Source organism: Hyphomonas sp. CY54-11-8, from assembly GCF_000682735.1.
Taxonomy (GTDB): Bacteria; Pseudomonadota; Alphaproteobacteria; order Caulobacterales; family Hyphomonadaceae; genus Hyphomonas.
On the sequence record NZ_AWFD01000001.1, the window covers coordinates 438,071 to 494,904 of the forward strand.

Here is a 56,834-nt window from a genome sequence, read left to right on the forward strand (position 1 = left end):
AGTTCCTGCCGTACGGCCTCTAAGCCGCCGTCGCTGACTTAATACTGATCTTGATAGAAGGAGGCTCAGATGCCCCGCTCCCGCGCTAAAGTTCCTGCCCACGCCCGCCACAAGAAAATCCTGAAGCAGGCAAAGGGTTTCCGTAACCGCCGCAAGAATACGTTCCGCATCGCGCACCAGTCCGTCTGGGAAGCCGGCCAGTACGCCTATGTCGGCCGCAAAGTTAAGAAGCGGAAGTTCCGCTCGCTCTGGATCCAGCGCATCAACGCCGCTGTCCGCATCCACGACGAGGACATGAACTACTCGCAGTTCATCAACGGCCTGACCAAAGCCGGCATCGAAGTCGACCGCAAAGTCATGTCGGACATCGCCATCAAGGACCCGGACGCTTTCGGCGCCCTGGTTGCCCAGGCCAAAGCGGCTCTCGCCTAAGCTCTTTACAGACTGAAGCTACAGGAACGACCCCATGTCGAAGTCCCCGAACTCCGTGCTGCACCCGTCGAAGAAGCCGCGCGTCAAGCGCCGCAACGCGACCTGGAAGGCCAATCTCGGCAAGCGCGCGAAAGTCCGCGTGTTTGGCAACACCAAGCGCGCACGGATCGCCCGCAAGAAAGCTGCCGGCAAGTAAGCTTTCTGACAGGCCCCGCGCCGCCGGTGACCGCCCGGAAGGGCAGGCACCGAACCGAATGAGAGAAAGCCCGGCCATCGTGCCGGGCTTTTCCGTTTCTTCCAGATTTGCATCCCCCCGCGAAGCGCCTACAAAGCCCGCGGAACCAAATGAGGGGCAAGACCTTGTCCGATATTACGACCATCGAAAACGAAGCGCTGGCGGCGGTGGCTGCTGCGGGTGACCTGGAAACGCTGGACGCGGTGCGCGTGGCGGAGCTCGGCAAGAAGGGCAGGGTCTCCGGCCTGATGGGCTCGCTTGGCAAGATGAGCCCGGAAGAGCGCAAGGAAAACGGCCCGAAGCTCAATGCGCTGAAAAACCGGGTGAATGATGCGATCACCGCCCGCAAGGCCGAACTGGAAGCCGAGGCGCTGGAAAAGCAGCTGGCCAGCGAAAAGCTGGACCTGACCCTGCCGCCGGCCCCCGGCCCAAATGCCGGCGCACTGCACCCGGTGATGCAGGTGTTCGAGGAAGTCGCCGCCATCTTCGGTGATATGGGCTTCACCGTGGCCGAAGGCCCGGACGTGGAAGACGACTGGCACAATTTCACAGCGCTGAACTTCCCGGAAGGCCACCCGGCGCGTGAGACCCACGACACCTTCTTCATGAAGGCACAGGAAGGCGACACGCCGAAAGTGCTGCGCACGCACACCTCGCCTGTGCAGATCCGTACCATGATGGAGCAGAAGCCGCCGATCCGCATCCTCGTGCCGGGCCGGGTCTACCGGAACGACTGGGATGCAACGCATACGCCGATGTTCCACCAGGTCGAAGGTCTCGTGATCGAGAAGGGCACCCATATGGGGCACCTGAAAGGCTGCCTCATCGACTTCGTGAAAGCCTTCTTCGAAGTCGACAATGTGGAAGCGCGCTTCCGCCCGCACTTCTTTCCGTTCACGGAGCCGTCGGCCGAGATGGACGTGAAATATACCCGCAAGGGCGAGACAATCGAGATCGGCGCCGGCGACAGCTGGATGGAGATCCTCGGCTCCGGCATGGTGCACCCGAACGTGCTGCGCAATTGCGGCATCGACCCGAACGAATATCAGGGCTTCGCCTTCGGTATGGGGATCGACCGCCTGGCGATGTTGAAATACGGCATGCCGGACCTGCGCCCGTATTTCGAGGCTGATCCGCAATGGACCCGCCATTATGGCTTCGCGCCGTGGAGCACGCCATCCGTCAGTGGCGGCCTGAGCTAAGGACGCGGCCATGGGCAACGGCAACAAGGCTGAAATGCTGATTGCGATCTGCGCGGTGATCACCAGCGCGATAGCAGTCTTCATTGCCTGGGATCAGGGCCGCGTGATGCGGGCGCAGCAGCACGGCTCTGTTTATCCGGTGCTGCAAGCAGACGGTTATGTCTCGGCAGACCTGCATGTGCGTGAGATCGGTGTCAGGTTCCGCAACAGCGGTGTCGGCCCGGCGCTGATCGAGTCGGTGGACATGCTGAAAGATGGCGAGCGCCTGGAGAATCTCAAAGCCTATCGTGACGAGCTGCCGGACGGCTATGACCTGTCATGGACAAGCATGGTGGGCCGCGCCGTGGCGCCGGGGGAAACGATCAACGCCTTGCGTATTTCCTGGCCGGCCGAGTCAATAAGCGCGGTCGTGCAAGCGGAAACAGCGGCAAAATGGGGCGAGCTGACGATGAACGTCTGCTATTGCTCCGTGTTCCAGCGCTGCTGGGAAGTCGAGGGCCTCGCCCTGAATTCCCCCGCCCGGCGGGTAAAGGCCTGCACGCGCAGTGAAGAAGATGTTTTTGAGAACCTGTCCCCGGTCAATCAGGTTCAAGACGAATTAAATCCCGAACTGGAATAGACGATGAAATTCACCCTTTCCTGGCTGAGCGACCATATCGCCTCCAAGGCGACGCTGGAGGATATTCTTGCGTGCATGCAAAAGGCCGGCCTTGAGGTCGAGGATGTGCACGATCCTCGCGAGAAACTGAAAGACTTCACCGTCTGCAAGGTGATCGAAGCCGAGCCTCATCCGGATGCGGACAAGCTGCGCGTGTGCAAGGTGGAAACCGTGGACGGCATGAAGCAAATCGTCTGCGGTGCGCCTAACGCCCGCGCCGGCATGACCGCGATCTATGCGCCGCTCGGCACGTATATTCCGGGGCTCGACTTCGCGCTCGACAAGAAGCCGCGCGCGATCCGGGGCGTCGAAAGCCATGGGATGATGTGCTCCACCAAGGAGATAGAGGCAGGCGAAGACCATGACGGAATCGCCGACCTGGACGATTCCATTCCGCTCGGCACGCCGGCGGCAGAGGCGCTGGGTCTCGCCGATCCGGTGATCGATTTCGAAGTTACGCCGAACCGGCCGGACTGGCTGGGCGTGCAGGGCATTGCGCGGGACCTCGCTGCAGCCGGGGCAGGGCGGTTCATCCCGAATGACGTGAAGAAAGTCTCTGGCAGCTTCGACTGTCCGATCGAGATCAGGCTGGAAGCGCCGGAAGCCTGCCCGATGTTCGCGGGCGCGCTGGTCAAAGGTGTGAAAAACGGTCCATCGCCGGACTGGATGCAGCAGCGGTTGAAAGCTGTCGGCATCCAGCCACGCTCCTTGCTTGTGGATGTCACGAACTTCATCTCGCTGGACCGGGCCCGTCCGTTGCACGCCTATGATGCGGCGAAGCTGCAGGGCGCTGTCACGGCGCGCCTCGGCAAGAAAGGCGAGAAGCTCGTCGCGATCGACGGCAAGACCTATGAAATCGGTGAAGAGATGTGCGTAATCGCTGACGACAGCGGGGCCATCGGTCTTGGCGGCGTGATGGGCGGCGAGTCCACGGCTGTTTCGGCCGAGACCACCGACGTCTTCATCGAAAGCGCCTGGTTCGATCTGCTGCGCACCGCCCGAACGGGCCGCGCAACCGGCATTCACTCCGATGCGCGCTATCGGTTCGAGCGCGGCGTCGATCCGCAGTCCTGTGTCGATGGCCTGAACCTCGCGCTGGCGCTGATCACCGAGTTCGGCGGCGGCACGGTCTCGAAGGCGAATGTCGCCGGCATGATCCCGGCGCGGGCGGACAAGGTGACTTTCTATCCGGCAGACGTGGAACGCCTGACCGGCCTCAAGGTGAAGAGTGCCGACATGCGCCGTATCCTGAAGGATCTGGAGTTCGCCATCGAGGATGCGGGGGAAGCCTGGTACCTGATGCCGCCGAGCTTTCGGTTCGACATGGAGCAGTCCGCCGACATCGTGGAAGAGATTGCCCGCATGGTCGGCTATGACCAGCTGCCGACGACATCGCTGCCAGCGCCGGAAGGCGGCGTCCGCGCGATCACGACGCCAATGCAGCAGCGCGTACGCACGGCGCGGCGCGTGCTGGCAGCGCGCGGCTTTCTCGAGGCTGTGACCTGGAGCTTCATGTCGAAGGCAAATGCGGCCCTGTTCGGGAAAACGCCGGAGAGCCTCACCGTTGCCAATCCGGTCGCAAGTGACCTCAATCAGATGCGCCCGTCCATCCTGGCAAACCTTGCGAGCGCGGCGCAGCGGGCGGCGAACCGCGGCGAGTCTGGCGCGCGCTTTTTCGAGGCGGGCCCGATCTATCTGGGCGACGGTCCGGACGATCAGCGCACGGTTGTTGCGGCGCTTGTGCGTCCGCTCAGCGAGCGTCACTGGCAGGGCGCGCCGAAGCCTTACGATTCCTACGCTGCCAAGGCGGACCTCTTCGCCGTGCTCGAAGCGCTCGGCCAGCCAGGAGACCGGTTCCAGGTTTCCCCGCCATCCCAGCCGCACTGGCATCCGGGGCAGGCGGCTGCGCTGAAACTCGGCCCGAAGGTGACGGTGGCGCATTTCGGTGCGCTGCACCCTGGCGTGCTGAAGCAGCTGGACGTCGAAGGCCCGGCCTTCGGCTTCGAGTTGAACCTCAACGCGCTGCCGGTGATGAAGGCAAAGGCGACAAAGACGAAATCCGTGCTCGAACGGTCGGACCTGACACCGATCCGCCGGGACCTGGCCTTCCTCGTGAATGAGACCGTGCCGGCGGCGGACATTGTCCGTTTCGCCAAGGGCGCCGACAAGCAGCTGATCGACCAGGTGGAAGTCTTCGACGTCTATCAGGGCAAAGGCGTGCCGGAAGACAAGAAGTCCGTCGCCTTCGAGCTCACGATCCAGCCGAAGGAAAAGCTGAAGGATGAAGACATCCAGGCCCTGATGGACAAGGTCGTGGCGGCCGTCGCCAAAGGCTGCGGCGGTGTGCTAAGAGGATAAGCCAAGGGGAACGCAGCGAGGCCGGACATGGTGGTGCAGCAGCTGATGGTGCAGAACGGTCTGCGCTACAAGCTCTACGCAGAGCTGGTGCCGGAAGCGCGCCTGCGGGGCATCTCGGTCACCAATATCTTCATCGTTGCGCTGGTCCTGGCGAGTTTCCTGTTCCTGGCCCTTGAGACCGAACCGGCCCTGAATTCCCAGCCCGGTTGGAAGACGGTTTTCAGCATATTCAACGTCTTCGTCGTCGCCGCCTTTGCGGTGGAGTATTTGCTGCGCGTCTTCGTGGCGGGGCTGGACCCGAAATATGCGGGCCTCGGCGGACGCCTGAAATACATGACGCGGTTCTATTCCATCGCGGACCTGCTGGCTTTCCTGCCGGAACTGATCGTGATGCTGGCCGGGTTCGGCATTCCGCTGATTGCCCTGCGCGTGCTGCGGCTGTTCCGGTTGATCAAGATTGCGCGCTTCGTGCCGGCATTCGACATTTTCGGCGCCGCGGTGAAGCGCGCGGGGACGCAGCTCCTGACCGCACTCGCGATGGCGCTGGTGCTCGTCTATGTGTCGGCTGTGGCGCTCTACTTCATCGAAGGGGTTGGCGGGGAGAAGCAGGAAAGCTTTGCCTCAATCCCGCGGGCGATCTGGTGGGCCATCGCGACGCTGACCACGGTCGGCTATGGCGATGTCTATCCGGTCACGCCGCTGGGGCGGATGTTTGCCTCCGTGATTGCAATTGCGGGGATCGGTGTCGTGGCCCTGCCGGCCGGTGTGTTCGCCAGCGCCTTTTCGGACGAGCTTCGCGAGCGGCAGGAGGCAAAGGCCCAGGCGGCCACCCATGCCTATTCCTCCCAGGCCGAACGCACCCCGGAAGGGAAGGTGCCCCTGCCGGGCACAGATGGCGGGCTGGGTAACTAGGGGATCTGACTAGTCGTCGGCAGGCGCCCGCGGGCGGGTCACCACGAACAGGGCGCCAAGGGCGACAATCGACAGGCCGATGCCCAGTGGCACAGGCCGCTTCCAGAATGCTGCGCCAATCACGGCCGCCGACAGGCCCATGCCGCCGAGCGCTGCCGCCTTGCCGGCCCGATTGAGCGCGCCGGTCTCGACAAAGGTGCGGATCGGCGGGCCGATTTTGGGGCGGTTGTAGATCCATTCAGCCCAGGCCGGGTTTGAGCGGGCGAAGGCGAGCGCGGCGACGATCCAGAACACGGTCGTTGGCCAGATAGGCAGGAACAAGCCGATCGCACCGAACGCGAACGAGATCAATCCAAGGATACGCCAGCTCCACATGGCACGACGATGGCGCGGGGCTTACCGGCTGGCAAGCCGGGTTTAACGGTGCCGCACCGGCGAAAACCCTGAATAATGTCGGAATTGTCCAATTCGCGCCCTGTTCGCGCCCCCGCGAAGATGTGTAAGAGTGTTCATGTACACGTAGGAGAGGGTTCATGACGCACTTCATCCCGGGCCAGGGGGGATACGGTAAGGCAATGCTGATCGCGTTGCTTGTGGGTATTCTCGCGGCATGCGGAGGAGGCGGCAAAACGGACCGCTCCAGATCGGGCGCCGGCGAAGAAGGCACGGTGGTTCAGCTGTCTCCTGCCGACAGCGTTGCGGCTCGCCAGCGCGAAAAGCGGCGCCAGGCAGCGATGGACGCGCGCGAGCAGGATTTCACCTATTTCCGCTACCGGATCGACACCAGCCAGGATGAACCGCTGGCCTGTTTCGTCTTCTCCGCCGCCCTGGATCCGGAAGAGGACTATTCTCCCTATGTCGAATTCCGTCCGGCCTTCAAACCGGCGCTGAGCGTCGAGGGCCGTGAGCTTTGCGTTGGCGGCATGTCTTTCGGGACTGAGCGCACGGCAACATTGCTCTCCGGGCTGCCGGCTGCCGATGGCCGGACCCTGAAAAACCAGGAAGACGTGCCGATCGATTTCGCTGACCGGCCGCCTTATGTTGGCTTCAAGGGCACGGGCGTGATCCTGCCGCGTGAGAATGCCGACGGCCTGCCGATCGAGACGGTGAATGTCGATAAGATCGAAGTGACGGTCTCGCGCATCAACGACCGCGCGCTCGCTTTCAAGCGTATCAGCCAGGGCACCACGACGGCGCAGGGCAGCTACTCCTGGACCTGGGGCGAAGATGATCCGGATGATGTGAAGGAAGAATTGTTCAAGGGCACGGTGGACGTCGCCCGTGAACAGAATGCGCCGGTGATCACCGTCTTCCCGCTGGAAGCCACAATCGGCACACTTGAGCCGGGCGCCTATTTCGTGACCGTGAAGGATGCCGACGACATCGGCGAAGCTGTTGGCCCGCCCGCTTCCACCAGCCGCTGGATCATGCTGACCGACCTTGCCATCACGGCCTATGAGGGCGGCAACGGGATCGACGTGACATTGCGCTCCCTGAGGGATGGCCGTCCGATCTCCGACACGACCGTGCAGCTGATCGCGCGCAACAATGACATCCTGTCCGAAGGCCGCTCCGACCAGCAGGGCCGGGTTGTCTTCCCGGCAGAGCTGACCAATGGCCAGGGCAATCTTGCGCCGAAACTGATCATGGCACTGACCGCCAAGGGGGAGCTGGCCGCGCTGGACCTGACCCGTGCGCCAGTGGACCTGTCAGAAGAAGAAATCGGTGGGCGCCGCATGCCGGGCCTTGTTGATGACTATCTGTATACGGATCGCGGGATCTACCGCCCCGGTGAGACCGTGAAGCTGACCGCCATGCTGCGGGATTCCACGGGGGAGGCCGTGACCGACCGCGCCGGCAGCCTCGTGCTTTACCGCCCGAATGGCCTTCAGTCCGAGAAGATCCGCTTCGAAGGCTCGGAAGCCGCAGCCGTCCTGCATAATTTCGAATTGCCGAAAGGTGCCTCGCGCGGCGAGTGGCGGGTTGAGGTCCAGATGGACGGCCTGTCCGGAACATCGGGTACGGTCCGTTTCTCGGTTGAGGATTTCGTGCCGCAGCGGATCGCGGTGGACCTTTCCGCCGATGACGAGACGCCGGTCAAGCTGGGCGGTACGCGGGATGTCGAGGTGTCTTCGCGCTTCCTCTATGGCGCGCCGGGCGCTGGCCTGACCGTCAAGGCCGAGGCTCGTGTCGAGCGCCAGCCCAATCCGTTCCCGGAGTTTGAAGGCTTCACCTTCGGGCGCCACGATTCCAATTTCCAGGAACGCATTCTCGAATTTGACGATGTTACGACAGACGGTGCAGGCAATGCCCTGATCCGGCTGCAGCCCGGCAATGCAGGCAGCAATGCCGGCATGCCGCTGCGCCTGAACACGGTCGTCTCCGTTCTGGAGCCAGGCGGCCGGGCCGTGTCGGAAAGCGTGCGCGTGCCTTACCGGCCCGAGAACCTCTATCTCGGCCTGAAACCCGGCTTCGACTATTCGGTCGAGCGGGGTGGGGATGCGACCTATCAGGTCGTTGCCATGGATGCCGACGGCAATGCCGTGGCGCGGGGCCTGACATGGAAAGTCCTGGCCATCGACTGGCACTATGACTGGTACAATGACGGCGACCGCTGGCGCTGGCGGCGCTCGCGCACCGTGACCAAGGTCAATGAAGGCGTGCTCACAACGCCGGAAGGCGGTACGGGCGAGATCACGGTCTCCGGTCTCGACTGGGGCAGCCATGAACTGGTGATCGAAGGCACGGATGCAGATGCCAGCACTTCGGCCAGCGACAATTTCTATGTCGGCTGGGGCGGCTATGTCTCTGATGACGGCGTCGAAGCGCCGGACCGCGTGAAGGTTACCGGCCCGGCCCGGGCGCCGGCTTCCGGCCAGACGGCCGAGATCACCATCGTACCGCCCTATGACGGGCAGGCGCAGGTTGTGGTCGCGACCGACAAGGTGCTCTCTGTGCAGAACATCTCCGTCACGGAAGGTGGCACGCAGGTGACCCTGCCTGTGAATGATGAGTGGGGCGACGGTGCCTATGTGATGGTGTCGGTGTTCACCGAACGCGATCCGGTGCTGCAGGCGAAGCCGCGCCGTGCCGTGGGCGTCACCTATGTCCCGCTCAACATGGAAGCCCGCACGTTCGACGTGTCGATCGACGCCCCCAAGACAGCACGCCCACGCGGCGAGCAGGTGGTCGAGGTCAATATCGGCGAAGGCCCGCGCGAGCCGGTCTACCTGACGCTGGCCGCTGTGGATGAGGGCATCCTGCGTCTCACCAAGTTCAAGAGCCCGGACCCTGTGTCGTACTACTATGGCAAGAAGGCGCTCGGCGTGGAACTTTACGATGACTACGGCCGCCTGCTGGATCCGAACATGGGCCTGCCGGCGGAAGTGCGCACAGGCGGTGACCAGCTGGGCGGGGAAGGCCTGTCCGTGGTGCCGGTCAAATCGGTGGCACTGTTCTCTGGCCTCGTTGATGTCGGCCGGTCCGGCAAGGCGAAGGTCCGCTTCGACGTGCCGGAGTTCAATGGCGAGATGCGCCTGATGGCGGTCGCCTGGTCGAAGACCGGGCTCGGTTCCGCCGTCTCCACCATGACGGTGCGCGATGAAGCCCCGGCAGACCTGATCATGCCGCGCTTCCTGGCGCCGGGCGACGAGGCCGTCCTCACTGCCAGCATCGACAATGTGGAACTGGGCGATGGCGAATTCTCTGCCCTCGTCGGTGCCACCAAAGGCGTCTCGATTGCCGACGGCAAGCTGACCCGTGTGCTGAAGACCGGCGAACGGGCTGACCTGCCCGTCCGCGTCGAGGCTGAGGATGAAGGCATTTCCACCGTCCGGCTGGATGTGGAAGGCCCCGACAAATATGCCGTGAACCGGACCTACCAGATCCAGACACGTTCGCCTTACCTGCCGGTGACGCGTGTGTCCTCGAAACTGATGCAGCCGGGCGAAGCCTTCTCGGTCGATCCGAGCCTGCTGTCGGATCTGGTGCAGGGCTCCGGCTTTGTCTCGGTCGGCTTCTCGTCCATCCCGGTCGATGCGGCGACGCTCTATGCTTCGCTGGATCGCTATCCGTATGGCTGCACCGAACAGACGACCAGCCGCGCACTGCCGCTGCTCTATTCGGAACAGCTGGTGGCCATGGGCGCGAAGGATGCGAATGACGATCCGAAGATAAAGGTGCAGGAGGCGGTGAACACACTGCTGAACCGTCAGGGAGCGGACGGCGCGTTCGGCCTCTGGCGCGAAGGCGACGGCTATGCCTCGCCCTGGCTCGGCGCCTATGCGACAGATTTCATCTACCGTGCCAAGGAAGCCGGCTATGCCGTACCGGACGAGGCGATGGACCGGGCCTATGGCGCGCTGCGCCAGATTGCGACGGGCGATGCCTGGCGGGTCTATGGCTACAACACGGACGTCTATGAGAGCCGCTATTCCAACGACACGGTCGACCAGATGATGAAACGGTCCTCGGCCTATGCGCTCTATGTGCTGGCCAAGGCAGGCAAGGCGGACATTTCCCGCCTTCGTTACCTGCATGACCGGGAACTGAAGTCGATCGACAGCCCGCTGGCACGTGCCCATATCGGTGCGGCGCTGGCGCAGCTGGGTGACAAGGCCCGTGCGAACTCGGCCTTCAAGGCGGCGGAAGACGCGCTCGGTTACAACAATACCGGCGACTATTACCAGACGCCATTGCGGGACCTGGCCGGCGTGCTCGCGCTCGCCGCGGAGGCCGGGCAGACCAGCACGCTGGAAAACCTGTCCGAAAAGCTCGGCAATGAATCGCCAGATCCGTCCCGCCTGACCACGCAGGAGAAATCCTTCCTCCTGCAGGCGGTGAACGATCTGGGCGCTGGCGAAGACGGCTTCCGTCTTGAGGTCGAAGGCCTTGGCCGCGGCAACAACAATGACCGCCAATATGCCCTGACCGAAGAGCAGGCTCGCGAAGGCGTGACCTTCACTCTCGGCGGCAAGGCACCGATGTTCCGGACCGTGCTGGTGTCCGGCGCACCGACAAGCGCGCCGCCGGCTGCCGCCTCGAAGATGAAGGTCGACAAGACCTTCTACACGCTGACAGGCGGCCGGGTGGACCTGGCCCGCGTCAATCAGGGTGCCCAGCTGGTCGTGAAGCTGACCGTTTCACCTGAGGAGCGCCGCCTGAACCCGGTGATCGTGGCAGACCTTCTGCCCGCCGGCTTCGAGATCGAGACGGTGCTGCGCCCGGCCGATGGTCGTCAGGAATACGGCCAGTCCGGCGCCTTCGCCTATCTGGGCCAGCTGGCAAACGTCCAGACTGCGCAGGCGCAGGACGACCGCTATGTGGCCGCCGTCGATGTCTACTCGAACTCGGTGACCATGGCTTATGTGGTCCGCGCGGTGACACCGGGTGACTTCGCCATCCCGGGCGTCGTTGCCGAGGACATGTACCGCCCGGCCGTGTTCGCTCGCTCCAAGGCTGGCCGCGTGACCATCGCCCCGGCCCAGAGCGGGGCCGAAGGAGGCAGATAAGGCCATGCTGACAGCGCGCCGGATCTTTGTCGGCGTCTTCGCGCTGTTCCTTGCCGTGGTCATCGCGGACAGGCTGCTGCCTCCGCCACTGGAAAGGGCGGGAGGCCTGTCTGCCCTCGTGACGGACCGGGATGGCAAGCCGCTGCGCGCTTTCGCGACGCCGGATGGCCGCTGGCGGTTCGCCGGAGATCTCGACCGCATCGATCCGGACTTCATCGACGCGCTGATCCGCGTGGAAGACAAGCGCTTCTACCAGCACCGGGGCACTGACTGGATGGGTCTCAGCCGCGCAGCGTTGGACTCGGTGTTTGCTGGCCGCATCGTGTCCGGCGGCTCAACCCTGACCATGCAGACTGCGCGCATGCTGGAACCGCGGGACCGCAACATCGGTTCGAAGCTGATCGAGATCGCCCGGGCCTGGCAGCTGGAGCGACGTCTCACCAAGGACGAGATCCTGTCGCTTTACCTGTCGCTGACGCCCTATGGCGGCAATCTTGAAGGCGTACGCGCGGCGAGCTGGAGCTATTTCGGGCACGAGGCCGACAAGCTCTCGAAGGACGAGATCGCGCTGCTGATCGCCCTGCCGCAATCGCCGGAAGTGCGCCGGCCGGACCGGCACCCAGAGAATGCCGAACGCGCCCGCAACTGGGTGGCGGAAAAGCTCCAGCGCTATGACGTCTTCACTAAAGGCGATGTCGAGGATGTCGCCACGCTCTCCGTGCCCGGACGACGGCGGGATTTCCCGGACCGGGCCTGGCACGGCACGGCCAAGGCGCTGGCGGAAGGCCCGCGCGAAGATGTCCGCTCCACGCTCGATGCCGGCCTGCAGGCGGAAGTCGAACGGATCGCACTGACGCGGGCCGAAGCCGAGGGCGAAGACGTGCAGGTTTCGGTGCTGGTCGTGCACGTGCCGACGCGGGCTGTACGGGCGGTGGCTGGCTCGGCCTCGCGTGACCGGCCGGGTGGTTGGCTGGACCTGACGGCGCAGGCGCGCTCGCCCGGCTCCACTCTGAAACCCTTCATCTACGCCATGGCCTTCGACGATGGCACCGCCGCACCGGACACACGCGTCGCAGACTTGCCGACGCGGTTTGCCTCCTACCAGCCGGAAAACTTCGATCGCATGTTCCGCGGCGATGTCCGCGTATCGGATGCGCTGCAGCACTCTTTGAACATTCCCGCCGTTGCGATGCTGGACCGGGTCGGGCCGGAACGCTTCGCCGCGCAGCTTGCTTCGGCCGGCGCCCGCCCGCGCATCTCCGGCGGGGCGGAACACGAAGCCGGGCTCGCCATTGCGCTGGGCGGGGCAGGGCTGACCGCGCGCGAGCTGGCCGTGCTCTATGCGGCACTCGGTGATGATGGCGTCGCCAAGCCGCTGGTCTGGCGCGCCGACGAGGAAGCGGCAAACTATGAAGCGACCGGCAAGCGTCTCGTCAGCGGGGAAAGCGCCGGGGAAGTGCTCGACATTTTGCGCAAGGCGCCGACACCGGAAGGCCGCATGCCGGGCTCGCTGACGGCGCATGCCCCACAGATCGCGTTCAAGACGGGTACGTCCTATGGCTTCCGGGATGCCTGGGCGGCGGGTGTCTCTGGCCAGCACGCAATCATCGTCTGGGTGGGCCGGGCCGACGGGGCGCCGCGCGCGGGAAAGACCGGGCACGACACGGCGTTGCCGATCCTGTTCGAAGTGGCCGACCGCGTTGCCCAGCACCTGCAGGACGAAGGTGAGGCGACGATGCGGCTGACCAGCCAGAAGCGCCTCTTGAAATCCCATGGCGCGATGAAGTCCCTGGAAGACGCCGGACCGCCGCAGATTCTGTTCCCGCCACAGGCCGCAGAGCTTTGGGCGGGGCCGGTCAACGGGCGCGCCGCGCGCGGCTTTGTTCTGGCCGGGCGGGGCGAAGGCAGGCTCAGCTGGTACATCGATGGCAGGCCGTGCGACACGGATGATGCCGGAGCGCCGGTGTGGAAGCCGGAGCGGCCGGGCTTCTACACGGTGACTGCAGTAGATTCTGCAGGACGCGCCAGCCGCGTCCGTGTGCGCGTGCTGACCGGGCCTGCCTGAAAACACGGCAAAGCCACAAATGTGCCGCTTTCGAACAACACAGGCGCAACACATTCCTGTTAGGACTGTGTTTACAGGGTTACGAACCATCGGTCATTTCCCATATCAGACGGGAAGTAAAATGGTTCCGGCCTGAATGACAGAGTAGAAGTAAGATGCGTACCCGTTCACCCCAGTCTGTTGCCCTTGTTGCAGGCCTTGCCGCGATGGCGCTTGGCTTCTTTTCCAGCGCCGGTGCGCAGGATCAGTTTTCCAGCCCGGACGCGAAACGTCTGTCGACGGCAGTGTTTGCAGGTGGCTGCTTCTGGTGCGTGGAAGCGGACTTCGACAAGGTGGACGGCGTCGTCTCGACCGTGTCCGGCTATACCGGTGGCACGGTGGTGAACCCGACCTACAAGCAGGTCTCGCACGAAAAGACAGGCCATTATGAGGCCGTCAAAGTCACTTATGATCCGGACAAGGTCAGCTATGATGCGCTGGTGGACTACTATTTCCACCACATCGACCCGACCGATGCGACCGGCCAGTTCTGCGACAAGGGTGACAGCTATCGCTCTGCTGTGTTTGTCGCCAATGGTGACCAGCGCGAAGTGGTGGAAGCCGAGATCGACATGATCAACACGTCCGGCGTGCTGGGCACGCCTGTGGTGACGCAGATCCTTGACGCCAGCACTTTCTGGCCGGCCGAGGACTATCACCAGGACTATTACAAGAAGAACCCGCTCAAATACCGCTACTACCGCACAGCCTGCGGACGTGATGCGCGGGTGAAGAATGTCTGGGCAGGCGCCTCATCCGGCCACTGATCTGGCGGTCACGGATCCGGCGATTCCGATTTTGCAGAGCAGGGGGCAGGCGGGAATTCCGTCTGGCCTTTGAACCGGTCTTCCCAGGCCGCGTCATGCACCTGTGGCTCAAATCCTGAAGCGACATAAAGGACGAAGGTGCGCGACAGCGGACAGCCATTGCTGCGCTTGCCGAGCGGCACCGAAATCTCGCCCACCTGTTCGAAGGTCTCGAACTCGCTGCGCAGCATGGGCCGCATACCCGCATGGATCGAGACGACAAGCACGCGCTGGTCCAGCGGGGCGGCGAGCGGCTGGGATTCAGAGAAGCTTTTCGGCACGCCGTAACGCCGCCAGGAGAGCAGCGGCAAGGTCCGGTTGCGGCCATAATAGTCCAGTCCGTGCCAGACTTCGCGCTCGTCCACGAGCACTGCGGTTGCGCCGAGGGATCGGGCAAAACCGAATACGTCCTTTGACGCCTCGTCCCAGCCACGCGTGCGCTTCAGCGCATTGTCGAGACCGAGTGCGGTGGATGTTTGCAGAGGCAGGAGCGAGATCACCGCGAAGCTCAGCGCGAGAACGCCATGCAGGCCGATGCTGAACCAGAGCAGGCCGGACGGCCGGTATTTCATCATGGTCGCGAACAGCAGAAGGCCGCCACTCACCAGAACGCCCAGCCCAAGGCGCACCCAGACGCTGAGGTCCGGCACGAACTGAAGCGCCACAAAGGTGAGCCCCGCCACGATGAACCAGAGGTTCCGGTTGGGGCGAGCGCGCACCAGCCAGGCTGCAACCAGCACGCTGGCGGCGGGGTAGGCTGTTGCCGCCCAGTTCGCATTCGCGCGGGAGAGGACGGCCTGGCCGAGAATGATGATCAGGACCGGCAGGATGAAGCACAAGAGCCAACGGTCCCGCCCCATCATGCCTTCATCCTGGGACCGGATAACAAACAGGCCGGAGACGAGCGCCAGGAAACTGATCGGCCCGAACACGCCCAACTGGTCGACCAGGAAAGTCAGCGCGTTTTCGGGATTGATCAGGTCTCCGCCGAGATTGGCATTGTCGACCGTGTGACTGACCGTCTTGAAGTCATGCGCGGCATTCCAGGCCATGTGCGGGGCGAAGACCAGCGCGGCGAGTGCCAGCACGAGGAAGCCGCGCGGCGAAATCAGCGCGCGGCGCGTGTCCCGGTCGATCAGCAAGGTCAGGACGATGCCGATCAGGAAATAGATCATCGCATATTTCGACAGGAGGCCCGCGCCGATGGCGAGACCGAGACCGGCGGCGCTGGCCCAGCTGCCGTCCCCGGTGCGCAGGCGCCAGAAGCAGAAGAGGGCCGCGCACCAGAAGGGCATCAGCACGCCATCGGTCGAGATCACGGCGGAGGACAGGATCACCGCCGGCATCAGCGCATAGCCAAGTGCTGCCAGCATGCCGGTGCGGGCGCCATACATGTCGCGACCGAGATGAAACAGGAAAATGGCCCCGGCCGTGTGCAGGAAAGGGGCGGGCAGGCGCACGGCCCATTCCGAATTGCCGAGGACGGAGGTCACCGCGTGGATCAGCCAGGCGATCATCGGCGGCTTTGAATAATAGCCCCAGTCCAGCGTCTCGCCCCAGCGCCAGTACTGGGCTTCATCGGCATAGAGGTTCAGCGGTGAGACCGCGAGCAGCAGGACACGCAGGGCCAGCAGAATCATCAGGGTCAGATAGGTGATACGGCGCCAGTCTGTCGTCGATTCGCCGGGGGATTCGGTCATTTGCCTCAGGCCTTTCGGGAGAGACGCCGGTTATGCGATGAGGCGGAGACAGAATATACCCCAAAATGCACGTTTTCGGGTGAAGTTCAGGTGAACCGATTATTGCAACCGTGTCATTTTTGCATCGCACCATCGCCTTTGACACGAATCCGATAGGCATGTGTTTAACCTTCAAGATCCTGTCACTAATCTGTCATCCGGAGTCGTTATGCGACCCCAAACCGGGCGATGTGCAAGGGCATCGGCTGGGGATCTCTCGGACAGGGGAAAATCATGATCAACTGGAATAACTTCGCTCGCGGGGCTGCTGTATCAGCCATCGCGATCACGGCGGCAGGCATTGCATCGGCACAGGTTACGACCTCGTCGATCTCTGGCTCCGTCGTTGATGAGTCCGGAGCAGCCGTTTCCGGCGCTACCGTCACCATCCTTCACGAGCCATCGGGTACGGTTTCCGTCGCTTCGACCAACGCAGCTGGCCAGTTCGCGGCTCAAAACCTCCGCGTTGGCGGCCCGTACAGCGTCACCATCACCGGTGAAGGCTTCGTTCCGGCCCGCGCTGAAGGCGTTTACGCCAACCTCGGTGAAGATACCGACCTCAACCTCTCGATCTCGCGCGCAGACGACGCTGCCGTCATGGACACGGTTGTCATCACCGGCACCGCGCTTCAGGTCGCTCAGGTCGCTACCGGCCCGTCTTCGACCTACAACCTCGCGACGCTGGAAAATCTTCCGGCGATGAACCGCGACATCAAGGATATCGTCCGTCTCGACCCGCGCGTCTATGTCGACGAAGCCTTCAACGACTCCATCAACTGCGCCGGTGCCAACCCGCGCTACAACTCGCTGACCGTCGACGGCGCACGCCTGTCCGACAATTTCGGTCTGAACTCGAACGGTTACCCGACGGAGCGCATTCCGTTCTCCTTCGACTCGATCGAACAGGTCTCTGTTGAGCTTGCTCCGTTCGACGTCGAATACGGCCAGTTCACCGCCTGTAACGTCAACGCTGTGACCAAGTCCGGCGGCAACGAATTCCACGGCGGCCTGTTCTTCGACTACACCGATGACTCGCTGACCGGCGACGAAACCGACGGCATCGCCCGCGACCTCGGCTCGTTCGAAGAGAAGCGCTACGGCTTCAACGTTGGCGGCCCGATCATCAAGGACAAGCTGTTCTTCTTCGGTTCCTACGAGAAATTCGAAGGCGCAAACATCTTCGGCTTCACGCCGGAAAGCGCTGGCATCACCCAGGCTGATTACGATCAGATCATCTCGATCGCTGAAGGCTATGGCTACGTTTCCGGCGGCCTGCCGACGTCTATCGGCGTCGAGGACGAGAAAATCTTCGCGAAGATCGACTGGAACATCAACGATGACCATCGTGCGACCTTCTCGTACAATTACAATGACGGCTTCAATCTGAGCCCGTCGGATTCCGGCTCCAGCCGTCTTTCTGACGGTAACCACTACTATGAGCGTGGCGCCAAACTGCAGAACTACTCCGGTGCTCTGTACTCCGACTGGACCGACAACCTGTCGACCGAACTGCGTGTTACCTATGTTGATCTCGACAACCGTCAGACCCCGGTTGCCGGTCTCGACAATTTCGGTGAAGTTCAGGTCGATGTGGGTGGCAGCACCGTCTACCTCGGCGCCGACGATTCCCGTCACGCCAACGAGCTGAATTACACGACCCTGAACTACAAGGCGAAAGCCGACTACACGATGGGTGACCACACCTTCACGTTCGGTGCCGAACGCGAAGAGTTCGAAGTGTTCAACCTCTTCATCCAGGAAGTTAAGGGCGAGTGGGTCTTCGGTTCGATCGCAGACTTCGCTGCAGGCGATTTCGATGACTTCCGCTACGAGAACGCTGCTGGTTCCAACGATCAGAATGATGGCGCAGCCGACTTCGGCTACGAAATCAACACGATCTACGTGCAGGACGACTGGCAGGTTACGGACAAGCTCGATGTTGTCCTCGGCCTCCGCTACGACTTCTACACGTCGGGCGACAAGCCGATGTTCAACCAGGGCTTCTTCGACGATTACGGCATCCGTAACGACGAAAACATGGACGGCCGCGACCTGCTGCAGCCGCGCTTCGGCTTCACCTATGAGTTCAATGACGACATCAGCTTCCACGGCGGTGCCGGTCTCTACTCCGGTGGTAACCCGAACGTCTGGATCTCGAACAACTACTCCAACAATGGTGTGACCCTGTTCGAATGCCGCAACCGTGGCCGGTCGTCCGACTGTGTCGGCGACGGTTCGCTGACCAACATCAACGACTTCACCTACGGTGGTGGTACCGGCAGCCCGTTCATCAACGTTCCGGATGAGTTCATTGCTGCTGTTGGCGCTGCTGAAGGCGGTGGCCCGGTCAACGCGCTCGACCCGAACTTCGAACTGCCGTCCGAATGGAAGTTCGCGCTCGGTACGGTCGTCGACTATGACAGCGGCCACCCGCTGCTGGGCGACAACTGGCGCTTCATGGCCGACATTCTGTACTCCAAGACAAACGAAGCAGCGATCGCTGTTCCGATCAGCTGGGTGCAGACGGATACCGCTCCGGACGGCCGCCCGATCTACGGCACCGGCAACACCAACGACTTCCTTCTCACCAATACCAAGGAGAAGGGTGACGCACTGGTCCTGTCCGTGGGCGTGTCCAAAGAGTACGACAACGGCATCGACTGGTCGCTGGGCTATGCCTACACCGACGCAGACGATGTGAACCCGATGACTTCGTCGGTTGCGTTCTCGAACTTCTCCAACTTCACGACGTCTGACGCTGTGAACCCGGATCTCGGCACTTCGGACTACGAGATCGCTCACCGCATCAACTTGACGGTCAACTGGGAGAAGGAATTCTTCAAAGGTCTCTACACGAAGGCATCGCTCTTCGGTACGGCCAACGAAGGTGCTCCGTACTCCTACACGTTCGGTTCGAACACCGGCATCTTCTCGCCGCTGTTCAGCAACCGCCGTGCTCTGGCCTACATCCCGACTGGCATCGCAGATCCGCTGATCTCGCCTGACTCGGATATGGGTGCTGTTGAGTCGCTCGTTGCCTTCATCAACAAGGACGAGACCCTTCAGGACGCACGTGGCAGCATCATCCGCCGCAACTCGGCTGCTGATGACTGGTGGACGAAGTTCGACCTGAAACTGACCCAGGAGCTTCCGGGCCTCCGCGCTGACGACCGCGCTGAAGCGTTCATCATTGTCGAAAACGTCGGCAACCTGCTGAACTCGGATTGGGGTATCCTTCGCGAGCACGGCTTCCCGGCGAACGCCGAGCTGTACTCGATCAGCGGCATCGACGCCCAGGGCCGTTACATCATCGACGGCTTCAACTCGAGCGCCGACCGTGACTCCATCGTGGTCAGCCCGTCGCTGTGGCAGGTCCACTTCGGTGTGAAGTACAAGTTCTAAGCCTTACGGCCTGAACTGAATTGAAATCGGGAAGGGCGGCCTCCATGTGGGGCCGCCCTTTTCCTTTATTGACAGGTGTGGCATGGCGCGCGCGATGAGTGACAACAAACCCTTCCTTCCGCCCGAATGGGCGCCGCAGGCTGCCCTCTGGTGCGGCTGGCCGCATCTTGCCGACGAATGGGGCGGCAGTCTTGAAGGCCCGCGCCAGCAGATCGCCGGATTCATCCGGGCAGCCGCCGACCATCTGCCAGTCCGTGTTGCAGCCGGATCTGCCGAAGCACTGGCCTCGGCCACCGCGGCGGTCGGCGACGTGGCGAAAGTCGTGGAGCTGCCGGCCGGGGACATCTGGCTGCGCGATACAGGCCCCATCGTTACGGGGCAGGGCGAGACGCGTGTGGCGCAGACCTTCCGCTTCAATGGATGGGGCGGCAAATACCTGATGCCCGGCGACACAGAGACGGCAGCGGCGATTGCGACCTATGAGACGCTGCCTGCCACTCCGCATGACATCGTACTGGAAGGCGGCGCCATCGATGCCGACGGCACAGGCCGCCTGCTGACCACGCGCCAGTGCCTGCTAAATCCAAACCGCAATCCGGACCTGACGGCAGACGAGATCGAGGCCCGCATCTGCGCGGCACTTGGCATCGACGAAATGATCTGGCTGGGCGATGGCCTGCTGAACGACCACACCGACGGCCATGTCGACAATATCGCCCGCTTCATCGGGCCGGGCCATGCGCTCTGCCAGATGCCGTCCGGTGACGATGACCCGAACACCGAGGTCCTGCTGGAGATCGAAGCCACGCTGCGCAATGCAGGCCTGGATGTGACGACGATTCCGTCACCCGGACTGATCCTCGGCGAGGATGGCGAGCCGATCCCGGCAAGCCATATGAATTTTACCATCACCAATGGCGCCGTGCTGGTGCCGGTCTATGAGGACCATTACAGCCTTGTGGCGCTGTCGGAGATGCGTGTCCTGTTCCCGGGCCGCAAGATCATCGGCCTGCCGGCTGGACATATCCTGGGTGGAGGCGGAAGCTTCCACTGCATGACCCGCGAAATTCCCGCCTGATCCGGAGGATCTGAAGATGAGCCGTACTCTCACTGTCGCCAGCATCCAGTTCACCCCGAGTGACGACATGCAGGACAATATCGACCGCGTGGCAGGTTTCATCCGTGAGGCCGCCGGGCAGGGCGTCGATGTCGTGCTGCCGCCCGAACTCTTCTGCGGTTATTATTTCTGCAAGACGCAGGAGGAGCATCATTTCGCGCGTGCCTTGCCCTGGCAGGACCATCCCGCCGTGGTGCAGCTGGCAGAACTCGCGGCGGAACTCGGCGTCGTCATCCCCGTCTCGATCTACGAGAAGGACGGTCCGCACTATTACAATTCGCTCGTCATGATCGATGCCGATGGCACGCCGCTGGGTATCTATCGCAAGAGCCATATTCCGGATGGCCCCGGCTACCAGGAAAAATACTATTTCCGGCCAGGCGATACGGGCTTTCGTACCTGGCAGACCATGAAGGGCAATATCGGCGTCGGCATCTGCTGGGACCAGTGGTTTCCGGAAGCAGCGCGCGCCATGGCCCTGATGGGCGCGGACGTCCTGCTGTACCCGACGGCGATCGGTGCGGAGCCACACGATGCTAGTCTCGACACCGCCGCACGTTGGCGCCGGGTGATGCAGGGCCATGCCGTTGCCAATGTCATTCCGGTCGTGGCGGCCAATCGCGTGGGCGATGAGGAAGGCCAGGTCTTCTACGGCACGAGCTTCATCACCGACCATGTCGGCGAAGTTGTCACCGATTTCGGACGCATTGAGGAAGGTGTGCTGGTTGCGAGCTTCGACCTGGACCTGGTCGATCGTGACCGTGCAGCGTGGGGCTTCTTCCGCGACCGCCGGACGGATCTTTACGACATTCTGGTCTAGGGCAGGCTTCAGCTGCCGCCGGGGACGCCGCGCGATGGCCGCTGGCTGTCGGGCGGGGTCGGATGTGACGCGCGTTCCGGCTTCGGCTTCGGCGCCTTCAATGAGGCAATCACGATCACATCGCTCGTCTCTTCGACATAGTGTTCCGCAAGTTCAGCGATCACGGTTTCGAACTCTTCGGGGCTGACGCGCCGGTCGAGGTTCGGGTCGAAGCGGACAGGATTGGCCAGCGTATCGTCGCGCGTCGGCAGGCTTTCGGCCCAATTGATCTGCTCGAATGCTGTCAGGTGACCGTCACCATTGGCGTCGGCCTTCTTGAAGGCGGCTGCGGTGCCCGCTTCCACTTCCTCACGGGTGATCCGGCCGTCTCCATCGGTGTCAAAGCTCAGGAACAGGCCGCCGCCAGCAACCAGCCGGTCAGGCGTTCCGCGGGGCTTGTGGGCTTCGGATTTGGTAAATCCCTGGCCGGGCAGGCGGACAATATCGTCATCGGCCTGCTGGGCGCTCGCCGGGGCGGCTGCAGCCATCAACAGGGCGCCAGCCAGCGCAATCGAACGGAAAATCATGGGATTTACTCCACTAACAGGCGGCCAGACTAAGCGTGTGTTGTGTTTATGCAACATATGGTTTCAGTTATATTGCGCCGGAATGGACCAGGCATTAGCACTCCGTTAACGCGCCCTTAACGCTCGAGGGGCAATTCGTTAACCGTTTCATCGGTCGTTATCGCGGCCGATTCGGGCTTTTGGATGACGCGGCATGGCACTTACAGCGGAGCAGGTTCCGATCATTATGGCCGCCGGTGCGGCAGCGCTCGGCCTTGCCGCGCTGCTTTGGGCGCTGCGGGTATCGGACGGTGCGCGCGGGGCAGCCCGCAAATACCGGGACCGGTCAGCTGAGCTGGAAACCACGCTCGCCGCCCATCGCTCGATCCTCGGCGCCCATCCGGGTGTCATTCTCGTCTGGCAGGGCGAAGCGCTCGAAGCCGAAGGCGACGACATCATCCCGCCCGAAATGTACGGGTCTCCAGTCGCGTTGGCCGGTCTGCTGAGCTTCACAGACGATGCCATCTCACCGGATCCGGCGGTTCGTATCATTGAAGGCCTCGCTGACCTCGAAGCCCGCGACAGTGCCGGCCAGGACACGACCCTCCGCATCCGCCTGCGCGAGCTGCGCGAGACGGGGCAGGCCTTCTCGCTGACCATTATCGGCCCGTCCGGCCGTTTCCTCGAAGCCGACGGCCGCACGGCTGGTGCTCGCGCTGTGGTCTGGGTTAGCGATGCGACGATCAAGGGGCTGGAAGAAAGCTCGGCCCGCGGCAAGCTGGAGGAGGCCCGCCAGGTCATTGCGCGCGATCCGACCGCCTTCCTCGACATGCTGGGCAAGGCGCCGTTCCCGGCCTGGCGCATGTCCGGCATGGGCAAGCTGCAATGGGTGAACCCCGCCTATATCGAAGCCGTCGACGGGACCAATCTCGACCGGGTGCTGGACCGCCAGCTGATGCTGGACCAGGCGACTGCCGATCAGGCTCGCAAGACGATCAGCGAAGGTATCGACATCGACGAGACGCGCCACATCACCATCAATGGTGCGCGCCGGGCGATGCGTATCCTGACTTTCCCGCTATCCGGCGGGGCAGGGGCGATGGCACTGGATGTGACCGCGCAGGAAGACGCGCGCGACGAACTGAACCGGCACGTCCGTGCCCATGATGAGACCCTGAACCATGTGGCCGATGCCGTCGCGATCTTCGGCGCCGACCGGAAGCTGACCTTCTACAACAAGGCGTTCCGCGACATGTGGGATCTCGATGAGAGCTTCCTGCTGGATCGTCCCGGCCATGGCCAACTGCTGGACCGGCTGCGCGAGCGACGCAAATTGCCGGCCCGGGCGAACTATGCCGAATGGCGCGCTGAAGAGCTCTCCTACTATCTCGACATTGACGGGGTGAAGGAAGACACCTGGTCGCTTCCGGACGAGCGGACCCTGTCGGTTACGCGTCAGCGCCACCCGATGGGCGGCCTGCTTCTTCTGTTCAAGGACATTACCGGCGAACTGGAGCTGCAGACGCGGTTCAATGCGATTGTGAAGACGCAGAGCTCCACGCTCGACAATCTCCACGAAGCCGTTGCCGTGTTCGGCGGCGACGGACGCATGAAGCTGCACAATAATGCGTTCGAGCGCCTGTGGAGCCTCAGCGAAGAGATGCTGAAGGACCATCCGGATTATGACGATGTGGTGGAGGAGTGCATTCCGCTGTTCCACGACACGGAAATCTGGGCGGCCATGAAGAGCCACATCACCGATCCCTCCGCCAAGGCGCGCCAGTCAACGACGGGTGAAATGCGCCGGTCGGACGGCTCCATCCTGACTTACCTCACCCATCCACTGCCGGACGGGAACACGCTGATCGCCTTTGCCGATGTGACAGCGACCCGCCGCGTCGAATCCGCCCTGCGCGAGCGCGCCGAAGCCTTCGAAGCCGCTGACCGCCTGAAGACGGAATTCGTCCGCAACGTCTCCTACCAGTTGCGTTCACCACTCACGGTTATCTTTGGCTATGCAGAGCTGCTGGAGACCCAGCGCAATGGCGACCTGACCGAGCGCCAGAAGGATTATGTCAGCGCCATCCTGTCTGCTTCGGATCACCTGTCCAAGCTGATCGAGAACATCCTCGATCTCGCCATGATCGAAGCCGGCCGCATGGATCTCGACCTCGAAGATGTCGATCTGGCTGGCGTGATCGATGAAAGCATCGAGATGGTTGTCTCGAAGGCCGAGGATACGCAGATCGCGGTCCGGTCTGAGATCGAAGGCAAGCTGGGCATGATCCGGGCCGACGAGCGGCGCATCCGCCAGATCCTGTTCAACCTGATTTCCAACTCGCTGCGCTTCACCGATTCCGGCGGCGAGATTGTCATCTCGGCCCAGCGCATGGGTGACATGGTGACCTTCTCTGTCCGCGACAATGGCCGAGGCCTTGAGGCGGACAAGCGTGCGACGAGCTTCGACAGCTTCGTCTCAGGCGACCAGCGCGGCGCGGGGCTGGGCCTTGCGCTGGTGAAGCATTTTGTCGACCTGCACGGCGGCACCGTCGGCATGAAGCCGGTCGATGGCGGCGGACTGGAAGTCACCTGCTGGCTACCGGCACAAGCCATGCGCGCCGTGAGTGCACAGCGCGAACTGCTTCTGTCGGAGAATGTTGTTCCGTCCTGAAACGGAATGGCCCGCGCAGCCTAGTGCGTCTCAGTTGCCGTCTTGCTGGCGCGCTCCGGATCCTGGCCGCGCGTTTCCGCAACCATCCGGACCGGAACTTCCGGCGCTGCATCATAGCGGATGATCGCAGGCTTGGAGACCAGCAGGTCTGATCCGTCTTTGTCCGTCACCACAACGGTTTCCATGACCGCCGGGGCCTCTTCGCCTTTCGGCAGGAAGTCAGCTTCCAGACGGCCGCGCAGCTGGCCACCTTCAGCAGCAAGAACGGGCAGGGCAACGCTGGCAGCGGCGAGCGAGACGGCGACATAACGAATGGCGGACATGAGACAACTCCCGGGCAAATCCAAAACTCGCCCCGGGAGATGCATGTTTTGTGCCAAAAACGCCTATTTGGCGAATTTCAGCAGGAACCGGTCAGTCTTGCGCCGGACGGCCGGGTCGAACACCTGCACGGTGCCGTCATCGTCCGGGTTGGCCAGCACGTCGCTTTCATCCACCAGCGTCAGGCCGTGATTTTCAGCCAGTGCGATGATGACAGCCTTGTCGATCCTGTGCGTATCGCCGCCGGTTGTCGGCGGTGAGCCGGCTGGTGCCATGTGGTCCAGCACGACCAGATGGCCGCCCGGCTTCAGCACACGGGCAATCTCGTCGAACGTCATGTCGGGATCTCCGAGCACGCCCTCCGGTTCGTCTTTCGGCGTGTACCAGAGCTCATGCGGGCCGAGGAACCAGGTCACGATATCTGCGTCTGCGTCCGGCACATTGGACAGGTTGTCGAAGGCGCTCTCCACGATCTGAACATTCAGCAGCCGGCCATCGACCCGTTTTGAGACGGAGTCGCCGAGGAAAGCTTTGAAGGATGGCGGGTTCTGCATGTAGACCTTGCCGTCTGGCCCCGCGACCCGGGAGAGCAGCTCTGTATAGAAGCCATCTCCGGCTTCCATCTCCACAACGGTCATGCCGGGCATGATGCCCGCAAAGGCGAGTACTTCGGCGGATTTCCGCACCGGGTACAATTCATAGTCCTGTTCCGGACGGTCGTCCTGTCCGAAGACACTTTCATAGTCGAAGCCGCCCGGCGAAACCTTGGGCGCAGGGGCGTCGTCTGCTTCCGGCGCGACTGGGGCGGCCACAGGGGCTTCCGGAGCGGGTTCTGCGGCGGGTGTGGCGCATGCAGCCAGCAGGGCACCGGCCAGGCTGAGTAGTGCAATCTGTTTCATTTATCAGTCCTCCTCAGGACGGTCCGTTATCGGATCAGGCTTCGGTCAGCATTTTCTCACTCATTTCCCACAGGCGTTCTGCCCGTTCGTCATCACAGGCCCATGGACGAACATGTTCCCAGCGTTCGCTCGATTCCGTGGCCAGCTGCGCGATATCGCAATCCTCGCAATAGACGCCGCCGCGATCGGCCAGCTGGGGCGACGTCGCCGCCCAGACGGTTGTTGAGGCGCCCTGTTCGGGTGTCTTGAACCGTTCCAGCACCATGGGTGGAATGGACCCGTCCGGCGCCTTCCAGCCGAGCGCGACCATTTCCTCTTCCGGCAGGTGGCGCTGCAGTGGCGTAAAGATCCCGCCGGGATGGACAGAGAAGGCGCGGATGCCGATATCCCGGCCGCGCCGGTCTACGCCGAGGGCAAACAGGGCGTCGGCGGTCTTGGCCTGTCCGTAGGCCTCCCATTTGTCGTAAGCGCGCTCGGTGTAGTTCGGATCGTCCCAGATGATGTCCGACCGGGCATGGCCGATCGACGATAAGGCAACGAGACGAGAATTTTCCGTACGCTGCATGGCTGGGGCGAGGGCGAGGCTCATCGCCATGTGCCCGAGATGGTTGATACCGAACTGGCTTTCCCAGCCGGGGCCGACCCGTTCCAGCGGGCAGGCCATGATGCCGGCATTGTTGATCAGGATGTCGAGGCCCCGTCCGGTCTCGTCATATTCGCGGGTGAATTTCTCGACGCTGGCAAGATCAGCGAGGTCCATGGCAGCGATCTCGATGTCGCCAGCCACATCCGCCAGTGCGGCTTCGGCCGTATCGAGCCGCCGGGCCGGGACGGTGACCCATGCGCCCGCCGAGGCGAGGGCTCGCACCGTTTCCAGTCCGATGCCGGAATAACCGCCGGTCACAATGGCATTCTTGCCGGACAGGTCGATTCCCTCGATCACTTCGGCGGCGGTGGACTTGTCGTGGAATCCCGATCCGATCGGGGCCTGGTCTTCTGCAGCCATCCGGATATCTCCCTTTTCTCCGACCGTGCGTTGAGCGGCGGATACTGCCCCGCAGGTGTGGAAGCGACAAGTGCGGGTTAAGAAAGCTTAAGCTGGCAAAGCCTTGGTGACGCCCTGATCCGGTCCCTATATCAGAGACGGAACAATGACTTAGGAAGGGCAGACCCCCATGATACGCTCCCCTCTGATTGCAGCGGCGCTGACCTGTTGCGCCATCGCCTTGCCGGCCGCGGCCCAGTATGGCCGGGTCGAGAAATCCCAGGCCGAGATCGCGCTCGAAAACGCCAAGGAGACGTTCGCCACACAGCGTGCCGCGCGTCAGGAAGCCAACACGGCCTGTGCCGCGCGGGACTATGATGCCTGTGTGAAGGCGGGCGACTCCTATCGCAAAGGGACCGGCGGTACGCAGGACTACGGCCTGGCCATCAAGGCGTACGAGCGGGCCTGCAATGGCGACAATGGGAAGGGATGTTCCTCGCTGGCCTACCTCACCATGCTGGGACGCGGCATGGACGCCAATCCGGTGAAGGCCCGCAGCCTTTACAAGCAGTCCTGTGACCTCGGCGAAGTCAGCGGCTGTGCCGGTTATGGCAACATGCTGTTCACTGGCACGGGCGGAGCCAAGAATGTGCCCGAAGGTACGCGTGTGCTGCAGGAGTCCTGCAACCGTGACTATGAATGGGCGTGCGACCGGTTGGACGAGCTGGGCGCGTACGATCCCGATTCCGTTGCTTATGAACGCCTGAAAGACATGCGCGGCGGCTGAGGCGCTGCGCGGCCTTGTGCTTAGCTGCGGCTGGTTGCCGGGCCGGATGACAGGAACGAAGCCGGCGGTGACATGGGCGCTGCCGCACGCGTTTCCGTGACAGGCGGGACAGTCGGCGCAGCAGGTTGCGAGACTGCGGCGACCGGCTCCTTGATGCCTGCCGGCGCTGGAACTTGTTGAGGCTCAGGTGGGCCCAAACGATCCGGAAGGTCTGCCGCGATCAGCAGGTTCGCCGTCAGCATGGCGCCTTCATCAACGCGGACGGAACGTGCGGCGACATCGCCGCCAACATTTGCGCCCGACCAGATCTCGATCGACTGGTGTGCCAGGACCGTGCCTTCCAGTTCCCCGTGCACGATGATCACCGGCGCTTGGATCCGGCCTTCGACGCGTCCGCCACGTTCGATGATCAGCATGCTTTCGCAGCGGATGTTGCCTTTGATCAGGCCCGCCACGACCAGCTGTGTAGTGAAGTGAAGATCGCCTTCGAGGCGCGTTCCCTCAAGGATCAGGTTTGCCGGTTCTCCGCCGCGCATTTTATCTGCAGGTGCCATGGAGGTTTGAACCCTTCTCTAGTCTATCAGCGCGTCTATGCATGGATCATGCCCGGATAGCGGAATCTGTTGATTCCATGGGGGGGTTGGTGTCCGCTCGCCAGCGGATCGGGCACTTGCCCCGATTTGGCCCCGCACGGGCCTCAGGTCTGCCGGGGCGGGGGAGTTGGATCGGAATATGCGTATCACGGGCCTGATTGCGACGGTTTTTCTGGCACTGGCGGCCTGTTCCCGGCCGGCCATGCCTGCGCCGGAAGCCACGCCCGATGGGCCATTTGCACCGGGCAATGAAGGCATTGACCTTTCCCATCACAATGGCCGGGTAAACTGGGAGGCGCTCGGCAGTGCGCCCATCGATTTCGTGTACCTGAAGGCCACCGAGGGGCGGGACTGGAAGGATACCCGGTTCCAGGAAAACTGGCTGGAGGCGAGCCAGCGGGGCTGGCATGTCGGCGCCTATCATTTTTACCTGCTTTGCCGGAACGGGGCCGCGCAGGCGGCGAATTTCATCCAGTCAGTGGAAGTACGTGACGGCACACTGCCGCCGGCCGTGGACCTTGAATACGCACACAATTGTACGCCGGACGGCCCGATGGAGGCCGTACTGGCCGAGATCGAGGATTTCCTGAATGCGCTGGAGGCGGAATATGGCGTCCCGCCTGTGCTCTACACGACGCCCGAATTTCACCGCGATTGGCTGGAAGGCCGCTTTCCCGCGAACCCGGTCTGGATGCGCAGCCTGTCCGGCCCGCCGGAGGGCGAAGTGCTCATCTGGCAATATTCGATGAAAGGCCGCGTGCCGGGGGTCGAGGGGTTTGTCGATCTCAACCGTATTCCGGCAGGCGATTAGAGCTCCAGGTCCCGCGCGAGCCGTGTGAGGCCTTCTTCCGGCGTGATCCGGGGCTGCAGCGTAGCCGGGATTTCGGCCGGGTCCACAGCCGCCTTGTCGAGATCGACCCGGGCGAGCTGCGCCGGGCTGAGCGGCAGCTTCAGGCCGAGACCGGACAGGAGAGAGACCAGCGCACGTATGGGGCCGAGCGGGACGGGAATATCGATCCCGGCATGGCCCGATGCCTGGCGCGCGGTCGTGATCAGGTCCCGGTGCGGCAGGGTTTGCGGGCCGCCAACAGCAAGAAGACCGGCTGCCTTCCATTCATTCGACACCAGCGCTGCCGCCAGCCGGGAAAGGTCTTCGACATGGATCGGTTGCTGGCTGGCTTTGCCTGACCCGAGACGCGGAAACACAGGCAGGCGGGCCAGCAGTTTCAGCAGGCGCGACAGGTTCCCATCGCCCGGATAGCCATAGATCATGGTTGGCCGCAGGATCGCCCAGCCGGGCGCGCCGTCCTGCACATCGGTCTCTGCCGCACGCAGCCGGTCATAAACCGGATCAGCCCCGACGATGGCGACATTGTTGGATGAGAAGACAACGCCCCGCTCCACGCCGCCTTCGCAGAAGGCCTGCGCCGCCGGAGCAGAGATCGACAGGATCGGGGTCAGCACCACACCGCGGACTTCCGGGGCAAGCGCGCGGACGGCGGCAAGGTCTGACAGGTCGAGTGGGGCGAGTTCGATACCGGCGACATGCAGCCGGGCGTCAAGCTCTGCATCGGGATGGCGCCGTGTCGCGACGACCTTCAGCCCGCGGGCAGCAAGGTCCAGCGCGATCAATGCCCCCAGCGGGCGGTTCGCTCCGGCGACGAGAAAGGGGCCAGTTGAGGTCACGCCTCCGCTCTATCAGCGTTCGAGCGGAGGCGCGAGAGTGAGTTAGTTGCGGGACTTGTCGACCAGGCGGTCGTTCTGGGCCCAGTGCATCATGCCGCGCAGTTTTTCGCCGACTTCTTCGATCGGGTGGCTGTTCATGCGCTGGCGCATGGCGTTGAAGCCCGGCGCGCCGGCCTGGTTTTCCAGCACCCAGTTGCGCGCGAACGTGCCGTTCTGGATGTCTTCCAGGACCTTTTTCATGTTCGCCTTGGCATCCGAGTTCACGACGCGGGGGCCGGAAACGTATTCGCCATACTCGGCTGTATTGGAGATCGAGTAGTTCATGTTGGCGATGCCGCCTTCATAGATCAGGTCGACAATCAGCTTGGTCTCGTGAAGGCACTCGAAATAGGCCATTTCCGGCGCGTATCCGGCTTCGACCAGCGTTTCGTAGCCAGCCTTGATCAGCTCGACGATGCCGCCGCAAAGCACGGCCTGTTCGCCGAAGAGGTCGGTTTCGGTCTCTTCACGGAAGCTCGTCTCAATGACGCCGGCGCGGGTGTTGCCGATGGCTTTGGAATAGGAGAGGGCGACAGCCTGGGCTGTGCCCGTGGCGTCCTGGTGGATGGCAATCAGGCCCGGCAGGCCGAAGCCCATCTGGTATTGTGCGCGCAGCGTGTGGCCGGGACCTTTCGGGGCCGACAGGGACACGTCAACATCGGCGCGCGGGCGGATCAGGTTGTAGTGCACGTTGAAGCCGTGGCCGAACATGATGTGCTGGCCGGCACGCAGGTGCGGCTCGATCTCGTTGGCGTAAAGCACAGCCTGCTTTTCGTCCGGCACGAGGATCATGAGCACGTCTGCCCACTGGGCGGCTTCTGCCGGGGTGACGACTTCAAGGCCTTCGGCCTGTGCCTTCTTGCGGCTGGCGGACCCTTCCTGAAGGGCGACCTTGACCTGCTTTACACCGCTGTCGCGCATGTTCAGCACGTGGGCGTGGCCCTGGCTGCCATAGCCGACAACGGCCACTTTCTTGCTCTGGATGAGGGCGAGGTCTGCGTCCTGCTCGTAATAAACTTTCATGGGCTTCCGTTCGGCTCCGTCGGGGGTTGTTCTGGATAGGGGTTAGGCGGTCAGGGGGCGTTGCAGTCCCAGCCGTCGCTGACATTGGCGACGCCAATGATCAATTCGTTGAGTTTCGCCACATCGTCGCTCTGGCGGATGTGGCGGGAGAAATCGCGTGTCCCGTTCGCGGTCTGCACGCGGCTGACCACGTCGTGGGAGTCGAGCAAGAGAACAGACCGGTGCGATCCGTCCGGATTGACCACGACTTCCATCCGCTCGGCATAGCCGGGCAGGTCGGGCGAGGCGGCCTTCAGCAGGCCAAGGGAAACCTCGGATGCGGCCTCATCCGGCATCAGCGTGTGCAGGTGGCAGACCGGCACATTGTCGGGATCGTCCATGTCCGCCGGGACGGAGCGGGCGTCGAGGATCATCGCGCCCTGCACGTCACTGACGGCATATACGTAGACCGCCCCGCTCAGCGAAACCGCGAGGTCAACGACCTGCACCAGCGGATTACTGACCGGTCCGAAAATCGCGTTCGCCCGGCTCTGGAAGATGGCGGCGCGGTCGACATCGCATGTCAGCTGCGCCTCGCCGGCCTCATCGGCCACAGCGAGGGCGACGCCCGCGATGCGCGGCTGGCAGCTGTCCGGCACCGGCACTTCGGCGAGGGCAGGCGCCGTAAAACAGGCCGCCAGGAAAGGGAGGGCGAAGAGACGTCTCATCCCTTCTCCTTACCACGCTTGATGGAGAGAACGCCCGTACGGCTCACCTCGACGAGGCCGAGCGGCGTCATCAGGTCCACGAACTGGCTGATTTTATCCGACGCGCCGGTGATCTCGAAAATGAAGCTCTCATTCGTTGTATCGATCACATTCGCCCGGAAAATCTGGGCAATCCGCAGCGCTTCGACGCGCTTTTCGCCGGTGCCGGCCACTTTCACGAGGGCCAGTTCGCGCTCGATCCCGCGCTTCGACTTGGTGATGTCCACGACTTCGCCGACCGGCACGAGACGCATCAGATGCGCTTCGATCTGTTCCAGGATATGCGGCGTGCCCTGGGTGACGATGGTGATGCGCGACTGGTGGCTGGAGGAATCCACCTCCGCGACCGTCAGGCTGTCGATATTGTAGCCACGGCCGGAGAACAGGCCGACGACACGGGCCAGCACGCCCGGCTCGTTGTCCACCAGCACGGCCAGCGTGCGGCGCTCGACGGCTTCATCCTCGTGATTGAGGAAGTAAGCGGATTTCGGCCCGTTTGGGGCGGGCGTTCCGGATCCGTCGCTCATTGTACAGTCTCCGGCTGTTCTGGGTGGCGGTTTGAGTTGTCGATGGAGACCCCGGGACGCCGAGTCAAGAGCAGCTGCCTGAGGGACTGAGCGCGTTCGATCGCCTGCTTCTGGTGGGTGCGGGTCTGTCCGTCATACCGTCCGACGACCTGGTTCAACCGGCGCGGGTCGAGATGGGCCTGCAGTTCCGAGACAACGAGGCGGCGGCAGTCGTCAATGAAGTCGGCGCTGTTGTCGCCCGTCGGACCGCCATCGCGGGTGAGGGCTGAAATTTCACAATGAACCCAGACGATTGCGTCCAGGATTGGCGGACGGGAGCCCCGATAGGCGCCATCCTTTTCCGTGCCCTTTTTTTGCTCGTCCAGATTGGGGAAGAACATGCGGCCCCGGTCGATCAGTGCGGTCAGGTTCACCAGCGTTGCCGCTTTGGCCGACTGGAAGGAGCCTTCATTGCCGTGCAGGTGGCGGGTGCGGGCGAGCATGGCCGCCCGTGCCATCGTGTCGATGGCGGCGCTGCCCCAGTCCAGGCTGGAACTGTCGATCGTCTGGCGGAGCTGCTCGGTGCGCAACTGGCGCTGCTTGCGGGTTTCGGCGCGGCTGGCGAGGGCACCGATCACGGCGGCAATGGCGGACAGTACCGTAACCACCGTCCCGACATTGTCGGTCAGCATCTGCCAGATATTGTCTGTGGCCATCACCATCCCCTGAAGCGTCGCCGGTTCCCGGTCTCTCAGAAGTCAGACCAGCTTGCGCCCGGTCTCACCAATCTCGTTACCAGTTATCTGCCCGAGGATCATCTCGTTATGTGCAGAGCCCGACGGGATCATCGGAAGGCAGTTGCCGTCCTTCTCGATCATGCAGTCGAACAGGACCGGGCCCGGATGCTCGATCATTTCCATGATCTTGTCGTCCAGCTGGGCAGGGTCCTCGCAGCGGATGCCATGGGCGCCCATGGCTTCAGCCAGTTTCACGAAGTCCGGCAGGCTTTCCGAATAGGAGTGCGAATAGCGCTCGCCATGCAGTAATTCCTGCCACTGGCGCACCATGCCCATCCATTCATTGTTGAGGATGAACACTTTCACCGGCAGGCAGAACTGAACCGCCGTGGAGAGTTCCTGCATCATCATCTGGATCGAGGCTTCGCCCGCAATGTCGATGACGAGGGCTTCCGGATGGGCGCACTGCACGCCGACAGCTGCCGGCAGGCCATAACCCATCGTGCCGAGGCCGCCGGAGGTCATCCAGTGGTTCGGCTCGTCGAAATGGAAGAACTGCGCCGCCCACATCTGGTGCTGGCCGACCTCGGTCGTGATGAAGGTCTCGCGCTCGCGGGTGAGGGCATAGAGGCGCTCGATCGCGTATTGCGGCTTGATGATCTTGTCCGACGGCTCATAGGCGAAGCAGTCGCGGGCGCGCCAGACGTCGATCTCGGCCTTCCAGGGTTTCAGGTCCGGTTTCTTGCCCTTGCGGTGCTTCACGGCCGCGATCAGCGCTTCCAGTGCTGCGGCGCAGTCGGCAACGATCGGCACGTCGACCCGGACGATCTTGTTGATCGAGGAAGGGTCGATATCTATGTGGACCTTCTTGGAATTCGGCGAAAAGGCGTCGATCCGGCCGGTCACGCGGTCGTCGAAGCGGGCGCCGACGCAGATCATCAGGTCGCAATCGTGCATCGCATTGTTGGCTTCGTAGCTGCCATGCATGCCCACCATGCCCAGCCAGTCCTTGTGGGAGGCCGGGAAGGCGCCGAGGCCCATCAGGGTGGAGGTGACCGGAATGCCCGTCTCGGCCTGCAGCTTGCGCAGCGCTACGGAGGCTTTCGGGCCGGAATTGATAACGCCGCCGCCGGTGTAGAAAACGGGCCGGCGGGCCATGGCGATCAGCTCGGCGACAGCCTCAATGGCTTCCGGTTGCGGTTCGGTGCGCGGGGCGTAGGTCGGCTTGTGGACGCCGTCCTTGCCGGAATAGGTGCCGGTGGCGAACTGGACGTCCTTCGGGATGTCGATGACGACCGGGCCGGGGCGGCCGGAGGTCGCGATGTGGAAGGCCTCATGGATGGTACGGGCCAGCTGGTCGACATCGGTGACGAGGTAATTGTGCTTGGCGCAGCTGCGCGTGATGCCGGTCGTGTCGGCTTCCTGGAAGGCGTCCGTGCCGATCAGGTGTGTCGGCACCTGGCCGGAGATGACGACCATCGGGATCGAATCCATCATCGCATCGGTGATCGGCGTGACCATGTTGGTCGCGCCGGGGCCGGAGGTGACCAGCGCCACGCCGCACTTGCCGGTGGAGCGGGCATAGCCTTCGGCGGCATGGCCCGCGCCCTGTTCATGGCGCACCAGGATGTGGCGGATGTCGTCGGCGGCGAACAGCGCGTCATAGATCGGCAGGACGGCGCCGCCCGGATACCCAAACATGACCTCTACGCCCTGTTCCCGGAGGGCCGTGATTACGATCTCGGCGCCGGTCATCAGGCGGGTTTCGGTCTTCTGTTTGGTTTTGACGGTCATGACTTGGCTCTGGCGTCTGAGGTTAGAAAGGAAGGTTTTGTCCGGGATGTTTTCTGAAAAGAAAAAGGGCCCCCTTCGGAGACCCTTTTGTGCGCACACCCGCAACCGGTTCTGGCGAACTCCGGCTACGGGTGTCTAAGTACGAGTACCTCTGACATGCGCACGTGCGTTTCCTCCAACGACGGGGGCTAGGAATAATCTGCCTCCATCTCCCTGTCAATCTCCCTGTAGAGGGCAAGAATCACCCGCATGCGATCGCTCATTTCGGTGCCGGGAATTCTCGGCCAGAACGGGAACTGCCTGCCAATCCACGTGAATTGCCTCTTTGCATAGCGCCGCGTGTCGCGCTTGGCGTTCTCGGCGGCGAATTCGGCGCTGATTTCGCCGCGGGCAAAGGCGGCCAGCCACGGCATGCCATGGGCCTTCATCGCCGGCAGTTCGGGGTCCAGCCCCCGTTCGATCAGGGCCCGGGCCTCGGCCATGGCGCCCTGCATCAGCATGCCTTCGAAGCGCCGGTCGATCTTGGCATAGAGCTTGGCGCGCGGCGGAGTGAGGGCGAAGCCCATCCATTCCCGGTCCAGGAGGACAGGGGGCTGGCGCTCATTGTGGAAGTCGGTGATCGGCCGCCCGGTTGCGAGCCAGATCTCATAGGCGCGGGCGAGGCGCTGCCTGTCTCCGGTGCCGAGGCGTTCGGCGGTTTCCGCGTCGTGCGGTGCAAGCCGGGCGCGCAGGCCCTCGGCACCCTCGGCTTCGGCAATGTCGCGCACTTCGGCGCGGACCTCTTCCGGCACGGGCGGGATGGCCGACAGGCCCTGTGTCAGCGCCAGCAGGTAAAGCCCGGTGCCGCCGACGATCACGGCGCGCTTATTCTTCTTCTGGAGCACGCGGATCTTGGCGCGAGCCTCCTCCAGCCACTGGCCGGTGGAATAGCGCTCGGCCGCGTTGACGTGGCCGAACAGGTGATGCGGCACGCCCTGCATCTCTTCCTCGTCCGGGCGGGCAGAGATGACTTTCAGGTCCCGGTAAACCTGCATGGAATCGGCATTGATCACCTCCCCGTCGAGCCGCCGGGCGACTTCGATGGCGAGGGCGGTCTTGCCGCTGGCCGTAGGGCCGTGGATCAGGATGGCCGGGTGCATGCCAATAGAGGTAAGGGGTTGTCATCCAAGAGGAAACCCATGATGACGCGGGAAAACCCGGGAATACTGTCATGAGCCTCAGGATTGTCGCCGTCGCTGCCATGGATGCCGCGAAACTGGAAGCGGAAGTCTCGCCGGAACTCGGCCGGGTCGCGCCGTCGCGTTCGCTTGGCAGTGTGGACGGGCTCGTCGCGCTGGAATGGCAGGTGCCGGGCACAGAGGACGAGGCCGCGCGCCTGCGGGCCCGGCTGGCGGAGAAGGGGCACCCCGTCGACACCGCTGTGCTGCCCGCCTCAAGCGGCCGCAAGCGCCTTCTGATCTCGGACATGGATTCCACCATCATCGGCCAGGAATGCCTCGATGAGCTGGCAGATTTCGCGGGCCTGAAAGCCGAGGTTTCCGCCATCACCGAACGCGCCATGCGCGGCGAACTGGACTTTGAAGGCGCGCTCACCACCCGTGTGGCGATGCTGAAAGGCCTCGGCCTCGATGCGCTCGATCACGCTTATTCAGAGCGGATCACGCTGAATCCCGGCGCGAAAACCCTAGTCGAGACGATGAAGGCAGACGGGGCTGAAACTGTCCTGGTTTCAGGCGGTTTCACCTATTTCACCTCCCGCGTCGCTGCGGCTGCCGGCTTCCACACACATCGCGGCAACACGCTGATCGATGATGGCACGGAGTTGACCGGAGAGGTCGGCCGGCCAATTCTGGGCCGCGAAGCAAAACTCGCCGCGCTGGACGAGTTTGCAGCGTCCGGCGGCATCCGCCGGGAAGACGTGATCGCGATGGGCGACGGGGCGAATGATCTTGCCATGATCAAGGCGTCCGGCCTCGGCGTCGCCTATCACGCCAAGCCTGTCGTGGCCGCCGAAGCGCATGCCGCGATCGAGCACACAGACCTTCGCGCCGCGCTCTTCTTCCAGGGCTATGAGGCGAAGGAATTCGTCAGCTAGGGGGTGGATAAACGGCCCTCCAGACCGTGAACTACACCGTGAATACACCATGTATGGACCATGTATGGTGCGGCCCTGACGTCCAATTTCGGTTCCGGCCGGTATTTATTTGTAACGTCATTACATTACGTGTATGGTCTCCGGAAAATGGAACAGAGGGAGGCCAATATGAGAGGCAGACACCGGACCGGGGCAGGGACAGCGGAAGTGTCACTGACGCCGATGCTGGACGTAGTTTTCATCCTGCTCATTTTCTTCATGGTCACATCGAACTTCACGCAGGAGCAGGCGATCAGGTTGGAGTCGCCCGCCAGCGGCACGGGCGCCGGCTCTGGCAAGGCCATGCTGATCCAGATCAGCGAGGATGCCGTAATCCGCGTCGACGGGCGGACGACTGATATCGGCGCCGTCCGCTCGGCCATAGAACGCAAGAAAGCAGAAACGCCGGACATCCAGATTGCCATCGAAGTGGAGTCAAAGGCAAAATCCGGCCTGGTCACCCTGGTCCGCGACGCCGCCTATGATGCCGGGTACACAGAAGGGGTCAGTATCGGAATGGCGCAGTCCGCCGAGGCGATCTGAACCTACTTCGCGAGATCGACGCTCAGGAACTGGTCGAACCAGCCGGCTTCGCCGCGGCGTTTGACGCGGACCAGCAGCGGCTCTGCCGGAGTGGCGCGGGCAGCTTTCACTTTTTCCAGCGTATCGGTGACCGTCGAGACGCGCTCGAAATTGATTTCGATGATCACGTCGCCGCGTACCAGCTTGCCATAGGCCGGGCCGCGGGCCGAGACGGAAGTGACGACGACGCCTTCGACGTCTTTCGGCACGCCATAGCGGCGGCGGATATCGTCATCCAGGCTGGAGAGGTCGGCGCCGAGATCGTTTGCGCTGGCGGGCAGGTCCGGCAGCTGGGCGGCGTCTTCATCGGCCTGTTCCTGGAGCTCGCCCATGGTGACGGTGAACGTGCGCGCGCGGCCGTCGCGCACGAGGCGCACAGGCACATCCTTGCCGATCGGTGTGTCGGCGATGACGCGGGTCAGTTCCCGCACGCTGGAGACCGGCTGGCCGTCGAAGGTCAGGATCAGGTCGCCAACTTCCAGCTTCGCCTTGTCGGCCGGGCCGTCATCGGTGATGCGGGTGACGATGACGCCGCCCTTGCCGCTGGCGCGGTAGGCGCGGACAAGGGCTTCATCCGCATCCTGAACATTGACGCCCAGCCAGGAGCGGCGGATGCGGCCGGACTTGATCAGTTCGCCAGTGATCCGGTCAACGAGGTTCGACGGCACGGAAAAGCCGATGCCGACGGAGCCGCCGGTCGGCGAGATGATGGCCGTGTTCACGCCGACGACTTCACCGCCGAGATTGAACAGCGGGCCACCGGAATTGCCGCGGTTGATGGCCGCGTCGGTCTGGATGAAATCATCGGAGCGGCCTGCGTTCAGGTCTCTGTTGCGGGCCGAGATGATGCCGGCGGAGACAGAGCCGCCAAAGCCGAACGGGTTGCCGATGGCGATCACCCAGTCGCCCACTTCTGCCGCGTCGCTGTCGGCGAAGCTGACAAAGGGCAGGGGCGTGTCGGACTTTACCTTCAGCACGGCGAGGTCCGTATCCTGGTCGCGCCCGACCAGTTCGGCATCCAGCACGCGGCCATTGGCGAAATTTACTTCGATCTCGTCAGCGCCTTCGATGACGTGATTGTTGGTGACGACATAGCCGTCGGCGCTGATCACGAAGCCGGACCCGAGCGAGCCCTCGCGGCGGAAACCGTCATCATCGCGGCCGAAGAAATCGTTGAACCGCTCCATCGGAGACCCTTCCGGGAAGGTCGGCATGCCTTCCGGGGCAACCGTCTTGGACGTGGAAATGTTCACCACGGCCGGCATCAGCCGCTTCGACAGGTCGCGGAAACTTGCCGGGCGGTCTTTCTGGTCGAGGCCCTCGACCGGTCGGGACAGGCTCTGCTGCGCTGCGGCAGGGGCAGCGACCGGAACAGAGACGAGAAGGGCAAGGGCGGCAAGAGCCGGGAATCGCATGTGACTACGGCTTCCTCTGCGGGCGGATCATGGAAGTGATTTTACCGCAGACTATGGCGCTTTGCGGGCAAGGTGCAACAGATTCAGCCCAAGTGAACTGCAAGCCATATCAGCACGATGCCGACCGCGCCGCCGCCCAGGCCCGCCATGGTCAGTTCGCGTGTGCTCATCTGCGTCACGAGGACGGCGAGGCGGCGCATGAAGTCGGGGGCGACCGCATAGGCCGCCCCTTCCAGCAGAAACCACATGCCGATACCCGCCAGCAGGATCAGTGGCAGAGACATCGCTGAAAGCTCCCCAAGCTTACTTCGAGTTCTTGCGCGCGGCGGCGATGAACTCGTCGCACAGGCCAAGACTGTCCGGGGCAACCACGATCTGCGTATTGCCCTTCTTCAGCGACTGTTCGCAGGCGATCAGGGCGCGCTGGAAGCGGAAGAATTCCGGATCGCGGCCATAGGCGCTGGCATAGATCTCGTTCCGCTTGGCGTCGCCTTCACCGCGGATCTCTTCTGACCGCTGGTTTGCCTCGGCGAGGATGACCGTCTTGTCGCGATCAGCCTTGGCACGAACCGCCTGGGCCTGCTTGTCGCCATTGGCGCGGATCAGCTCGGCTTCCTGGTTCCGGGCCGCTTCCATGCGGCGGAAGACGCGTTCGGAGACGTCAGCCGGCAGGTCGGCCCGGCGGATACGCACATCGATGATGTCGATGCCGCGCCCGGCGATCGAGTCCGACAGGTTCTCGCGGATCTCGTCCATCAGCGTAGCCCGCTGGCCGGAAATGATCTCTTCCGGCAGCTTGTTTGCCAGCGCGTTACGGATGGCCGTGTTCGTGAACTGCGACAGCTGGTTCTCGGCCACGCGCTGCGTCTGCAGGCGCTGGTAGAAGGCGAGGGGATCAGAGATCTGGTAGCGCACGAACGCGTCCACGATCAGCTGTTCCTGGTTTGAGGCCAGCACTTCGATGTTCGGAATGTCGAGGCCGATATTGCGGCGGTCGTATTTGATGACGTTCTGGATGAACGGCATTTTCGCTTTCAGGCCGGCCTGGTTCTGCCCGGGGGCGTTATAGGCGGCCTGTGCCTTACCGACCTGCAGGACGAGCGCCTGTTCGGTCTGGTTGACGATGAAAAAGCTGTTCATGCCGACAATCAGCGCCGCGGCGGCGATGACGAGGGCGAAGATACCAAGTCCACGCATGATGATCGCTCCTATTGGCTGCTGCGGTTGGGGTTGACCGGCAGGTAAGGCACTGCGCCGGAGTCGGAGTCGAGGATCACCTTGTCGGCATTGCCGAGGACCCGCTCCATCGTCTCGAGATACATCCGCTCGCGGGTCACCTGCGGTGCCTTGCGGTATTCGTCGAGGATGGAGGTAAAGCGTGCGGCTTCACCGGTTGAGTTGGCGATCACCTGCTCGCGATAGGCTTCGGCGTTCTGCAGCACCTGCTGGGCCTGGCCTTCAGCACGCGGGATGATGTCGTTGGCGTACTTGTTGGCTTCCTGGATGGCCTTTTCAGCATCCTGGCCGGCATTGACCACGTCGATGAAGGCCTGGCGCACCTGCGCAGGGGCGGCCGCTTCCTGGATCTCGACGTTCTGCACCTGGATACCGGCGCGATAGTCGTTCATCAGGGCCTGGAGCTGGGTCTTCACCTGTTCGGAGATCGTGGTCCGGCCCGTGGTGATGACATCGTCGAGTTTTGACTTGCCAACCACTTCACGCATCACGCTCTCGGCGGAGGCTTTCAGCAGCTCGCTGCCGCCATCCACGTTGAGGATGAAGTTTTCCGGATTGGCCGGATCGTAGAACCAGAAGACGCGGAAGCGGACATCGACGATGTTCTCGTCGCCGGTCAGCATCAGGGCTTCGTTGGAGTTGTTGCCGATCTGGGTTTCCTGCTGCTTCTCGGACGGCATGACGACATGCGTCTCGATCGGGGCAGGCAGGTGGAAGTGCAGGCCGGGCGTGAAATTGGTCTGCCACTGGCCGAAACGGAACACAGCGGCGCGCGAGCCTTCGTCGACCACGACGACACCCGTCATCAGCCAGGCTACGAGCGCGATGCCGGCGAGAACAAGGATGCCGAGCGGGCCGAAATTCGGGCCGGACCCGCCGCCACGGCGCCGGCCACCGCCGCCGCCATTGCCGCGATTGCGGAAACGTTCCTGCATCCGGCGCATCTGATCCTCGAGGTCACCGCCTCCGCTGCCGCCGGATGGGCGTTTCCAGGGAGAGTTGCCATCGTCCCCCCCTTTGTCGCCGCCACCGCCGCCCCACGGGCCGCTACCTTTTGTTTTATCATCCCAGGGCATGGCCCCTCCTGTTGCGCGTGTTCGCTTCCATATAGGTGCTTTGCTAATAGATGCATGCCCTTTTCGGGGCATCAAGGGATAGAGGGTCGCGGTCATGTTCGGTTCTAAGGGGAAAACCCGGCAAAAACAGGCGGATGCTGTCATGAAAGCGCTTGGCAGCCCGGCCTGGCTGGAGTCAGTCAGCGTGGACGAGAACGGTCGGGCCGTGCTGGTGATCGAGGCCGATCCGGCTGATACGGCGGCCGCAGAGGCCCTGCGGATGGAAGCCGAAGGCAAGGCGGGCCTCGTTCCGGGCATCGAAAAGGTCACCACGGTGCTGACCGCAGTGCGGCATAATCACAGTCACAGCCCTGCGCCGGTGGCACCGAAAGGCCAGCCAAAAGGAAGGACCGAGCTGCTGAATCTCACTCCGTCGCCGCGCCGGGTGCAGAAAGGCGCCCGCCTGTCGGATGAGGCGATGCAGCAGGGTGCCCCCCAGCGCCAGCAGGGGAGCATCGCGAAAATCCCCGGCATCTCCCGCATCCTCGTCGTCGCCAGCGCCAAGGGCGGGGTGGGCAAGTCGACCGTTTCGGTGAACCTCGCCGCCGCCCTCGCCAAGACCGGCATGAAGGTCGGCCTGCTGGATGCCGACATCTATGGCCCCTCCATCCCCACCATGCTGGGCACGCAGGGGGCTGAGCCGAAGGGCTCGAAGAACAAGAAGTTGATCCCGGTCGAGGCGCACGGGATGAAGACGCTGTCCATCGGCTATTTGTCAGACCCTGACGCGCCGATGATCTGGCGCGGGCCGATCGTCATGTCGGCCATCACGCAGATGCTGAACGATGCCGAATGGGGTACGCCGGAAGACCCGCTGGACGTGCTGGTGATCGACACGCCGCCAGGCACGGGCGACGCACAGCTGACCATCGCGCAGAAAGTACCGGTGACCGCCGCGCTGATCGTGACAACGCCGCAGGAAGTGGCGCTCGCAGACGTGCGCCGTGGCGCGGCTATGTTCACCAAGACCGCCGTGCCGGTGATCGGCCTGGTCGAGACGATGAGCTATTTCCAGGACCCAGCGGGCCAGAAGCACTACCTGATGGGCCATGGCGGCGGCAAACGCATGGCCGATGCGCTCGGGATTCCCTTGCTGGCAGAGGTGCCGATGCTGCAGGCCATCCGCGAGGGCGGCGATGCAGGCGTGCCCGCGGCCATCGGCGACGAGGAAACGGCCAAAGCCTTCCACGAGCTTGCCCGCAAGGTCGCCATCGGCCTCGACACGCTTGAAACCAAGGCGCCGCCGGAAATCGTGTTCGAGGATTAGTTCTCGCCGCCGAAATGCTCTGCGGCCAGCGTCGCTGCGAGGCCGATCATGTTTTCATAGCCGGCCGTATTGTTGTTCAGGATGACGATCACGCCGTTTTCTTCCGGCACCAGCATGATCAGGCTGAGATACCCGATCAGGCGGCCATTATAATAGGTGACGCCAACGCTCTGGTCGTCCGTGACGGGGAGGTCCGCCACGCTCCAGGCCATGGGCGTGTCGGCGTTGAAGGCTTCTGCGGCGGCAGCGTCTGAATAGATCTCGCCATCGATGACGGCGTGTCCCCAGGCGTTCAGGTCATCCGCGGTCGAGACCATGGAGGCCGTGCCGCGGAACAGGACCGGGTTCACGACGGGGATGGCTTCGTAAGTGCGGTCATCATTCTTCAGGTAGTTTACGGCGAGGCCGTCTGTGTCCCGGTAGAGCTGGCCGGTCGCAGTCATACCAAGCGGGCCCAGGATTTGCGTCTGCAGACAGGTCTCGTAATCCATGCCGGAATAGCGGTCGATAATGAGCGCCAGAAGATAGTAATTTACGTTCGAGTACAGATAATCTCTGCCGGGGGCGAATTTCAGGTCCAGCCCTTCAAGCGCCTCCATAAAGGACGCATCCGTGAAGGCGCGCTTCACATCATTGTCGAACCAACCGGGGATATCGATGTAATGCGGAATGCCTGACCGGTTCTGCAGCAGCTGGCGCAGCGTAACCTCGCCCGCATACGGCACATCGAATTCGGGCAGAAGTTCAGCCAGCGTCTGGTCCAGCCCGAGCTTTCCCTCATCCACCAGCTTCAGCACCAGCGCCGCCGTGAAGCTCTTGGTCATGGAGGCGATTGGGAAACGGGTTTCGGGCGTGACGTCCACAGCGTCCGCTATCGGGGACGCATTCACGGCTTCGCGCAGAAGGATGTCGTCCCCCTTGCTGACAAGCAGCGTGCCGGAGAAGGCCAACTCGTCGAGCAGGGTGGAAAGCGCGTCCGTATATGCTGCTTCGGCGCTATGCGTCGCGGCAGGCGTGTCAGGGGTTGGGCGTTCGGCAGTGCAGCCGCACGCCAGCAGGGCTGCGGCAAGCGCCGCGATCAGGCTTTGTTTCATGACGGCCGCAGGTAAGGAGCGTTGACAACCTAGTCCAGTCGCTTGCGCTCAATTTTGCTTGATCCGGCCGGCAGGACGAAGGCCATGCCGTCTTCGCCCATGACGATGGGGCCGTCGAAGGCTTTCTTCGTGCCTTTCAGGAAGGCAGGGTAAAGAATGCGGCTCGGCTGGGCGGGCACGATATGGGTAAAGACCAGAAGACCGGCGCCGGCTTCGCTTGCCACTTCCGCCGCCTGCACGGGGCTGGTGTGATAGTCCGGAATGTCGTGCATGATCTTTTCGAGCCGTTTGGCACCGAGCGTGTCCAGCCGGCCGGCAATTTCGCCCACCATCTCGTCATTCAGGGCCTCGTGGACCAGGACATCTGTAGTGCGGGCGAGATCGATCAGGGCCTGGCCTTTCTTCGTGTCGCCCGAAATCGTGACCGAACGGCCCTTGTAGTCAAACCGGTAGGCGACCGCCGGATGCACCGGGCTATGGTCCACCGGCACGGCGGTGATGGTGAGGCCGTCCCGCTCATAGACGCGCACCGCGCCGCCATCGGTGACGAAGGGAAAGGCCTCCGCGCCCGCACCGGAGGGCGGCACGACATCCGCGCCGTGATGGGCGATCCGGTAGACCGCATCCTGTGCGTAGGCCTCGTTGAAGCCGGTTGCGACACGTTCCACGCCTTCCGGACCGTAGAGGGCAAGCGGCGTGTCGGCCCCGCCGGCGGCCCAGTGCTGCAGCATCACTTCGCCAAGGCCGTCGATATGGTCGGAATGGAAATGCGTCAGGAAGGCTGCTTCCACCCGGCCCCAGGGCAGGGCAAGCTCGCCGAACCTCCGGCCGGACCCCGCGCCCGCATCGACGATGAAGACGCGGTTGCCCGCTGTGACGACCGTCATCGGACCGGCCCGCTTCGCATCCGGCAGGGGGGAGCCGGTGCCGACCAGAACGACCATCAGGCCGTCAGGCACACCAGAAAGTGCGCTCCTGCCGACATTCTTCCTCAGCGCGGAACTGAAGACCGCCTCTCCGATCTGCACACTGAAGACTGTGCGGGCAACGGCCCCGGCCACAAGCAACAGCGCCAGGATAACAAGAACCGGCTTCAGAAATCGCATTGTTGTCCCCCTGCCTGATGGATCAGGCGTTGAAGTTGAGCTTCAGGCCGGGTTCCGGCCAGCGGCATTTGATCAGGTTTCCGGTTCCCGACAGCGTGATGTAGGCATCGCGCATGTCGTCCCCGCCGAAGGCGATATTGGTGACGAGGATGTCCGGAAAGGCGATATGGCTGAACTCGCCCTCGGGCGTGATCGTCGTGATGCCGCCGTTCAGGATGGTTGCCACACAGACATTTCCCGCAGCGGTCATGCCGAGGCTGTCGAAATATTGCAGACCCGGCATGGTCGCCACGACCCGCCCGCCATTGAAAGGCGTGGCCGGCTTGATGACGCCGGGGCTCTCCAGGTCGAACGCCCACATGCGGCCGGTCATCGTATCTGCCATGAAGACCGTCTTCTCGTCGGGCGAAAGGCCGACGCCATTCGGGCTGGAATAGTGGTAGTCCAGTTCCTTTGCGGCGCTTGCGCCATTGGCGAGGAAGTACAGACCGCCGAAATCGCGGTGGCGGTCATAGGTCTTGCCGTGGTCGGTGAAATACATGTTGCCGTCTTTGTCGAAGACGAGGTCGTTCGGACCTTTCAACGGTTTGCCGTCGACTTCTTCGATCACGCGCTCGACCTTGCCAGTAGACAGGTCCACGCGCTCGATGCGGCCGCCATCATAGTCCGGCGGGCAGTTGCCGGGGATCAGCATGCCGTCCTGCTCGTGATAGATGAAGCCGCCATTGTTGCAGACCCAGAGTGCGCCGTCCGGTCCGATGGCCAGGCCGTTGGGGCCGCCGCCGGGCGTCGCGATCACTTCGGTCTTGCCGCCGTCCCAGCAGCGCGTGATGCACTTCTTCTCGATCTCCACCACGATGATGGAGCCGTCAGCCATGACGACGGGGCCTTCCGGAAAGCGCAGGCCGCTGGCGATTGTTTCAAATTCCATGTTTTTCCTCCCATAGATGGAGGTCACCCTAGGCGCGACCGGGCGAAACTGCAATCTGGCAGTTAGAGTGTCAATACTTTTTGCGTGCGGCCCTGTCAGGCGCGCGGCGCGGTGGCTACCTGACGATCCATCCGGACAATGGAGAAGGCGTGATCATTCCCATTCCCGGCCGGATAGGTGGCGAGCGTTTCGCTGGACCAATCCTTCGCGTGCAGCTCCGGGAAATGGACATCGCCGTCGGGGCTGGCGTCGACTTCGGTCATGAAGATGCGGTCCACATAGGGCAGGGCGAGATCATAGATCGTAGCGCCGCCGATGACGAAGACGCAGCCGGCGCCCTGCCGTGCGGCCACGGCGCGAGCCGCATTGATGGCGGCCGGAAAGCTGGAATAGACCCGCGCGCCGGGGGCGCTATAGGTCCAGTCACGCGTCATCACGATGTTCTCGCGGCCCTTCAGCGGGCGTACCGGCAGGCTTTCCCAGGTCTTGCGGCCCATCAGGATGGGGCAGCCCATCGTCACCTTCTTGAAGAAGGTCAGATCGTCTTTCAGGCGCCATGGCAGGTCGCCCTCATTTCCGATCACATTGTTCTTGCCGCGGGCGGCAATAAGGCAGACGTTCAGACTGTCCGGCATGGGGGCAACACCTTTGTTGCTGATTTCCTGTCGGGGTGACGGGGGCAGCCCCGTGCAGGTGATGTAGTGGCCATTACACCCGGGTAATGACAAGACTTGCAACTCAGCGGCGTCTGCCAATAATGCCAGTCAGCCGGGGAGCTTCGTGATTAATACTTTGATTTCAGTGCTTACCAATGGGCACGCAGAGCAGCTGCTGCCTGCGCTTCTGGCGCTGGCGCTGACATTCGGGGCAATCTGGTACCTCCAGGGCCGCTTCTGGGCGATCATCTATGTCGCCCTGATTCCCTTCCTGAACTGGTCGTTCGGGGTCATTCCGGAGTTCCAGGTCGTCACCCCGCATACGAGTGAGATGTTCCCGCACGGGGTCTCGCTGCACCCGATGACGATGGTGACCGGCATGGTGTTCGTGGTGCGCGATTTCGTGCAGCGCGAGATGCACCACCGCGTGCTGATCGTGATGGCGCTCGCGGTGGGCTGGTCGTTCTACTATGCTTGGCCCGTGATCGCGCTGGCCAGCGGCGTCGCCTTCGCCATTTCCGAAGGCGTGGACTGGCTGATGTTCACCTTCACCAAGTACCGCCTGTCGACGCGGATCCTGCTGTCCAGCCTGTTCGCGGCGCCAGTGGACACGACCGTCTTCCTCTATGGCGCAGACCTCGCCAAGCAGATCGAGCTCGGCGCCGACCCCGGCAACTCGCTCCATGTCTGGAACTGGATCGTCTTCGTCATCGGCAAGATGGTCGGCGCGGTCATCGTGTCCGCCGTGATCCGGCGGCGCGAAGATCTTGGCCTGACCAATCCTGCCGAATTGTGAGGGGGCCTTTCAGCCCGCGCGCAGTTCTTCCTGCACGATGGACGGCCGCTTCTCGATCAGCGCTAGCAGCACGCGGGCGGGGCCTTCGGGGCGCCTGCGGCCCTGTTCCCAGCCGCGAACCGTTCCGACCGCCACGCCAATGCTGCGCGCGAACTCCGCTTGAGATAGGCCAGAGCGTGTCCGGATGGCGGTGACATCCGGTTCCGGTACGTCGATCTGATGTACGCGGGCGCCGGTTTTCTCACCCTTGGCATGGGCAAGGGCGTCTTCGAGGCCTTTCCGGATGCTGTCATAGGCTTTGGTCATTTGCCGCCTCCATAGGTTTGCGCGATCAGGTCGCACAACTTGATTAAGTCCGCCTGTTCCTTGCGGGACAGGTTTGCCTTCTCATTCTTCGCAAACACCGTCAGCAGGAACAGCGGCATGTCAGGTGCCCGGAAAAAGTGGAGTACGCGATAGCCGCCACTCTTTCCGCCACCTTGCCTGGCCATGCGGACTTTTCTGAGCCCGCCACCCAGAGACACGCCAGCCTCCGGGTTCAGGGCCAGATGCGAAACCAGATCTTCCCGGTCCTTGTCCGTCAGACCGATGTCAGCCGCCCGGCGCAAGAATTCGGGCGTTTCGACAACGGTCTGATGAGCCATATTCTGCCTCGTATATGAACGTCATTGACGTATAAGTCAATGACGCACACCTTTAATCCTCGCTGACGGTGAGGTTCAGCGTGGCGAGGAAACCAGCGAGGCCGGCGCCGATCAGCGGGGCTACGATGAACAGCCAGAGCTGGGTTAACGCTTCGCCGCCCACGAACACGGCCGGGCCGAAGCTGCGCGCCGGGTTCACCGACACGCCCGTCACCTGGATGCCCGCAATGTGGATCATGGCCAGTGTCAGGCCGATGGAGATACCGGCAAAGCCTGCGGGGGCGTTCTTCGCGGTCGAGCCGAGAATGACCACCAGGAACAGGAAGGTCGCCACGACTTCGAAGACGAAACCTGCCGCGAGGCTGTAGCCGCCGGGTGAGCCGGCATCATAGCCGTTCTGGCCGAGGCCATTGACAGCGATGTCATAGCCCGGCTTGCCGCTGGCGAGCATGTAGAGCACGCCGGCTGCGATCAGGGCGCCGACGAACTGGGCCGCCCAGTAGAGGAACATGTCCTTCATGCCGAGGCGCCCGGCGACAAAGGCACCGAAGCTGACCGCCGGATTGATGTGACAGCCCGAAATCGGCCCGATGCCATAGGCCATGGCCACGATGGACAGACCGAAGGCGAGTGCAATGCCCAGCTGGCCGACAAACTCGCCCGCCAGCACGGCTGCGCCGCACCCGAACAGGACCAGCGTGAACGTGCCGATGAGTTCCGCGATAAAGATTTTCATTGGGTACCCTCCCAGATAGTCCCCGGGTCCTCCCCGGTGGATCGTCTAAGAGTGATCGAATTCGCTTTATGCGGCAATCGGTTGCGCGTTCCGGGAGAAACCGCTGGTCAGACTTCCTCGATGAGCTGCGGGCCCTGATTACGGACATTGCCGACCGCTGCGCCGACGGGCCAGGCGTGCATGGCATCGGTGGGGAAGGGCTCGAACAGGTCTTCCACCTCTTTCGTCGAGGCGGTCAGCCAGCGGGTATAGTCCTGCGAGTCCAGGATCACCGGCATGCGTGTGTGCAGCCCGGCCATCAGATCGTTTGGCCTGGTCGTGATTATGGTGAAGCTGTCCAGTTCCGACCCATCGATCATGGCCCGGTCCCAGAGCCCCGCAAAGCAGAACCAGCGCCGGTTGCGCAGGCCGATGGCAAAAGGTGTCTTGCTGTTTTTTGGTCCGGTCCATTCATAGAAGCCGCTCGCCGGGATGAGGCAGCGCCGGTGGCGGAACGATCCGCGAAACGTGTTCGATTCCTGCAGGCCTTCGGCGCGGGCATTGAAGGTGGAGAATTTCTTCTCCTTCAGCGGCTGGTGCCACCAGCTGGGCACAAGGCCCCACATGGCGGGCGCCATCTGCACCGTACCCGCCGCCTGTGCCTCGCCCTCCGGCGTCAGGCGGATGATGGGCACGTATTGCGTCGGCGCGATATTATAGGCCGGCTCGGGCGGCTCCACGCCTGCCGGCGGGATCAGCGACAGGGCCGCGTGATACTCCGCCCAGGTGACGCCATGCCTGAAAAACCGTCCGCACATGGAGCCAGCGTAGAGGCCGGCGCGCCCCCTGCCAATCGCGATCTCTCTATCCGGTTAAACCCTTATTGAAGGGGAGACTTTATACCGCCAGCTAGACACCAGCACAAACGACAGGAGCGATCATGAGCATGGGTACCAAGGACTATGCCGCCATTACCGGTTCCATCAATGAAGGCATCAAGGGCCTGCGCGAGACCGGCGCGGTGGAAACGCTGAACCAGTTTGCCGCCATGTCGAAAGCCGCCCTGTCCGATGGCGCGCTCGACAAGAAGATGAAGGAACTGATCGCGCTCTCCATCGGGGTCGCGACGCATTGCGATGGCTGTATCGGCTTTCACACCAAGGCGCTGAAGCGTCTCGGCGCGACGGACGAGGAAGTGGCCGAAGCGCTCGGCATGACCGTCTACATGGGCGGTGGCCCAAGCCTCATGTACGCCGCCGACGCCTGGAACGCCTGGCAGGCCCTGAAGGACTAGTCTCGTCTAGACAGCCACCGGCGCCTTGATGTGGGCGTGGGCCTGGTAGTTCTCGAGCTGGAAGTCTTCATACTCCCAGCCGAACAGGTCCGTCTTGTCCGGGGTCATGCGCATGGTCGGCAGGGGCAGGGGCTGGCGCGAGAGCTGAAGCTCGGCCTGCTCGACATGGTTCAGGTAGAGGTGCGCATCGCCGAACGTATGGATGAACTCACCGGGCTTCAGGCCCGTGGCGCGCGCCATCATCATGGTCAGCAGCGCGTAGGAGGCGATATTGAACGGCACGCCGAGGAAGATGTCGGCCGAGCGCTGGTAGAGCTGGCAGTTCAGCTTGCCGTCCATGACATTGAACTGGAAAAGGCAGTGGCAAGGCGGCAGGGCCATCTCGTTCACGTCTGCAGGGTTCCAGGCTGACACGATCAGGCGGCGCGAATTCGGATTGGTCTTGATTTCGTCCAGCACCCACTGGATCTGGTCGATCGTGCGCCCGTCCGGCGCGGCCCAGCTGCGCCACTGCTTGCCGTAGACGGGGCCAAGGTCGCCATGCTCGTCGGCCCACTCATCCCAGATCGAGACCTTGTTGTCCTTCAGGTACTTGATATTGGTATCGCCCTTCAGGAACCACAGAAGCTCGATGATGATCGAGCGCAGGTGCAGCTTCTTGGTCGTGACCATCGGGAAGCCGTCTTCGAGATTGAAGCGCATCTGGCGGCCGAACACCGCCCGCGTGCCGGTCCCGGTCCGGTCGCCCCGCTCAAAGCCATTTTCGAGCGCATCGCGCAGAAGATCGAGATACTGTTGCATGGATCCGGCTCCTCAGCTTCTCAGGGCATTTCATCTGGCCAGCTTCTCTGGCGTGTCACAAACGACCCGTTTCTAGCGCGATTCCTTTTAGCGCGCCTCCCTCGTCGGGCATTGAACGAAGCGGCGGGACCGGGCGACCCCCAAAAGTTAATGCAGTTTTACCTGCCCGACAGAAATTCGAGCTTCGGGTAGAACGCTACTGCAACTCAAAGTGTGCATTCTGCAGGATGATTCCGGGTGGCGGAGCTGGGAAAATGCTTTCTCGAATGAAGACTGTTCAGCAACTAGTGCAGCGGTATCGTCAGGATACGCGCGGCAATATCATGGTGCTGATGGCACTGATTATCGTGGCGATCATGGGCCTGGCCGGGTTCGCCATCGATTTGCGGTTCACGATCTCCCAAAAGGAGAAGGTCCAGTACGCCATGGATTCCGCCGTGCTTGCGGGAGCCCTGGAACGCCAGAAGGGCAAGACCGACGAAGAGGTGAAGGCGGAAGTCCGCAATTATGCCAACTCGTTGATCAGCATGCAGGGCGGCGGCATGACCTGCACGGGCATCGGCGTGGTGCTCGATGATGTCAGTGAAGACATCACAGCCAACATCACCTGTACGCAGCCGACATTTATTTCGCAGATCCTCGGCCAGGACCATCTGGATTTCAGCGTGTCGACCACGTCGACCTATTCGGTCGGCAAAGTGGACGTGGCCTTCGTGTTCGACGTCTCGGGCTCGATGAACAGCTATAACCGCCTGTCGCTTCTGAAGACGGCGGCCAATGCCGCCTTCGACACCCTGCTGCCGGACGACATGCCGGATGACAAGACGATCCGTATCGCGGTCACCACCTACAATAATTCCGTCAATGCCGGATCCTACATCAATGCGGTGACCGACGGTGTGTCCCTGCCGGCAGATGCTTCGAACCTCGCCGCTTCTGCTAATTTCAATTCTTACAATGGCAAGCGGATGTACGATTCCGCGACCGGCAAGCGTTTCTTCTACTACCAGACCGGTACCTGCCTCGATTATGGGTCTTGTGATCAGAATTCGAACTGGGACTGGGATCCGGCGCGGCGCTATTATTCAGATGTGTCGGTCACGTCCAGCTGCGTCTATGAGCGCACGGGCAGCCAGGCCGACACCGATGTCGCGCCCGGCTCACTCGCCTGGATCGGCGCAGCGAACCCGGAATGGTATTTCAGCTACAGTGACCGGAACAAATACCGGGGCTGGCAGGAGGTCGCCTATGGCGGCGCCAATTCCAATACCGGCGCGTTCCGTAACAACTATGCCACCTGCCGCGATTCCGGCCCGGTTCCGTTGACGGACAACAAGGCTGCGCTCCAGGCGCATGTGAACAGCCTGACGGCAGGCGGCGGTACGGCCGGCCATCTCGGCATTGCGTGGGGCTGGTATCTCATCTCGCCGAACTGGTCATCGATCTGGCCAGCGGAGTCCAAGCCGTGGAACTATGACGAGGTGAACGCTACCAAGGCCCTCATCCTGATGACCGATGGTGACTTCAACTCGCAGCACTTCTCTGCGTCCAAAGGCTCTTTCCAGCAATCCATGGACCTCTGTGACCAGATGAAGGCTTCGCCGTCCAAGGTGACGATCTACACGGTCGGCTTCCAGGTGCCGGATTCGGTACAGAAAACCGGCGACGGGCGAACGATCCTCGAATACTGCGCCACCAGCCCGGCCTTCGCCTATTCGGCCGCCGACGGGGATGAGCTGTTGCAGGTCTACAAGGAAATCGCCCAGTCGATCGCCGACCTGCGCATCAAGCAGTAAGCCCTAGTCGTCAAAGGTGACCGTGCCGTCCTGCACGTGCAGGGCCTGGGCGCGGTCGCCGAAACTGTCGAACAGGAATTTCTCCGTGCCGGTCAGCCAGGCCTGGCCGCCGAGAGCGCAGATCTCATCGAACAGGGCGGCGCGCCGGTCAGGATCGAGATGCGCGGCGGCCTCATCCAGCAGCAGCAGGGGCGGCGGCCCGTCACGCTCCGCCTTCAGCGCTGTGGCTGAGGCGAGGATCAGACCGATCAGCAGCGCTTTCTGCTGTCCGGTGGAGGCGTCCTTGGCGGGCGCGCCGGTCGGGCGGTGAATAACGGCGAGGTCTGAGCGGTGCGGGCCTTCCAGCGTGCGCCCGGCGGCCATGTCGCGCCGGCGGGATGTGCGCCAGGTCTCGGCCAGCATTTCGAAAATGAATTTGAAATCCTCGCCGCGCATGGCGGCCTCTTCGGCCTTGCCTTCGAGGGAAACATCCGCCTTCGGAAAATGCCCCTCCGGGCGGGCTTCGATCGCGGCCTGCAGGGACTCCAGGACATGCGCGCGGTTGATGGCGATCTCGGCCCCGCTTTCGGCGAGGCGCGTCTCGATCGCATCGGCCCAGGCCGGGTCGACATGGCCGCGCTCCAGCAGGGCATTGCGTTCGCGCATCGCGCGCTCATACCGGCTCGAGGCGCTGGCATGCGACGGCGTATGGGCCAGAACGAGCCGGTCATAGAAGCGCCGCCGGTCGCTGGCGCTGCCGCGGAAGACGCCGTCCATGTTCGGGGTCAGCCAGACGATGCGGACGATCTCTGCCAGTTCCGTTGCCGTCGACGGCGCGCCGTCGAGCCGCACGATCCGCTTCGATCCGCCGCCGGATGTGTCCAGCGTCACGCCGATCCTGTGCTCGTCGGCGAGTGTCGCGGCAACGGTCCAGCTTCCGGCTGAGCCGGATCGCGCCATGTCGGGCAGGGTGGAGGAACGAAGCCCCCGGCCCGGTCCAAGCTGGCTGACGGCTTCCAGCAGATTGGTCTTGCCTGCGCCATTGGCGCCATAGAGGCAGACATGCCGGCCATCCAGCGGCAGGGTCAGGGACTCATAATTGCGGAAGTCCGTAAGCGACAGTCTCGTAAGTGCGGTCATGTCGTCATGCGGGCTCTGCGCCGCCTGGCCTCCTGGATCAGACGCGCAGTGGCATCAGCACGTAGCGGGCGGAGTCGTCGGACGGGTCCAGGACGAGGGCAGGGGAGGCCGGGTCATTGAACATGAATTCGGCATCCGGCGCTTCGATCTGGCCGGCAATGTCGAGCAGGTATTTCGCGTTGAAGCCGATCTCCATCGGCTCGTCGCCATACTCGGCTTCGAGTTCCTCGTTTCCGACGCCAGTTTCGGCATGGTTCACCGCCAGCACCAGCTTGCCGTCCGAAAGGGACAGTTTCACCGAGCGCGAGCGCTCCGCCGAGACGGTGGACACGCGGTCGACAGCGGCTTCGAAGGCCTTGTTGTCGATCGACAGCTTGCGCGTGTTGCCCTTCGGGATCACGCGGGCATAGTCCGGGAACGCACCATCGATCAGTTTCGAGGTCAGCGTCGCGCGGCCGGCGCGGACGATGATCTTGGTGTCGGAGACTTCGACATCGACCGGACCGTCCAGACCATCGATCAGGCGGCGGGCTTCGCCCACGGCCTTGCGCGGCACGATCACGCCTTCCAGCCCGGCAGAGCCTTCCGGCGCCTTCGTGTCGGCAAGCGCCAGGCGGTGCCCGTCGGTTGCGACAGCACGCAGTACCGGCTTGCCGTCGGCATCGTCAGTGGCATGCAGGAAGACACCGTTCAGGTAATAGCGCGTTTCCTCGGTCGAGATCGCGAAACGGGTCTTGTCGATCAGGCGGGCCAGGTCCTTGGCGTCCAGCGCGAACTTGATGGCGCTGTCGTCGGTGGTCATGGTCTGGAAATCGGAAGCCGGCAGGGTCGGCAGTTCGAAATGGGAGCGGCCGGCCTGGATGGACAGGCGCTGGTTCTCCGGCTGCAGTTCCAGCTCGACCTCGGCGCCGGCGGGCAGTTTGCGAACGACATCGAACAGGGTGCCGGCCGGAGCCGTCACCGCGCCTTCGCTGGCCACTTTGGCAGGGGCGCTGTCGACCGCTTCGATGTCGAGGTCCGTCGCAGTGAGGCGAAGCTCGCCGCCGGACGCCTGAAGCAGCACGTTGGACAGGATCGGAATTGTGTTGCGCCGCTCGACCACGTTCTGCACGTGAGAGAGCGCATTGAGGAGGTCGCCGCGTTCGATCGTCAGTTTCATCGTGTTTCCGTCCATCCCGGACAGCGCTGCTGCTGTCCGTTAAACCCTGTTGCGTCTGCCTGCTGGTCTGTCCCGCCGGTACACGCCAACGGAATCAGCCCGCCCCTAGGAAGGGAACGGGCTGAGAACACTTAAACATCCATGCGAAAAAGCCAAGCGTTGATCGCGGTCCCAGCTTAATCAGTTCGTTAATGGCCGCCGGCCGCCTGCAGTTCGAGGATCGCAGCCGCCACGCGCGCAATGTCTGCGGCCAGTTCTGTGTCCTTCGGCAGGGCCTTGGTCAGCTTCCGGTGGGCATAGAGCACGGTCGTGTGATCGCGCCGGCCGAAGGCCCGTCCGATCTGCGGGAACGACTTATGGGTCTGCTCCCGGCAAAGATACATTGCGATCTGGCGCGGATAGACGACTGTGCGGGCCTTGGACGGGCTTTCGAGGTCGGTCTTCGAGACATTGAAGACCTTCATCGTTGCCTTTTTCACCAGTTCGATCGTCGGCGCCCGCACTTCCCCTTCCATGCGGCGGATAACCCGTTCCAGCATGTCGGAGGTCGGCGCCATCGAGCCGAAGCCTGCCTCGGTGAAGAGGTTCCAGACTGCGCCAGTCAGTTCCCGGCCGGGGCCGCGGATACCGGTGTGGATCCGCTCGATCAGCGCCTCGTCCAGCACGAACTCCGGATGAGCCTCCGCGATGTGACGGGCCAGACGGCGAATGATCTCGCGCCGCATATCTTCGTCCGGCAGCTCCACCTCGACGACGGTCGCGCCTTTCAGCTCGCTCATCATGCGCGGGGAGAAGCCGGCCAGTTCGCCCGGCGTCTTGTCGCCGGCGAGGACGACATTGCCGCCCTGCCCGGTGACTTCGCGGATGTTCTGGAACAGCTCGGTCTCCGTGCCCGGCTTACCCGAGATGCGGTGCAGGTCGTCGATCAGCAGGATCGAGGCAGCCCGCAGGCGCTTCTTCAGGGCGCTGGTGTCCTTCGCCTTCACGCCGTCCGTATAGGCCGACAGGAATTCCTCCGCCGTCAGGTACACGACCGTCGCGTCGGCATTGGTTTCCAGGGCGCGGGTACGCAGCGCCAGCAGCGTATGGGTCTTGCCGGTGCCCTGCGGGCCGGAAATCAGGTGAACCTGTGTCCCGACCGGCTGGCCATCGGCCACACGCTTGGCCAGTTCCACGGAAATCGCATTGGATTTTCCGGTCACCAGCGTGCCGAACGTCATTTCCGGGGCGCCGGAGGAGGGACGGGGCGTCTGAGCTGCCTCGCCATCATCTCCGCCAGACCCGTTGCCAGCGCTGCCCGCTGCCGCTTCCGGCTCAGCATTGGCCCACGGATCTTCGACGATGGCGCGCAGGTCAGCCCCTGTTTCCTTCCAGCAGACGAGCCGGATGTCGCGCCGGGCATCGTCATGCTCCTTCCAGATGCGCTGGAGGATATGGCGATGATCCGCTGACACACGGTCGTAGGAAAGGCGATCACGCGCGGCGATCACGATCTTCCCGTCAACTTCTGCGATCAGCTTCAGATCGGCGATCCACCGCTCGAAATCCGCGGTGGAGAGGACCTCCTTCAGATGTTCCCGGACGGCCTGCCAGATGGCCTGGCCGGGAAGGCTGGAGATCTTCTTGTTGGTTTTGGAATCTACGCTGGCTGGAGTGTCAAAGAGTGTATTTCGGTCCATGCCGAGCCCCATTTTTTTGTTATCTGTTTCAGCCACCAAACCGGCACGCAACACCCCTGTCCAGTCACCCGAAACTGGCCCCGAAAATACTCCGTACAGGGATGTTTATCGTTGGTAAACTCAAGGTACCGACGGGGGTGATCAAACACAAGTGTATCTTTTTTCGGACAGCCGTGATTGGCGTGTTGACTCTTTCCACAGCACCCCAGAGAGGCGAAAAAAACCTATATGGCTCAATGGTTTTTTGCGCGTGTATGGACCTGCTTTTTTTTTGAAGTGAGCTCTTGCGCACAAAAGTTCACTTTTGTTCTGTCAACATCACCTCATCAATATTGGCTGTGAAATTCGTGCCAAAAGCAGGAAAAATTTTGGAACGGTTTTGAATACCGGTCTTTGCTGCGCATTCGTGCGGGGCGGACGGGGCGAGATCTGCAATATCGCATTTCTGTAGGTTCTTCCCGCAATTATGTGACACGCAATCGGGCAAACCCTGACTGCGAATTGGGCGTAGGGCAAGAATATTCGAAGACAGGATTTCTGGCCAAAATCCGGGCAAGATTTCGGACCGGATTCCAGGCCAGACTCCAAGCCAGATTCCAAGCCAGATTCCAGGTACGAAAAAACCCGCTAGGCGAGGCGCCAGGCGGGTTTGTTTCTTGCCGGTGGTC

At 62.9% G+C, this 56,834-nt stretch carries 52 protein-coding genes (1 of these 52 cut by a window edge); 22 read left to right on the forward strand and 30 right to left on the reverse strand.

Going from position 1 to position 56,834, the window contains the following annotated elements:
- From rpmI to HY17_RS02340, 7 genes are all read left to right on the forward strand, one after another.
- Positions 1-23: the 3' end of a 50S ribosomal protein L35 gene (rpmI, locus tag HY17_RS02315; RefSeq protein WP_034762490.1), read on the forward strand. Its footprint begins 178 nt before the window's first position; 23 of the gene's 201 nt are visible here — the last part of the coding sequence; its start codon lies off the left edge, out of view; its stop codon occupies positions 21-23.
- Between the two features lie 46 nt (positions 24-69).
- On the forward strand, positions 70-432 hold the full coding sequence (rplT, locus tag HY17_RS02320; RefSeq protein ID WP_034761773.1) for a 50S ribosomal protein L20: 363 nt from the start codon (positions 70-72) through the stop codon (positions 430-432).
- A gap of 34 nt (positions 433-466) precedes the next feature.
- Entirely contained in the window at positions 467-628 is a 162-nt protein-coding gene (locus HY17_RS20145) for a hypothetical protein (RefSeq protein WP_155843510.1), read from the forward strand.
- 164 nt (positions 629-792) lie between these two features.
- Positions 793-1,869 carry a phenylalanine--tRNA ligase subunit alpha gene (gene pheS / locus HY17_RS02325; protein ID WP_034762493.1) on the forward strand — a complete coding sequence of 359 codons (1,077 nt, stop codon included), beginning with the start codon at positions 793-795 and terminating at the stop codon, positions 1,867-1,869.
- 10 nt (positions 1,870-1,879) lie between these two features.
- A complete protein-coding gene (locus tag HY17_RS02330) occupies positions 1,880-2,488 on the forward strand; it encodes a hypothetical protein (RefSeq protein ID WP_034761774.1) in 609 nt (202 codons plus the stop codon).
- Positions 2,489-2,491: 3 nt separating this feature from the next.
- Positions 2,492-4,885 (forward strand): phenylalanine--tRNA ligase subunit beta, encoded by a 2,394-nt coding sequence (gene pheT / locus HY17_RS02335; protein WP_034761776.1) that lies wholly within the window; start codon positions 2,492-2,494, stop codon positions 4,883-4,885.
- Positions 4,886-4,912: 27 nt separating this feature from the next.
- Entirely contained in the window at positions 4,913-5,797 is an 885-nt protein-coding gene (locus HY17_RS02340; protein WP_233348585.1) for an ion transporter, read from the forward strand.
- A gap of 9 nt (positions 5,798-5,806) precedes the next feature.
- On the opposite strand, the gene HY17_RS02345 is transcribed toward HY17_RS02340, so the two are convergent.
- A complete protein-coding gene (locus tag HY17_RS02345; RefSeq protein ID WP_034761778.1) occupies positions 5,807-6,172 on the reverse strand; it encodes a YbaN family protein in 366 nt (121 codons plus the stop codon).
- 158 nt (positions 6,173-6,330) lie between these two features.
- Here HY17_RS02345 and HY17_RS02350 point away from each other — a divergent pair, with 158 nt between their 5' ends.
- The 3 genes from HY17_RS02350 (at position 6,331) to msrA (ending at position 14,178) form a co-directional block, all read left to right on the forward strand.
- On the forward strand, positions 6,331-11,307 hold the full coding sequence (locus tag HY17_RS02350) for an alpha-2-macroglobulin (RefSeq protein ID WP_051599545.1): 4,977 nt from the start codon (positions 6,331-6,333) through the stop codon (positions 11,305-11,307).
- A 4-nt stretch (positions 11,308-11,311) separates the two neighbouring features.
- Entirely contained in the window at positions 11,312-13,372 is a 2,061-nt protein-coding gene (pbpC, locus tag HY17_RS02355) for a penicillin-binding protein 1C (protein WP_034761779.1), read from the forward strand.
- 155 nt (positions 13,373-13,527) lie between these two features.
- Positions 13,528-14,178, forward strand: coding sequence for a peptide-methionine (S)-S-oxide reductase MsrA (msrA, locus tag HY17_RS02360; protein ID WP_034761781.1), 651 nt, complete (start codon positions 13,528-13,530; stop codon positions 14,176-14,178).
- 8 nt (positions 14,179-14,186) lie between these two features.
- Here the strand turns inward: msrA and HY17_RS02365 are convergent, their stop codons facing one another.
- Positions 14,187-15,917 (reverse strand): glycosyltransferase family 39 protein, encoded by a 1,731-nt coding sequence (locus HY17_RS02365; RefSeq protein WP_034761782.1) that lies wholly within the window; start codon positions 15,915-15,917, stop codon positions 14,187-14,189.
- Between the two features lie 273 nt (positions 15,918-16,190).
- Between HY17_RS02365 and HY17_RS02370 the strand changes: the two genes are divergently transcribed.
- The 3 genes from HY17_RS02370 to aguB all read left to right on the forward strand — a co-directional run bounded on the left by HY17_RS02370 (position 16,191) and on the right by aguB (position 21,295).
- Positions 16,191-19,358 (forward strand): TonB-dependent receptor, encoded by a 3,168-nt coding sequence (locus tag HY17_RS02370; RefSeq protein WP_034761784.1) that lies wholly within the window; start codon positions 16,191-16,193, stop codon positions 19,356-19,358.
- Positions 19,359-19,452: 94 nt separating this feature from the next.
- The gene (locus tag HY17_RS02375) at positions 19,453-20,436 is read left to right on the forward strand and encodes an agmatine deiminase family protein (RefSeq protein WP_034762501.1); all 984 of its coding nucleotides are present in this window, start codon (positions 19,453-19,455) and stop codon (positions 20,434-20,436) included.
- Between the two features lie 16 nt (positions 20,437-20,452).
- On the forward strand, positions 20,453-21,295 hold the full coding sequence (gene aguB / locus HY17_RS02380; RefSeq protein ID WP_034761786.1) for an N-carbamoylputrescine amidase: 843 nt from the start codon (positions 20,453-20,455) through the stop codon (positions 21,293-21,295).
- An 8-nt stretch (positions 21,296-21,303) separates the two neighbouring features.
- Here aguB and HY17_RS02385 read toward each other — a convergent pair whose 3' ends face one another.
- Complete coding sequence (locus tag HY17_RS02385; RefSeq protein WP_034761788.1) at positions 21,304-21,861, reverse strand: EF-hand domain-containing protein; 558 nt, start codon at positions 21,859-21,861, stop codon at positions 21,304-21,306.
- Between the two features lie 193 nt (positions 21,862-22,054).
- On the opposite strand from HY17_RS02385, the gene HY17_RS02390 reads away from it, so the two are divergent.
- Positions 22,055-24,511, forward strand: a complete 2,457-nt coding sequence (locus tag HY17_RS02390; protein ID WP_034761790.1) for a PAS domain-containing sensor histidine kinase — start codon at positions 22,055-22,057, stop codon at positions 24,509-24,511.
- Between the two features lie 20 nt (positions 24,512-24,531).
- Here the strand turns inward: HY17_RS02390 and HY17_RS02395 are convergent, their stop codons facing one another.
- The 3 genes from HY17_RS02395 to HY17_RS02405 form a co-directional block, all read right to left on the reverse strand.
- Positions 24,532-24,834: a hypothetical protein gene (locus tag HY17_RS02395; RefSeq protein ID WP_034761792.1), complete on the reverse strand. Its 303-nt coding sequence runs from the start codon at positions 24,832-24,834 to the stop codon at positions 24,532-24,534.
- 63 nt (positions 24,835-24,897) lie between these two features.
- A complete protein-coding gene (locus tag HY17_RS02400; RefSeq protein WP_051599546.1) occupies positions 24,898-25,731 on the reverse strand; it encodes a class I SAM-dependent methyltransferase in 834 nt (277 codons plus the stop codon).
- 34 nt (positions 25,732-25,765) lie between these two features.
- Positions 25,766-26,737: an oxidoreductase gene (locus HY17_RS02405; RefSeq protein WP_034761794.1), complete on the reverse strand. Its 972-nt coding sequence runs from the start codon at positions 26,735-26,737 to the stop codon at positions 25,766-25,768.
- 169 nt (positions 26,738-26,906) lie between these two features.
- On the opposite strand from HY17_RS02405, the gene HY17_RS02410 reads away from it, so the two are divergent.
- Positions 26,907-27,503, forward strand: a complete 597-nt coding sequence (locus HY17_RS02410; protein ID WP_034761795.1) for a tetratricopeptide repeat protein — start codon at positions 26,907-26,909, stop codon at positions 27,501-27,503.
- A gap of 20 nt (positions 27,504-27,523) precedes the next feature.
- Here HY17_RS02410 and HY17_RS02415 read toward each other — a convergent pair whose 3' ends face one another.
- On the reverse strand, positions 27,524-28,057 hold the full coding sequence (locus tag HY17_RS02415; RefSeq protein WP_081812924.1) for a polymer-forming cytoskeletal protein: 534 nt from the start codon (positions 28,055-28,057) through the stop codon (positions 27,524-27,526).
- 178 nt (positions 28,058-28,235) lie between these two features.
- Here HY17_RS02415 and HY17_RS02420 point away from each other — a divergent pair, with 178 nt between their 5' ends.
- Positions 28,236-28,907, forward strand: a complete 672-nt coding sequence (locus HY17_RS02420; RefSeq protein WP_051599547.1) for a GH25 family lysozyme — start codon at positions 28,236-28,238, stop codon at positions 28,905-28,907.
- Here the strand turns inward: HY17_RS02420 and HY17_RS19115 are convergent.
- From HY17_RS19115 to miaA, 7 genes are all read right to left on the reverse strand, one after another.
- The gene (locus HY17_RS19115; RefSeq protein WP_139068990.1) at positions 28,904-29,782 is read right to left on the reverse strand and encodes a hypothetical protein; all 879 of its coding nucleotides are present in this window, start codon (positions 29,780-29,782) and stop codon (positions 28,904-28,906) included. The genes HY17_RS02420 and HY17_RS19115 overlap by 4 nt on opposite strands.
- Before the next feature lie 42 nt (positions 29,783-29,824).
- A complete protein-coding gene (ilvC, locus tag HY17_RS02430) occupies positions 29,825-30,844 on the reverse strand; it encodes a ketol-acid reductoisomerase (RefSeq protein ID WP_034761802.1) in 1,020 nt (339 codons plus the stop codon).
- A gap of 50 nt (positions 30,845-30,894) precedes the next feature.
- Positions 30,895-31,551, reverse strand: coding sequence for a hypothetical protein (locus tag HY17_RS02435; protein WP_034761804.1), 657 nt, complete (start codon positions 31,549-31,551; stop codon positions 30,895-30,897).
- Positions 31,548-32,117 carry an acetolactate synthase small subunit gene (gene ilvN, locus HY17_RS02440; RefSeq protein WP_034761807.1) on the reverse strand — a complete coding sequence of 190 codons (570 nt, stop codon included), beginning with the start codon at positions 32,115-32,117 and terminating at the stop codon, positions 31,548-31,550. Before ilvN ends, HY17_RS02435 begins: the two co-directional genes overlap by 4 nt.
- Positions 32,114-32,812, reverse strand: coding sequence for a hypothetical protein (locus HY17_RS02445; RefSeq protein WP_139068991.1), 699 nt, complete (start codon positions 32,810-32,812; stop codon positions 32,114-32,116). Before HY17_RS02445 ends, ilvN begins: the two co-directional genes overlap by 4 nt.
- 42 nt (positions 32,813-32,854) lie before the next feature.
- Positions 32,855-34,627, reverse strand: coding sequence for an acetolactate synthase 3 large subunit (locus HY17_RS02450; RefSeq protein ID WP_034761812.1), 1,773 nt, complete (start codon positions 34,625-34,627; stop codon positions 32,855-32,857).
- A 188-nt stretch (positions 34,628-34,815) separates the two neighbouring features.
- On the reverse strand, positions 34,816-35,766 hold the full coding sequence (gene miaA, locus HY17_RS02455) for a tRNA (adenosine(37)-N6)-dimethylallyltransferase MiaA (protein WP_034761814.1): 951 nt from the start codon (positions 35,764-35,766) through the stop codon (positions 34,816-34,818).
- Positions 35,767-35,837: 71 nt separating this feature from the next.
- Between miaA and serB the strand changes: the two genes are divergently transcribed.
- Positions 35,838-36,722, forward strand: coding sequence for a phosphoserine phosphatase SerB (serB, locus tag HY17_RS02460; RefSeq protein WP_081812925.1), 885 nt, complete (start codon positions 35,838-35,840; stop codon positions 36,720-36,722).
- Positions 36,723-36,890: 168 nt separating this feature from the next.
- Positions 36,891-37,304 carry a biopolymer transporter ExbD gene (locus tag HY17_RS02465; protein WP_034761815.1) on the forward strand — a complete coding sequence of 138 codons (414 nt, stop codon included), beginning with the start codon at positions 36,891-36,893 and terminating at the stop codon, positions 37,302-37,304.
- Between the two features lie 2 nt (positions 37,305-37,306).
- Here HY17_RS02465 and HY17_RS02470 read toward each other — a convergent pair whose 3' ends face one another.
- The 4 genes from HY17_RS02470 to hflK all read right to left on the reverse strand — a co-directional run bounded on the left by HY17_RS02470 (position 37,307) and on the right by hflK (position 41,070).
- Entirely contained in the window at positions 37,307-38,758 is a 1,452-nt protein-coding gene (locus HY17_RS02470; protein WP_034761817.1) for a Do family serine endopeptidase, read from the reverse strand.
- 83 nt (positions 38,759-38,841) lie between these two features.
- Complete coding sequence (locus HY17_RS02475) at positions 38,842-39,042, reverse strand: DUF2065 domain-containing protein (protein WP_034761820.1); 201 nt, start codon at positions 39,040-39,042, stop codon at positions 38,842-38,844.
- A 19-nt stretch (positions 39,043-39,061) separates the two neighbouring features.
- Positions 39,062-39,955 carry a protease modulator HflC gene (gene hflC, locus HY17_RS02480; protein WP_034761823.1) on the reverse strand — a complete coding sequence of 298 codons (894 nt, stop codon included), beginning with the start codon at positions 39,953-39,955 and terminating at the stop codon, positions 39,062-39,064.
- 11 nt (positions 39,956-39,966) lie between these two features.
- The gene (gene hflK / locus HY17_RS02485) at positions 39,967-41,070 is read right to left on the reverse strand and encodes an FtsH protease activity modulator HflK (protein WP_034761825.1); all 1,104 of its coding nucleotides are present in this window, start codon (positions 41,068-41,070) and stop codon (positions 39,967-39,969) included.
- A 142-nt stretch (positions 41,071-41,212) separates the two neighbouring features.
- On the opposite strand from hflK, the gene HY17_RS02490 reads away from it, so the two are divergent.
- Positions 41,213-42,376 carry an Mrp/NBP35 family ATP-binding protein gene (locus HY17_RS02490; RefSeq protein WP_233348587.1) on the forward strand — a complete coding sequence of 388 codons (1,164 nt, stop codon included), beginning with the start codon at positions 41,213-41,215 and terminating at the stop codon, positions 42,374-42,376.
- Here HY17_RS02490 and HY17_RS02495 read toward each other — a convergent pair.
- The 4 genes from HY17_RS02495 to HY17_RS02510 all read right to left on the reverse strand — a co-directional run bounded on the left by HY17_RS02495 (position 42,373) and on the right by HY17_RS02510 (position 46,142).
- Complete coding sequence (locus HY17_RS02495; protein WP_034761829.1) at positions 42,373-43,470, reverse strand: serine hydrolase; 1,098 nt, start codon at positions 43,468-43,470, stop codon at positions 42,373-42,375. The genes HY17_RS02490 and HY17_RS02495 overlap by 4 nt on opposite strands.
- Before the next feature lie 29 nt (positions 43,471-43,499).
- Positions 43,500-44,576, reverse strand: coding sequence for an MBL fold metallo-hydrolase (locus tag HY17_RS02500; protein ID WP_034761831.1), 1,077 nt, complete (start codon positions 44,574-44,576; stop codon positions 43,500-43,502).
- Between the two features lie 22 nt (positions 44,577-44,598).
- Positions 44,599-45,507: an SMP-30/gluconolactonase/LRE family protein gene (locus HY17_RS02505; RefSeq protein ID WP_034761833.1), complete on the reverse strand. Its 909-nt coding sequence runs from the start codon at positions 45,505-45,507 to the stop codon at positions 44,599-44,601.
- 95 nt (positions 45,508-45,602) lie between these two features.
- Positions 45,603-46,142 (reverse strand): dihydrofolate reductase, encoded by a 540-nt coding sequence (locus HY17_RS02510; RefSeq protein ID WP_034761835.1) that lies wholly within the window; start codon positions 46,140-46,142, stop codon positions 45,603-45,605.
- A 145-nt stretch (positions 46,143-46,287) separates the two neighbouring features.
- Between HY17_RS02510 and HY17_RS02515 the strand changes: the two genes are divergently transcribed.
- Positions 46,288-46,959, forward strand: a complete 672-nt coding sequence (locus HY17_RS02515) for a hypothetical protein (protein ID WP_233348589.1) — start codon at positions 46,288-46,290, stop codon at positions 46,957-46,959.
- A 9-nt stretch (positions 46,960-46,968) separates the two neighbouring features.
- Here HY17_RS02515 and nadS read toward each other — a convergent pair whose 3' ends face one another.
- From nadS to HY17_RS02535, 4 genes are all read right to left on the reverse strand, one after another.
- A complete protein-coding gene (gene nadS / locus HY17_RS02520; RefSeq protein WP_034761837.1) occupies positions 46,969-47,265 on the reverse strand; it encodes a NadS family protein in 297 nt (98 codons plus the stop codon).
- Positions 47,262-47,603, reverse strand: a complete 342-nt coding sequence (locus tag HY17_RS02525) for a type II toxin-antitoxin system RelE/ParE family toxin (protein ID WP_034761838.1) — start codon at positions 47,601-47,603, stop codon at positions 47,262-47,264. Before HY17_RS02525 ends, nadS begins: the two co-directional genes overlap by 4 nt.
- A 52-nt stretch (positions 47,604-47,655) precedes the next feature.
- Entirely contained in the window at positions 47,656-48,339 is a 684-nt protein-coding gene (gene aqpZ, locus HY17_RS02530) for an aquaporin Z (protein ID WP_034761841.1), read from the reverse strand.
- 107 nt (positions 48,340-48,446) lie between these two features.
- The gene (locus tag HY17_RS02535; RefSeq protein WP_034761844.1) at positions 48,447-49,136 is read right to left on the reverse strand and encodes an SOS response-associated peptidase; all 690 of its coding nucleotides are present in this window, start codon (positions 49,134-49,136) and stop codon (positions 48,447-48,449) included.
- Between the two features lie 122 nt (positions 49,137-49,258).
- Between HY17_RS02535 and HY17_RS02540 the strand changes: the two genes are divergently transcribed.
- The gene (locus HY17_RS02540) at positions 49,259-49,612 is read left to right on the forward strand and encodes a carboxymuconolactone decarboxylase family protein (RefSeq protein ID WP_233348591.1); all 354 of its coding nucleotides are present in this window, start codon (positions 49,259-49,261) and stop codon (positions 49,610-49,612) included.
- A 6-nt stretch (positions 49,613-49,618) separates the two neighbouring features.
- Here the strand turns inward: HY17_RS02540 and HY17_RS02545 are convergent, their stop codons facing one another.
- Positions 49,619-50,413, reverse strand: a complete 795-nt coding sequence (locus HY17_RS02545) for a thymidylate synthase (RefSeq protein ID WP_034761848.1) — start codon at positions 50,411-50,413, stop codon at positions 49,619-49,621.
- 266 nt (positions 50,414-50,679) lie between these two features.
- Between HY17_RS02545 and HY17_RS02550 the strand changes: the two genes are divergently transcribed.
- Positions 50,680-52,209 carry a pilus assembly protein gene (locus tag HY17_RS02550; protein ID WP_034761850.1) on the forward strand — a complete coding sequence of 510 codons (1,530 nt, stop codon included), beginning with the start codon at positions 50,680-50,682 and terminating at the stop codon, positions 52,207-52,209.
- Positions 52,210-52,212: 3 nt separating this feature from the next.
- Here HY17_RS02550 and recF read toward each other — a convergent pair whose 3' ends face one another.
- From recF to HY17_RS02565, 3 genes are all read right to left on the reverse strand, one after another.
- On the reverse strand, positions 52,213-53,328 hold the full coding sequence (recF, locus tag HY17_RS02555) for a DNA replication/repair protein RecF (RefSeq protein ID WP_034761853.1): 1,116 nt from the start codon (positions 53,326-53,328) through the stop codon (positions 52,213-52,215).
- A 37-nt stretch (positions 53,329-53,365) separates the two neighbouring features.
- Positions 53,366-54,487 (reverse strand): DNA polymerase III subunit beta, encoded by a 1,122-nt coding sequence (gene dnaN / locus HY17_RS02560; protein WP_034762513.1) that lies wholly within the window; start codon positions 54,485-54,487, stop codon positions 53,366-53,368.
- Positions 54,488-54,675: 188 nt separating this feature from the next.
- Positions 54,676-56,166, reverse strand: coding sequence for a DnaA ATPase domain-containing protein (locus HY17_RS02565; protein WP_197020210.1), 1,491 nt, complete (start codon positions 56,164-56,166; stop codon positions 54,676-54,678).
- Positions 56,167-56,834: the final 668 nt, after the last annotated feature.

Excerpts from the sequence above, each read along its gene's own strand:
- rplT (WP_034761773.1), top strand. The coding sequence starts at position 70 with ATGCCCCGCTCCCGCGCTAAAGTTCCTGCCCACGCCCGCCACAAGAAA.
- HY17_RS20145 (WP_155843510.1), top strand. The coding sequence starts at position 467 with ATGTCGAAGTCCCCGAACTCCGTGCTGCACCCGTCGAAGAAGCCGCGC.
- HY17_RS02330 (WP_034761774.1), top strand. The coding sequence starts at position 1,880 with ATGGGCAACGGCAACAAGGCTGAAATGCTGATTGCGATCTGCGCGGTG.
- pheT (WP_034761776.1), top strand. The coding sequence starts at position 2,492 with ATGAAATTCACCCTTTCCTGGCTGAGCGACCATATCGCCTCCAAGGCG.
- HY17_RS02340 (WP_233348585.1), top strand. The coding sequence starts at position 4,913 with ATGGTGGTGCAGCAGCTGATGGTGCAGAACGGTCTGCGCTACAAGCTC.
- HY17_RS02345 (WP_034761778.1), bottom strand. The coding sequence starts at position 6,172 with ATGTGGAGCTGGCGTATCCTTGGATTGATCTCGTTCGCGTTCGGTGCG.
- HY17_RS02350 (WP_051599545.1), top strand. The coding sequence starts at position 6,331 with ATGACGCACTTCATCCCGGGCCAGGGGGGATACGGTAAGGCAATGCTG.
- pbpC (WP_034761779.1), top strand. The coding sequence starts at position 11,312 with ATGCTGACAGCGCGCCGGATCTTTGTCGGCGTCTTCGCGCTGTTCCTT.
- msrA (WP_034761781.1), top strand. The coding sequence starts at position 13,528 with ATGCGTACCCGTTCACCCCAGTCTGTTGCCCTTGTTGCAGGCCTTGCC.
- HY17_RS02365 (WP_034761782.1), bottom strand. The coding sequence starts at position 15,917 with ATGACCGAATCCCCCGGCGAATCGACGACAGACTGGCGCCGTATCACC.
- HY17_RS02370 (WP_034761784.1), top strand. The coding sequence starts at position 16,191 with ATGATCAACTGGAATAACTTCGCTCGCGGGGCTGCTGTATCAGCCATC.
- HY17_RS02375 (WP_034762501.1), top strand. The coding sequence starts at position 19,453 with ATGAGTGACAACAAACCCTTCCTTCCGCCCGAATGGGCGCCGCAGGCT.
- aguB (WP_034761786.1), top strand. The coding sequence starts at position 20,453 with ATGAGCCGTACTCTCACTGTCGCCAGCATCCAGTTCACCCCGAGTGAC.
- HY17_RS02385 (WP_034761788.1), bottom strand. The coding sequence starts at position 21,861 with ATGATTTTCCGTTCGATTGCGCTGGCTGGCGCCCTGTTGATGGCTGCA.
- HY17_RS02390 (WP_034761790.1), top strand. The coding sequence starts at position 22,055 with ATGGCACTTACAGCGGAGCAGGTTCCGATCATTATGGCCGCCGGTGCG.
- HY17_RS02395 (WP_034761792.1), bottom strand. The coding sequence starts at position 24,834 with ATGTCCGCCATTCGTTATGTCGCCGTCTCGCTCGCCGCTGCCAGCGTT.
- HY17_RS02400 (WP_051599546.1), bottom strand. The coding sequence starts at position 25,731 with ATGAAACAGATTGCACTACTCAGCCTGGCCGGTGCCCTGCTGGCTGCA.
- HY17_RS02405 (WP_034761794.1), bottom strand. The coding sequence starts at position 26,737 with ATGGCTGCAGAAGACCAGGCCCCGATCGGATCGGGATTCCACGACAAG.
- HY17_RS02410 (WP_034761795.1), top strand. The coding sequence starts at position 26,907 with ATGATACGCTCCCCTCTGATTGCAGCGGCGCTGACCTGTTGCGCCATC.
- HY17_RS02415 (WP_081812924.1), bottom strand. The coding sequence starts at position 28,057 with ATGGCACCTGCAGATAAAATGCGCGGCGGAGAACCGGCAAACCTGATC.
- HY17_RS02420 (WP_051599547.1), top strand. The coding sequence starts at position 28,236 with ATGCGTATCACGGGCCTGATTGCGACGGTTTTTCTGGCACTGGCGGCC.
- ilvC (WP_034761802.1), bottom strand. The coding sequence starts at position 30,844 with ATGAAAGTTTATTACGAGCAGGACGCAGACCTCGCCCTCATCCAGAGC.
- HY17_RS02435 (WP_034761804.1), bottom strand. The coding sequence starts at position 31,551 with ATGAGACGTCTCTTCGCCCTCCCTTTCCTGGCGGCCTGTTTTACGGCG.
- ilvN (WP_034761807.1), bottom strand. The coding sequence starts at position 32,117 with ATGAGCGACGGATCCGGAACGCCCGCCCCAAACGGGCCGAAATCCGCT.
- HY17_RS02445 (WP_139068991.1), bottom strand. The coding sequence starts at position 32,812 with ATGGCCACAGACAATATCTGGCAGATGCTGACCGACAATGTCGGGACG.
- HY17_RS02450 (WP_034761812.1), bottom strand. The coding sequence starts at position 34,627 with ATGACCGTCAAAACCAAACAGAAGACCGAAACCCGCCTGATGACCGGC.
- miaA (WP_034761814.1), bottom strand. The coding sequence starts at position 35,766 with ATGCACCCGGCCATCCTGATCCACGGCCCTACGGCCAGCGGCAAGACC.
- serB (WP_081812925.1), top strand. The coding sequence starts at position 35,838 with ATGAGCCTCAGGATTGTCGCCGTCGCTGCCATGGATGCCGCGAAACTG.
- HY17_RS02465 (WP_034761815.1), top strand. The coding sequence starts at position 36,891 with ATGAGAGGCAGACACCGGACCGGGGCAGGGACAGCGGAAGTGTCACTG.
- HY17_RS02470 (WP_034761817.1), bottom strand. The coding sequence starts at position 38,758 with ATGCGATTCCCGGCTCTTGCCGCCCTTGCCCTTCTCGTCTCTGTTCCG.
- HY17_RS02475 (WP_034761820.1), bottom strand. The coding sequence starts at position 39,042 with ATGTCTCTGCCACTGATCCTGCTGGCGGGTATCGGCATGTGGTTTCTG.
- hflC (WP_034761823.1), bottom strand. The coding sequence starts at position 39,955 with ATGCGTGGACTTGGTATCTTCGCCCTCGTCATCGCCGCCGCGGCGCTG.
- hflK (WP_034761825.1), bottom strand. The coding sequence starts at position 41,070 with ATGCCCTGGGATGATAAAACAAAAGGTAGCGGCCCGTGGGGCGGCGGT.
- HY17_RS02490 (WP_233348587.1), top strand. The coding sequence starts at position 41,213 with ATGAAAGCGCTTGGCAGCCCGGCCTGGCTGGAGTCAGTCAGCGTGGAC.
- HY17_RS02495 (WP_034761829.1), bottom strand. The coding sequence starts at position 43,470 with ATGAAACAAAGCCTGATCGCGGCGCTTGCCGCAGCCCTGCTGGCGTGC.
- HY17_RS02500 (WP_034761831.1), bottom strand. The coding sequence starts at position 44,576 with ATGCGATTTCTGAAGCCGGTTCTTGTTATCCTGGCGCTGTTGCTTGTG.
- HY17_RS02505 (WP_034761833.1), bottom strand. The coding sequence starts at position 45,507 with ATGGAATTTGAAACAATCGCCAGCGGCCTGCGCTTTCCGGAAGGCCCC.
- HY17_RS02510 (WP_034761835.1), bottom strand. The coding sequence starts at position 46,142 with ATGCCGGACAGTCTGAACGTCTGCCTTATTGCCGCCCGCGGCAAGAAC.
- nadS (WP_034761837.1), bottom strand. The coding sequence starts at position 47,265 with ATGACCAAAGCCTATGACAGCATCCGGAAAGGCCTCGAAGACGCCCTT.
- HY17_RS02525 (WP_034761838.1), bottom strand. The coding sequence starts at position 47,603 with ATGGCTCATCAGACCGTTGTCGAAACGCCCGAATTCTTGCGCCGGGCG.
- aqpZ (WP_034761841.1), bottom strand. The coding sequence starts at position 48,339 with ATGAAAATCTTTATCGCGGAACTCATCGGCACGTTCACGCTGGTCCTG.
- HY17_RS02535 (WP_034761844.1), bottom strand. The coding sequence starts at position 49,136 with ATGTGCGGACGGTTTTTCAGGCATGGCGTCACCTGGGCGGAGTATCAC.
- HY17_RS02540 (WP_233348591.1), top strand. The coding sequence starts at position 49,259 with ATGAGCATGGGTACCAAGGACTATGCCGCCATTACCGGTTCCATCAAT.
- HY17_RS02545 (WP_034761848.1), bottom strand. The coding sequence starts at position 50,413 with ATGCAACAGTATCTCGATCTTCTGCGCGATGCGCTCGAAAATGGCTTT.
- HY17_RS02550 (WP_034761850.1), top strand. The coding sequence starts at position 50,680 with ATGAAGACTGTTCAGCAACTAGTGCAGCGGTATCGTCAGGATACGCGC.
- recF (WP_034761853.1), bottom strand. The coding sequence starts at position 53,328 with ATGACCGCACTTACGAGACTGTCGCTTACGGACTTCCGCAATTATGAG.
- dnaN (WP_034762513.1), bottom strand. The coding sequence starts at position 54,487 with ATGAAACTGACGATCGAACGCGGCGACCTCCTCAATGCGCTCTCTCAC.
- HY17_RS02565 (WP_197020210.1), bottom strand. The coding sequence starts at position 56,166 with ATGGACCGAAATACACTCTTTGACACTCCAGCCAGCGTAGATTCCAAA.